Origin of the sequence: Salipaludibacillus aurantiacus, assembly GCF_900111295.1 — a bacterium.
Classification (GTDB): domain Bacteria; phylum Bacillota; class Bacilli; order Bacillales; family Salisediminibacteriaceae; genus Salipaludibacillus; species Salipaludibacillus aurantiacus.
In genome coordinates this window covers 115,343-173,013 of the sequence record NZ_FOGT01000008.1, presented here as the reverse complement: position 1 = coordinate 173,013, position 57,671 = coordinate 115,343, and the positions used below count along the sequence as shown (strand labels likewise).

Sequence of the window (57,671 nt, the reverse complement as noted above, 5' to 3'; positions counted from 1 at the left end):
GGTAAGGAATCTTGTTTTGGCGTTAAGAAAAACAGCTGAAGACAGGATCAGCGACGTGAACGGCGTGAGGCAGGATTACATTACGAGGAAGAACAAACTGAAAACGGTGTCACTGGCCGACGTGAAAACAAAACTGGATAAGGACGCCGTCATCCTTATCGATGTCAGACCAAAAGACGAATACGGAAGTGACCATCTTCCGGGGGCCATCTCGGTCCCTTTAGCTCAGTTAGAAGGACAGCTCAGTTCATTACCAGAAGACAAACCTGTTATTGCTTACTGCAGGGGCCCTTACTGTGTATATGCCACTGAAGCTGTGGAGCGCCTGCAGGAAAAAGGCTATGACGCAATGGTACTGGATGCGGGAATTAATGAGTGGAAACAGATTGACGGGGCTGGTGTTTAGACATGTCTAAACTACAGATTGGAATTAAAGAAAATATTGTCCTGTTTTTATTACTCGTTGTTTTAAATTTTTTCGTTGGATCGATGGTCGGGATCGAACGGACGGTATTGCCTATTCTTGGAGAAGAAGTATTCGGGCTCGCGTCCATGAGTGCCGCCCTGTCGTTTATTGTCAGCTTCGGATTTTCGAAAGCCATTATCAATTATTTTGCCGGAGCCATCGCTGACCGTTTAGGCAGAAAAAAAGTGCTCATCCTCGGCTGGTTCATAGGTCTGTTTGTCCCTATTCTCATTATTTTTGCCCACGCCTGGTGGGTCATTATCGTGGCTAATATTTTTCTTGGTGTCAATCAGGGGCTGACGTGGTCCATGACCGTGAATATGAAGATCGATATTTCAAAAGTGAACGAGCGCGGAACGGCTGTGGGGCTGAATGAGTTTGCCGGTTATGTGGGTGTTTCTGTTTTTGCTGCCATTTCAGGCTATATCGCTTCCACCTATGCGCTGACACCTCAGCCTTTTTATCTCGGCATTGGGGTTGTGGCTGTCGGCTTGATTCTGTCATTCATTGTCAAAGATACTGATGAGCATCTGGCTGAGCAAGTAAAGGGGTCAGGGTTCAGTCAGAAGGAAGAAAAGATGGGTGCGAAAGACGTTTTTAAGGAAACGACATACAAAAATAAAAATCTCTCGAGTGCCAGTTTTTCAGGTCTGGCCACAAACTTAAAAGATGGGATGGCCTGGGGGCTGTTTCCGATTTACTTTACGACTGTCGGGCTGACTGTGAATCAAATTGGTTTCGTGGTCGCTGTCTATCCGGCAGCTTGGGGGATTGTCCAATTGTTTACCGGCACCCTTAGTGACAATATTGGCCGGAAAAAAATGATCACTGGGGGCATGATCCTTCAAGGACTGTCACTCTGGCTCATATTACTAGTCAATTCGTTTGAACTTTGGGTGATCGCCGTTGCACTCCTCGGCGTAGGGACTGCTATGGTCTACCCCGTCTTGCAGGCGGCTATAAGCGATGTGGCCGCCCCTAGCTGGCGCGCTTCCTCCATGGGCGTTTACCGGACATGGCGGGACAGCGGTTATGCTTTTGGAGCACTTGCGGCAGGTGTGATTGCAGATTCCTTTAGCGTCAGCTGGGCGATTGGCCTTGTCGCTGTTATACCGGTTGCTGCAGGCATCGTGTCTTACTTCAGAATGGACGAAACGCTGAAAACTTAGGAGGGTAATGAAGCCTAGTGCAGATGCCGCCTACGCTTCACCATTTTTGGCGGGGAATTTAGCGGGAGAGATTGACGTGCGCTTCACTTGGAAAAATTGGCCCGTATTGCGGTAGAAACATGCAGCAGGTTTGCAGGCAGCAAGGTTTGGTATTAATTCCCTACAAGAGATATGGCAAAGCATCCCCTCGAAACGCTCAAGGGGATGCTTTTTTAAAATCCTTATCTAGCGTATTGCCCTTCTTTTAAGTCTTTAATGAAGGTAAGTAATTCTTCTCTGTTGCAGGTAGAGATGCGTTCGTTGCTATCGTTGTAGCATAAACAGACATCGTCCTGATACAGCACATGCAAGGACGTGTTGGTCGTCCCTTTCCACTCATAATCGACGTCGATCGTTTCCCTAATACTCACGGCAATCACCCTCTTTTCTCTCGCATTCATATTTAATTTCTATTTTACCATCAAAATAGTAAACATGAATGGTTAGCAGGTGTATCTGGGCCAGTGGATAAAGGATGGGAGGACTTGTCCCTGCACAACATAAAAACCCCGGTGCCTAATCTTTTTGATGGCAGCGGGGTCTCGTCCAGCACCTATTTAATTCTGTTTCGTGTGCCTCTTCAAAAAAGCCCGGATTTCCTCTGGTGAAAGTCCCATCTCCCGCGCATGATGAATTAACTGTACCCACTCTTCTTCAATTAAAGGTTCATTAACCTTCAGCATCCCAGCTTCCCCCTTTCAACCCTAACCCTGCCAGGCAGTCCGGCTGTCATCGAATTATTTCTTTTAAAAACAATTCATTAGACCCGTTACTTTGCGTCCCTGCTTTTCAGCAGGTTTGCCTTTATCGAGGAGGATAAAACGCGTCTTATTCCTGTTATTTTAAAATGGCTGTTTTCTAAAGAACCTCTGCTGCGGCGGCTCTGTTAGAATTCATTTTGCTTCTCTGCCCCGAAGCTGACTCGCGGAAGAGACATCCGTTTATATCGTTAAATCATCTGCAGAGTGAGTCTGGCAGAGAAAAATAGTCCCCCCTTCCTCTAAAATAACAACTTATGCAAAAAGAGCCTTTGTACTCTCTTTCAGCCGTTTGACAGCTAACCTTGGAAAATAATACCACTAAAATAAGTCTACAATAAAAGTACTACTATGTACAGACTGTTTACCCCTTTTGATAGTTATTTAATCCTGATCCTTTAGACTTAAATAATGTTGTTTTTTTATGTATTGTTTTCTTAGCTTTAACCAGTTAAAGAAGCCCCCACCACAAAATAAAAAATCATTGGTGATTGGATAGATGGCTTTAAATAAATTCACTCTATATTTTAAAAGGAGTGGACCTGAGACGGATTAATTTACAAGAAAGCCCGCGAAGCGTCCCCCCGCTTCCGTGCATGCTTTAAAATAGACCGCCTTCCTGTTTTTGTATATAGTAGCGTTAGGACATATGACATGGAACATTAATTTTTTTTTAATAAAAAGGCTTTAAAGACGGTTCGCACCCTGACGCTTTAAGCCTTAGTCACCTTAAAGGAGCCAGCTTATGACGAACGATAAGCAGACATCACTTAAACCGTTTTTCTCTCTAATTTTATCTGCTAACATCCCGAAACTTGCTTTGGCAATTGGACTTATTGGAAGTCTGGTTACGACACTGGTCGGCCTGACAATCCCCCTTCTCACAAGGGAGATGGTCGACGGGTTTTCGGTTGATGCGTTAAATCCGGTTCTTATTGCTATTATTATCGGAGTGTTTATTTTGCAGGCCGTCACTGACGGGATATCCACCTATGCGCTTGTCTACACCGGGCAAAAAATTGTGGCAAGCCTGCGTGAAAGAATGTGGTTTAAACTGCTGCGGCTTCCTGTCCATTTTTACGATAAACAGACGAGCGGGGAAACGGTGAGCCGTGTGGTGAATGATACGGGAATTGTTAAAAATTTAATTTCTCAGCACTTCCCGCAGTTTATCAGCGGGATTATTACGATTATCGGGGCTGTCACGATTCTTCTGGTGATGGACTGGCGAATGACGTTGTTGATGCTGATTTCGGTGCCCATTACTGTCCTGTTTATGATTCCTCTTGGCCGGCGGATGGCCAAAATCTCCCGCGGCCTGCAGGATGAAACAGCTAAATTTACCGGAAGCGTGCAGCAAACACTGAGTGAAATCCGGCTAATGAAAGCCTCCAACGCAGAAGAAGCGGAACAGGATAAAGGGTTAACCGGAATTAACAGCCTGTTTTCCTACGGGTTAAGAGAAGGACGGATTTTTGCATTGATTGCCCCGCTCATGTATCTCGTGGTGATGGCCGTGATCGTTGTCATTATTGGGTACGGCGGGATACGGGTAGCCGAAGGCACGATGACGACCGGGTCGCTCGTGGCATTTCTGCTTTACCTGTTCCAAATTGTTTTTCCCATTACGTCGTTTACGATGTTTTTCACGCAGCTGCAAAAGGCGAAAGGCGCCACAGAACGAATTATCAGCATTCTGGACGTGACAGAGGAACCCGGGCAGGAAGGCGAAGACATGGACATCGCAAACCAGCCTGTGCATGTGCGCGATGTGTCGTTTGGCTACAGTGAAGAAGAACCGGTGTTAAAAGATGTGACCTTTGACGTTGAACCGGGAACGATGGTGGCATTTGCAGGGCCGAGCGGAGGCGGTAAAACAACGATGTTCGGCTTGCTTGAACGCTTTTATGAGCCGACCTCAGGCGGCATTTTTATCGGAAACACACCAGTTAAAGACCTGTCGATCGCATCGTGGCGAAAACAAATCGGCTACGTGTCGCAGGACAGCCCGATGATGGCAGGGACGATACGGGAAAACTTATGCTACGGGATGGAAGATGAAAAGATCGATGACGAGCGTCTGTGGGAAGTGGCGAGAATGGCCTATGCGGAACAATTTATTAAGTCGTTCCCGAAAGGCCTGGATACAGAGGTTGGCGAGCGCGGTGTCAAGCTTTCCGGAGGCCAGAAGCAGCGGATCGCCATCGCCCGGGCCTTTCTGAGAGACCCGAAACTGCTCATGATGGATGAAGCGACAGCGAGCCTGGACAGCCAGTCGGAAGCCATCGTCCAGCAAGCCTTAACGCGGCTCATGGAAGGCCGGACCACCTTTGTTATTGCCCATCGGCTATCGACGATTGTGAATGCCGACAAGATTATGTTTATAGAGAAAGGGCGCATTACAGGAATGGGCTCTCACAAAGAACTCGTCCAGTCGCATGCCCTTTACCGGGAATTTGCCGAACAGCAGCTGACGTGACGAGACTATATTGGCGAACCACGAATCCCCCCACCCCTTTCTGGGTATCCGGAAAGGGGGTGGGGGGATTAAAATTAGTATTTAGAGAAGCTTTAAAGAAGGAAAAAATTATCCAGTTTTAAAGGGATGTAGCTTTGTACATTTTTCAGGGTTCTTTATATAGATGGAATCCCGTAATCCAATAACAACTCCATGAAGACTTTGAAACACTATTGTAAAGTCATCCGGTTTTATAAAAAGAGTCCTTCTTATCTGAGAGAGCTTTGGGTATTTTATATTATATTTCTTTAATTTTATAATCAGCTCGAACAACTTGTCCAGAGTGTTCGTATCGAACAGGAATAGGTCGTTCTCTTCGATCAATAGATCCAGAGTATATTTTCTCCCATCGTTCCCCCATATCATCTTGGCCAAAGGTATCAACCTCTTTTAAGTGACCACCTAAGTGTATCCATTCACCTTGAGGTAAATTAAGAATTACCGTCTTATTTACTGGAAACATATTGCTCTGATGAATTGAAACATGACCAGACCGAGGTTTAAACATTTCCACCGATTGTCTTGTAGTACCAGTTCTCACGTCAAACACTCTGGCAGCTAACCAGCCCCTTATTTCTAAATTACCACCCGGGTCTCCATCAACCCACTCACAATAAATACCATCTAATTTAACTTCAACTCTTTTATCCATAACCTTTGCATTCCCTTCTGAGTAAGAATTTAATTAAGGATATTTTTAGCTAAAAGATTTTTAAATATTCTTTTTTAACAAGTAATTTATTACCCTTAAATCCAATTGATTTTACACATTGTTAAGAATGTTCATAATTAGTGTCCGCACCGATACAATGTTTAAAAAGCTTGGGACAAAACTCAGTAAATTAGGAAAACCCTCACCACAATAAGGTGAGGGTCTTCTATGTATAATTAGTTGATTGAACAAAGTACCTTCACTTGCCCGGGCAAGACTTCAGCTAATCGGGGAAGACCACCCTGATGGATCTTCAGCTCTTGCTTTGCCCTCAGGGGGGCTCATGATTTTTGACAATCAACTGGTTTGAACCAAAGCTCATTTAAAATAATGTACACAATAAGGATACCAGAACGACTCAAAACATTTTTATAATCAAACAAAACGCTTCAAAGACCGTTATTTCCCAGCCCCTTTACGTTATCCTCTGGAAAAAAACTTATTGGTGATATCCGCTGTTGTAATCATTACTTTTTAAAATTTTTTTGTTCCAAATCCTTTGGCATACCTTTAGCAATAGTATCATTAACTGGCTGAAACCCCTCTTGGTTAAAGTGTAAACTTTCTTTAGTCTCATATGTTTGACCTGTGTGCAGAGATTGAATAAAAGGCTTCACGTCGCTTTCAGACAGATCTTTGTACCAGGTGCCCTCAGGGTAAACAGTGACCACACAGGCATCTTGACAACGTCCATTACAATAGCTCTTTGTTGTGTGTATATCTGTATTTAGATGGCGTCTGCTAATCTCTTCTCTTAAGGAAGCGGTTAGTTCCTCTGCACCTTGCCGTTTACACGAGCTTCCATTACAAATTAGAATATGGCTTTTTGTTTGTGATAAATCCCATGTTGTCATTCGTCAACATCTCCTTTTTGGCAGATTGTGCCTGCTCGTCTCTTTGTTTATATATAGTCAGATAATCTTCCTGGAAATGCCTCTCATACCATGCACTCATGTCATTGAGTCCATTTGTGATGTCATCCCCGGCTTCCATGTAATAAGTGCGCCGTAAAAGGGCTGCTCGTACACATACTTTTGCCCGGTCTTTTTAAGGTAAGGCTTCAGTGACTCGATGACATGATCAGGGTCCACCTCCTGTGACAAAAGCTTACTGCTTTCTTCCTGAGCGGCATCCTTCAGTGAATCATAGCTCGCGGTTCTCATTAACGGGACTAATTTGCAGTCTGCATAAATGCCGCATTCATAAAGAAGGTGAAGAAAGTGGATATAGTCACGCCTCGGGTGTTTTATCTTATAGCCGTATTGGTTTTCTAGATCATAGTAATGGGGCGCGAGGGGGCCGGTAGTCATTCCTGCAATACACAGTCTGCTTGCATGCCTGTTCATATTTAAAATTGTTTTCTTAATTTCAAACATCCGGTAAAAGCAGTTAATGCCGATCACCACGTCAAATAAGTCGTTACTTTTAAAGTTCTCCCACTTTACGTGTGCCGTCTGAAGGGACTTGTCTCCTGCCATATTAGAAATAAATTCAAGAACTGATTCTGAGGAGTCTACCACCGTCAGCTCGCTTGCCTTATTCAGCAGTGAAAAGGTGTAATTCCCCCAGCCTGGTCCGATTTCTAGCACGCGATCTTTTTCCTTGATTAGAGACAGAATCACTTCACGCAGCGGTACAGAATAAGGATCTATTTCTCCAACAGTCTTCTTTTCCAGAAATTCAGCCCAAAACGCCTCCTCCGAATGATCATCGGTCATTCGTTTCGGTATGTTGCCATTCCAGTCTTTAATCCCTTCCTGCCACCTTTTTTCAAAATTTAAATCAGCTGTTATCGATGACTGTCTCATTAATTTCACCACCTCGTTTTACAGGAGAAGTTACGGTTATCTTCATTCCTGCTGTTCCTTGTTCAACGACTGTGTTTACTTCATATACTTTTCGTAAATGCTCTTGTGTCATGACTTCATCAGGTCTCCCCTTGAAAAAGATTCTTCCATTGTTAACGAGAACGATTCGATCTGAAAATCGGGCTGCGAGTTCCAGGTCATGGAGCACCATAATCACCGTACGTCCTTCCTTCTTTGCCAAGTCCCTGCCGATCTGAAGAACTTCATACTCATAACGGATATCAAGTGCAGACGTCGGCTCGTCAAGGAGGATCACTTCGGTTTGCTGAGCCAATGCTCTTGCAATGGCGGCCTTCTGCTTCTGCCCCCCGCTGATTTCATCTAAAAAACACCCGGAAAGCTCTTCAATATGAAGCTTTTTCAAAAGATTAGTTACAATGCGACGGTCTTTCTTTCCGATGCCCCAGTTTACATAGGGCCGGCGTCCATGCATTACCATTTCAAATACGGTTAAAGGAAAAGCCGGGCTGGTCGCTTGAGGGACAAAACTGATTTTCCGTGCCCTGTCTTTAAGAGAGATGGATGAAAGGGGCTTGCCATTTAACATCACTTCCCCCTGAGAGGGCTTTAAGAATCCCGCCAGACACTTTAGCAACGTCGTTTTCCCTGCCCCATTCGGACCGATGATCGCTGTGATGTCTCCTTTATTAAAAGTAGCGGACGCATTTAAAAGAATATCTTTGCCGCTTCGTCTGCAAGAAAGATCTTTAACTTCAAACAACTGTTTTTTTCCCTCCTATGACCAATAATCTTTTTGTTTCCGCAATAACAGATAGATGAAAAACGGAGCACCAAGAAGCGACGTAATGATGCCTACCGGAATTTCCACAGGAGACAGGACTGTACGAGCCACTGTGTCTGATAGCAGCAGGAGAATCGCACCAATGAGGCAGGAGCACGGAAGAAGAAAGCGATTGTCAGTGCCAATGATCATTCGGCTGATGTGCGGCGCCACCAAACCGATAAATCCGATTATGCCGGTAAACGCAATAGTAGAAGAGGCAAGCAATGTTGATAGAACCAGGGCTGTAAGCCTGAGCCTCCTGACGTTAACACCAAGTGAAGAAGCCACTTCTTCTCCGGAAGACAGCGTGTTTAAGTCCCATGACAGCTTCCATAAGAACAGGAAAACAATAACTGTCAGTGGAAGGAGAAACTGAATAACCTGCCATTCCGCTCCCCAAAATCCCCCCATAAGCCATACAATGAGATCCTTTAGAGCAGCATTTGATGAGAAATACTGAATCGCACTCACCCCGGCTGAGAATAACTGGCCAATAGCGACACCAGCAAGAAGAAGCACGGTTGTAGAGCCCTTCCTGATTTGAGCGATGCCATAAACCGCAAATACAGCCAGGCAGCCGAATATAAAAGCATTTGCTGCAATAAGCCACTGTCCGCCAGCGACAACATTTATGCCAAATACACCAGCGCCCAGGACGATGGCAAGTGCTGCGCCAAATGCAGCCCCACTTGAAACTCCCAATGTGAATGGACTGGCAAGTGGATTACGCAAAAGAGCCTGCATAATGACACCGGCACAGGCGAGCGCCATTCCAGTTATAATGGCCATTACAATTCTCGGAAGCCGGATATGGAAAACAATATAACTGTTTGTGCTGAAGGCCTCACCAGTGAGCAGCTGCAAAACCATTGAAACCTGTTCCGCCACTGTCATAGATACTGTTCCTAGCCTGACAGAAAGAACAATTGTACCGATCAGACAAAGGAAAAGCACCGTCAGCTGGAAAATCTTTTTCTTTGTTTCAAAAAAGTAATGATCTCCCCGTTCCACCGGCGGGGATCCCTTTGCGTACGTTAACTTCACTTCTTATTCATCCTTTGGGGAAAACATCCATGTTCCGCTGTAGTCTATACCAAGCCAGTCTTCAAAGTATTCTCTTGCGTAATCTTCCGGCTCCACATCGGAAAATCGGTCTGGATAAAGATCTTTAGCAAGCTGAAGAACGCCAATATAACGTTTATCCGATCCTATGAAATTAGTATGGTAAATAAAAATGTCCTCCTGTTCAAAAGCTTTCAGACGAGACACAGACGTGTTATCAATGATGTTTTCATAAACTTCCCAAAATTCTTTATCACTCAGAGTGTCGTACCCTCCAAGCCATGTGCCATGAAGAGTAAGTACTTCGGGATTTCGCTCCAGTACATATTCTTCATCTACAAGAACTGTCGTTGATTCTTCACTGTCATCCCACTTAACATCAGCAGCATCCTTGCCGCCAGCCATAATGGTGGCATATCCTTCTCCAACCCCGGGGTCCCCCTCTGTCGTTTCACTTGGGAAAATTCGATAGCCGCCTTCTGAATTTAAAAACCCAACGGAAAGCGCCATAACTTCACGCTTTTCTTCTTCCGGAATATCAGACACCCTTTGATCGAGTTCGTCCTCAATATGTCGTTTCCATTCAAGAAACTCTTCAGCACGTTCTTCAGCATCAAAGAGGGTGCCTAACAACTTCATCTCCTCATCCATTTGTTCAGGGAGGTAATGATTCAGTCTGATCACTGGAATTCCTGCAGGTTCAAGTGCTTTTTCAAGTGAATCATCCGGACGGTTCGTATATGTAATCACCGCATCTGGTTCCAAACTAATTATTTTTTCCAGGTTAACTTCTGATGTCCGTCCCACATCCGGGCGGTCATCGTAGCCAGTAGTATCTCCGGTTGCTGCTACTCTGTCCTCCACACCGAGAACACTTAAAGCCTCAGCCACGTTACGGTTAATCACCACCACTTCTTCAAGAGGCTGCGAGAGTGTAAACTCTGACCCTGCTGTATCTTCAAAAGTCATTGGTTGGTTTTGCTCTTCCTCAGGCTGACTTTCAGCCGGCTCCTCACTGCTGCAGGCGACGAATATAACAGCTAGAAGAAAGAGCACAACTATGATTAGAAATTTCTTCAAAATAACCCTCCTCAATTTCATTCTATATAAATCGTAATCATTACGATTTGAATTGTATTATACATCTCTTTATTTGTAAACTGCCTATTTTAGTTTCTTTGTCTTTAACTGCCTTAAAACAAAATCGAGTTATCCTTGACATTGGGAAATCATACGTTTATTATTTTTAATGTAAGTAAGTACTTACATTCATTATATTTTGGATATTTAAAGAATAATAGGAGGTACACAAATTTGAAAAGTTTAATTGCCCGCCTGCTAGTCCGAAAACCCGTGAAGAGCGTATTTATTTCTTTACTTATAATAGTCATTCTATTAACTGGCGTTCAATTTATTGAGATGAAAACAGGTAACGATACGCTAGTTGAGACTGACACGGCTGTTTATCGGAATAATGACATGCTGGGTGATGAATTTGGCGGAGAATCAATCATTATCTTGTTTGAAGCTGAAGACTTAGAGTCGCTCTTATCGGTAGACACCTTTGAAGTAATGGAACTGATAACCACATTTTCCAAAAAGCAAGAGAACATGATTCATAGTGTGGTTAGTCCTTACACGATGTTAGAGTTAACCCTTGAACAACAGAGGAATTTTTCAGAATCAGGACTTAATGAAGTAACAGACGGGTTGGAGGATATTTCAGATCAACTGACGAGTATGAGTGAGCAAACATCACAATCTCTCAGAGAAATGGCCGGCTTAATTGACAAGTTTGCTAGTCACAGTGATGCCTTCTATCAGGGGGTTCCCCAGGAACAGGACACACTAAATAAATTATTATTTGAGGACAACGGAGAAGGTGACCTTCGCCGCGGCTTTGCCGATATGGTGACAGATGACCGCTACACTTCTATGATCATTACTTTTCGCGGTGGTATCCCGGATAGTGATAAAAGTGATTTTATTGAAGGGTTATCGGAAACTTATAACGAGAGGAATTATCCTGATCTGGATATTATTATTTCCGGAAAACCGGTTCTAAACGATGATATCCGCCAGTCTATGCAGGAAAGTATTCAACAGATGTTAGCTTTGTCTGCTGGTTTTATGGTGCTCATTCTATTCATAGTTTTTCCTGTATCCTGGCGCTTACTTCCGCTGGCAATTATTTTCATCGCTTTACTTGGTACCGTCGGGTTAATGGGGTGGCTCGGGATACCAGTGACAATGGTTTCCATGGCAGTCTTCCCAATCCTTATTGGCTTAGGTATTGACTATGCCATCCAATTTCAAAGTCGTTATACAGAAGAAATCAGAAAGGATGAGGAAACATATGGGGAAGGCCAGTAAAACACGAAGTCAAGCAAGAAAAAGTTTAAAAATAACCATTCAAAAGATGGCCCCAGCGGTACTTACGGCGCTTGTTGCAACCGCTTTGGGATTTATCGCTCTTTACACCTCCCCAGTCCCTATGATTCAGGATTTTGGAAAAATGTTATCTTTAGGAATGGTCATCAGTTTTGTCGCAGGTATATTTATTTTAATCCCTTTACTGTTTATACGAGATGGATTTTTCAGGGAGACTGAGCGCAAAAACGAGCATAAAACGACTTCAAAATCGACTTTTGATCGTTTTTTGAACTGGTGGACCAATAAAGTAATGGTATTTAGATGGCTCATTTTAATTGTAGCCATTGGCCTCGCGGCACTAGGTATTATGCTCGATTTAGAGGCACCAGCAGAGACAGATGTTGAGACATTCATGCCTCAGGAATCTGAGGCCCTTGCAGACATCAACTATGTACGTGAAGTGCTTGGTTCTACAAGCCAAGTGTCCCTCATCTATGAAGGGGAAGACATACTAAGCGATGCCACTCTTACTTGGGTCGAGAATATCAGTGAAGATATCGCAGCTGAATTCCCGAATGAAGTGGTTCAAATCCAGTCATTACCCGAGCTTTTGGAAACCATGGAACAAGAGAAAAATTCGTTTGAGGTTATTTCCAGCTATTCTGCAGATGGCTTGGAAGAGACCGCTTCTGTTAATAAAGGTGATTTGATCGAATCCCTGCCGGAAGATCATCGCAATCGCTTTATTAACCCCGATAATACAAAAGGAGTCATCCATATTGGTATTAAAAAAATGCCCACTGAAGAACTAGAAGCTTTTGTTGACGAACTGGAGTCCTTTATTGAAAGTAACCGGATTGGCTCTCTGGAAACAACATTAACAGGACAATCGATCCTCGACTTAGAGATGGTCACAGCACTCACTACTGGTCGTTACCAAATGACACTTCTTGGGATGGCACTTGTATTTCTCGGCCTTCTCGCAATCTATCGCCGGCCTGTAAAAGCAATGATCCCTTTGCTGCCGATTCTTTTAATTGTTGGCTGGTCAGGACTCGCCGTGTACGGACTAGGTATTGAATATACCCCGCTTACAGCTACGCTAGGTGCTTTAATTATAGGTATTGGCACAGAATTCACCATTTTACTGATGGAACGTTATGATGAAGAGCGCCAAGCAGGAGCATCTAACCGGACAGCAATTCTTATTGCTAATCAGAAAATTGGAAAAGCTATATTTGCTTCTGCTTTAACAACCATAGGCGGATTTAGCGCCCTTCTGTTCTCTGACTTTGCAATTTTAAGTGATTTTGGTATGATGACTTTAATTAACATTGGCTTAGCTTTAATTAGTACCATCTTAGTCCTGCCTGCATTACTAATGATTGTTGGACAGTTGATTTACAGGAAAAAGCTAAAACAGTCATTATAAATGTGAGCTTTGGTCTGGGAAGGAGATACCATGAGAGACAAAACGGAGCAAATTATCCAATCTGCGTTACAGGTTTTTATACGAAAAGGTTTTCAAGCAACAACTCAAGAGGTTGCGAACGAAGCGAAAGTTGCGGAAGTAACACTTTTTCGAAAGTTCGGTAATAAACAACAGTTGTTTATTACTGTCATCAAGTCAGTACTGGAAAAAAAGTTTTATGCTCATTTAATAGAACAGGCCAAAACACACGATACCGAGGAGTTCCTCCGGTCAATTATTGATAACCGTTTAAATGTCCTGTCTAGAAATCGTAATCTTGTAAAGATGGTGATTGCTGAGAGTTTAATGGGGAATTTACCGCCAGAAATAAATTTGCCTGACATGATTTTCACATCACTTACTCATGGTATTGAACAGCACGCCCAGCAAAATAATCTAGTCATCGACTCGACTCATTGGGCAAGACAGCTGAGTGGTATCTTCTTGAGCCATCTCATACTGCCTGCCGACAAGCCATATTATGAACTCTCTGAAAGAGAAAAAAATCATTTGTTGGATAAATACATTTCAGCTTTTGTAATCACTGAGTAATTAATAGTTATAAAGTAGAGTTATCTTAACTCATCCGCATAAGCAGAGAGATGCATAAAACTGACTTACTGTATAGGTGGTCAGTTTTTTATAATTTTAAACATTAATCAGGCTTCATTTCTCCCGCTTTCGCACTATGTAAAAAGAGAAAAGCCTTTAACAATAGTAAAAACGTGAAGACCAATTCAAATGTAAATTGACCTGTTAATTGATACGTTATTTTATTTTTATCCACCAAAACCGATGCCCTTAATCTCTAACTCCTACTTTCTGTGAGTTGTTCCCTTCCCTTTTAAAAATTTAATCCAACACCCCCAGCAGAAAGACCTATCAAAATATAAAATGACCCACCCCTCCGTAAGACGGAGAATTGGGTCATTAATTAAATATGGTGGGGTCTGTCCCCCTCCTAATGCATGGGCTAAAACCTTTCAGCTTTCACTCTAACTATCTTTCATTATATTGAACGGAGTGAACCACTTTTTTATTAATAGCTTTAGGCCGTGCAGTCTCAGTCTGTCCCCAAGTCTCCTCTTTTTCCTTCTCGATTTTTTTGATATCTAATTGAAGGAAAATGGAGAGCAGGAAAGCGACTGTAATTAGCCCTGTAAAGACATAGAACACAGGAATGTAACTGTTAGTTACTTCTCTAATTTGCGAGACTAATAACGGGCCTAGAATTCCCCCCAAAGACCAGGTTGTTAAAAGATAGCCATGAATGGCTCCGAGCTGTTTCGTTCCAAACAGATCCCCAATGAACGCTGGCAAGTTGGAAAATCCGCCGCCGTAACAGCTGACGACAATAAAAACGAGCGCCTGAAACAGTAATATATTTGTGATGTTAGGAATGGTAATAAAGGCGATTAATTGAAGCAAGAAAAACGTGATGAAGACGGTGGGTCTTCCAACATAATCAGATATGGCTGCCCATCCAAGTCTGCCGCCTCCGTTAAAAATACCCATAATCCCTACCATCGTGGCTGCTCCGGCTGCTGACAGACCAACCACTTCTTGCGCCATAGGAGATGCCACAGATATCATCATAATCCCCGCAGTCACGTTAATGAGCATCATACTCCATAACATCCAAAAACGTCTTGTTCTCACTGCTTCTCTAGCTGTTAATTGTGATAAATCCTTTTTCACTGTCTTTTTGCCTGAAGCAATAGCCTTTTCCATTCCTTCAGGCATCCAGCCTTCAGGAGGCCGGGCGATGTAGGAAGCCCCTATGACCATAAGAATAAAGTAACTAATCCCTAAAATATAAAAGGTCATTGAAATACCAATGGACCCCATTAAGCTCGCTGCAACAGGTGCTGTAATCAAAGCCCCTGCACCAAATCCTAATACAGCCATCCCTGTTGCCAATCCTCTGCGGTCGGGGAACCATTTCACGAGGGTGGAAACAGGCGCGATGTAGCCGATCCCCATTCCTAACCCACTGGCAAAGCCGTATGTGAGCAGAAAAAGAAGCAACGAATCCACCGCAACGGCCACACCCGCTCCAGCTTGTCCTAATCCAAACAGAATAGCTGCAATCATCGCTGACTTTCTCGGCCCGTTTCTCTCAACGAACGGGCCGAAAAATGCGGCAGCTATCCCGGCAAGTGCCATCATAATTGTAAAGGATAAGGTAATTCCTGTTGTAGACCAGCCTACTGTATCGCGAATAGGATTCGTATAGACGCTGTAGGCGTAGGCAGCTCCTATTGAAAGGTGAATAGAGATGGCTGATAACGCGATGAGCCATCTATTTTTAGTTACCTTCATTCTGTTTCCTCCCTCGGGTGTTTTTTTATATCTAGAGTCCCAGGTCTTGAAACAAGGTCATGCGCTTTTTATCCATAAAATCACAAGGCTTAACTCTTTCGCTGGTGATCCCTGCATTTTTGTCAGAACAAGCTTACTTTTCCATCGTAGATAAATCACCTGTCGGCAAATCAAGTTCCCATGCTTTTAACACTCTTCTCATAATTTTTCCGCTTCGCGTTTTCGGCAGGGAATCTTTAAATTCAATATCCTTTGGTGCCGCATGAGCAGATAACCCTCTTTTCACAAAATTACGGATTTCTTCTTCAAGTTCCTCGCTGTATTCATATCCGTCCCGTAAAGCAATAAAGGCTTTAATAATTTCTCCCCGGACCGGATCCGGTGTGCCGATCACACCGGCTTCAGCCACAGCCGGATGTTCAACAAGTTTGCTTTCAACTTCGAAAGGACCCACTCGTTCACCAGATGTCATGATGACATCGTCCACACGCCCCTGGAACCAGAAGTAGCCCTCTTCATCCATGTAAGCGGAGTCGCCTGACACGTACCAGTCCCCGGCAAGGAAGTACGATTCGAATTTTTCCGGACGGTTCCAAATGGCTCTCATCATCGACGGCCATCCTTTTTTAATGGCGAGATTACCCATGCTGTTAGGCGGAAGGACATTTCCCTCGTCATCAACAATGGCCGCTTCTGTCCCAGGAACCGGTTTCCCCATGGAACCTGGTTTGATTTCCATTGAAGGATAATTACAAATCACCTGGGCGCCCGTTTCCGTCATCCACCACGTATCGTGGATTCTCAAATTCAGTGCCTGCATTCCCCAGCGAATGACTTCAGGGTTTAACGGCTCACCCACACTCAGCACGTGCCTCAATGAAGACAGGTCGTATTTAGCAAGGGCTTTATCCCCGTAGCCCATGAGCATCCGGAAGGCTGTTGGCGCACTGTACCAAACGGTTACTTTATAATTTTCGAGCGTCTGATACCAGTCTTCAGGACTGAAGCGCCCTCCCCTGATTACATTTGACACCCCTGCCAGCCATGGGGCAAAAATACCGTAAGACGTTCCTGTTACCCAGCCCGGGTCTGCCGTACACCAGTACACATCGTCATCTTTTAAATCGAGCACCCACTTAGCCGTTTGATAATGTTGAATCATGGCGTTATGAACGTGTAAAACGCCTTTTGGTTTACCTGTAGAACCGGACGTATAATGAAGAATCATGCCGTCTTCACGGTCCACCCATTCGATATCCAGTGTGCTGCTCGCTTGTTCAAATTGCCGGTGGAAATTTATTGTTTTTTCATCTTCTTTGACGTCGTCACCAACAATGACCAGTTTTTCGAGCTCTGGAAGTTCATCAACCGGAACGCGTCCGAGCAGTTCAGGTGTCGTCACCAGCACTTTGGCCCCGCTGTCCTCTAAGCGGTCCTTTACGGCTCCTTCCATAAAGGCTTCAAATAACGGCCCGGCAATGCCGCCCAGCTTAATTGTTCCGAGAAGCAGAAAATAAAGTTCCGGAGATCGCGGCATGAAAATAAATACCCTGTCCCCTTTTGTAACCCCGCTGTCCTTTAAGACATTTCCAGCCTTGTTGGAGTAATCTCTCATATCTTTGAACGTATATTCTTCTTTTCTATGTTGATCTGAATAATATAAAGCCACTTTATTCCCTTTGTCAGAATCAGCATGCCGATCAATTGCTTCATGTGCCATATTCACAAGGCCTGTTTCAGCCCAGGAAAATGCTTTCTCCGCTTGTGACCATTCAAATGAGTCGCAGACCTCGTCATAATTCCTTAAGTTCCCGTTTGAATTTGTTGAGGTTAATACGTTTGACTCCATTAATATTGCCTCCTCTTGAATAATTAGTGGACTTTCAAAAATAAGTGAAGCGCTTACATTTCTCGTAAAATAAAAATGAATCACGAATGATTCAAATAGGGCGCCTACTTATTTTTCTAATAATAGCTTTTTATCATTTTCACTATTGGTATGATGATTATTCTATAGAAGAATCGTGAAGATGTCATAATAAATTGACAGAGCACAATAATGGAAGATAGAATGTAAATAATTGAGACTAATCAAAAAATTCTTAATAATTAGTTTAAGAAAAGGGTGAGAAAAATTGAAAGATACTGTTTATCATCAATTTTCTACATTCATAGAAGATTGGGTGCCTGAAGAGGCTTCCATTGCCATAGCGGACGAGAATAAATATGTCACGTATATCCCGGGCAAACACGACATTCATATCAATCAAGGACAGTCCATTCCTTCGGGAAGTATTACCGAGCGGGTGTACTTACAGAAAAGCCGTGTGGAATCTTTAGTTGATAAATCAGTGTTTGGCGTCCCTTATTATGGCGTCGGGTACCCTCTTGAAAACAAAGAGGCAAGACTGAGCGGGGCATTAACGGTGATATTACCGCCTGACTACTATTCATCCCCTGTGTCTTTTATCGTGGGCAGACAAGAAGACGTGTGGATTCCTATCGCAGTGGATCAGATTATTTATATCGAAAGCCATCAAAAGAAAACACTTATTGTGACCGAGGAAGGCTGCTTTCAGTCTAAATATCCTCTTAAAACGCTGGAGTTTCGCTTATCAAACTCATTCATCCGTATTCATCGTTCTTATATCGTTAATATTTCTTATATTAAGCAAATCTCCAGGGATGTCGCTTCCAATTTAGAGATTGCCTTACGAAAACCAGAAGACACTCGCCTTTCCATTAGCCAAAGTTATGTGCAAAAAGTGCGGGATACGTTAGGGTTTTAGGAGAGCTGTTAGGAGTATGAAACGGGCGGGGGTTGTGAGGCCTACGGCAAAAAATCTATCCAGAGTAGATGGATAGAATAGCGACCAGCAGCCAAAAGAGTTGGATTAGAATACCCGCTATACTGCAAACCATGCCTGCCGTAGCAAGCCCGCTGCCCTCTTCATTTGTATTTTTAATTTCTTCTTTTGCTATTTTGGAAAATATCACCCCAATAATACCAAAAGGAATGCCTAATACAGGGATAAATAGTGACACGATGCCAAGTGAGAGCGATCCTAAAGCCTTTCGATTTGTTTTAAATTTTTCAGCCATACTTTTTCTTCTCTCCCCCGCTAAAAGGTATTGTTGAATCAGCCTGGCCACACCCCACTCTACAGTTTTAACAAACCCTCTTTTATCACGTCATGTGTTTACTTTCTATTACTTTGCTGTCGTGCCGCGGTATACGATGAGATTGATCGTATTGAAAAATAAGGTGCCGGCAATCAGGACAGCTGCGGCAATTGCCACGGCACCAGTCGTGTCCATAAGAGCCGACCAATCCCCTATTTTTACCAAATGATAATTATAAAAAATCTGGAAACTTAGCGCGATCACACACGCGCTGAGGCTCATAACTGATAAAGCCGCCCAATTTTTATTGTCCTGCTTATTCACATACGAGAGGTTCACAAGAGGAAGTATCCAGGCAATTAGTCCAAGCACAAGACTGCCTATATTAAGCCATCCCATCATATCTCATCCCCTATTATTTAATAGTTATTGTTTACATTCTGCTCAGCCAACAGAATAAATTAATATCCTATCATTCGTTTGTAAAAAATGGAAATTAATTTCTCTAAATAAGATTATATTACTCTAAACCAGGGAAGTAAACGATAAAAAGTCCTTACAGCCTTTCTTTCTAAGATTCATAATTTGGACAGTAAAAGAAAAGTAACTATGTTTTTCCCTAAGTTTAAACATAAGGTGGGATGTTATGAGTGAACGCTTGAGAGATGGTCTTATTAGTGCGGCCACATTTGCAATTACAGCTATCCTCGTTGGTTACTTCCTTTTCGGGGAAATAAGATGGCAAAACGTCATAGGATTATCGATAGGCGGATTTATTTCCTGGTACTTTATTGTGCCCCGGATTCATAAACGCCGGGAGGAAAAAAACAGAAACTAAAAAATTTCTTATATACAGTCCCTCCAGTATCTATTATCTGAATCTGCCACCTAAGCCGTATGGTGATTGGATGCTAACCTGCTTAAACAGGAGGGAGAATAATTTGGACCCACCGCTATTTTATGTCTGGGTTTAGGGATCTTCCTCTTAGTTTTGTTATAAATATGCTTGCGAGGAGTGCAGCTGCTTGCTTTTGGCGGGCCTTATGAGAGGAAAAATTGTAACCTTGATGTTCACAGGAGGTTCTATATGTTAAATATAACGTTTAAAATACCTTTATATAAACATAGCGTTAAAGAAGTGGACGTATTTAAGGAAAATGAAAAACTGGGCACCATGCAAAGGTATAATAAAAACCCCTTTATTCACCGTTTCGGGAGGCACATTTCACACAAATTAATTGCTAATATTCGTGTGACAGAACCTGAAGGAATTAATGTTAAATATGATATTTCTGCTGACAACCCGTGGCAGCGAATGATAAAGATGGGCACTTTCTCCATATACGACAGTCATTCATTAATTGGACATGCTGGAGATAACAGAAAGTTAGGTGTGATTCTGAATTTTTCAATTGGTGATAAAAAATACCGGGCTTTTTCTAAAATTAAAGAACTAAGGGAAATAAATTTTTATAAGATAACAGGTGATTCAGAAACTCATATAGGTACAGCCGAACGCACCCTGAATCCGGCTGTCAACGAAATGAACATCCGTTTAAATGAAGATAATGACTTGGATCCTTTATTAGTGGCAGGGTTGTGTTACTTACATACGATGGTCTAAGCCTGTTTAAAACAATCTCCCTTACTGGAGGACGCTTGTTTCTTACCTTATTTCACCTTTCCAGCTGTTTTTCACCCTCTTCGGGCATAAGATGGCTCCTCTTTTCACCATTCCAACTGCTCCATCCGCTCTTCGGGCAGAAGGCCACTCTTCTTTTTACCTTTCCAGCTGCTTATCAAGGTTGACGGGTAGGTTCACAGCAAGTGTTTAAAACCGGCGAATCCTAACCGTTGGTTTCAGCTCAGTTTTCCAAGCTATAAGGTTCAGGTATATGGCGTAGCCTCCTGCTACAATTAAAAAGAACTGACCTAACCCAAAATCAAGATTCAGTCCATGTTCAAAAACTATTAAAAAGATACTGACAATAAGAATAATAGAAAATATGTTCCGTTTGTACTTTTCCACAGCCGCCTCCCTCTCAAATAATATTCTTCCCCAGAAGCCGCCGGCCTGGGCCCTCTCTCCTCTTGATCATCGTGATAACTATGTAACCATTCCACTATTTTACGTTTTTCTCTTGCATCATTGATTTTATTTCTTCTAATAATTCAATTTGTTTATCCTGTCTTTTAATTACCTTTTCGGATACCTTGGCTGCCACAACTAAAATCAGAATAAAAGTTACAAGTATAATAATATCCATTCAGAGCGTCACATCCTTCAAGTATTTCTCTCTCTTTCAGTACACGTTTTTAATTCTATTAACTACTCTGCTGCGCACCTCAATACATTCATTGCCGTCGCCACAGAGCCTCTCCCTCACATCAACTGTAACTGGTACATTAATTCCAACGTTTGGTTCCTTCAATTACAATTTATAGCTTAAATAAAAAGCAACTATCCAAACTCCATAAACTCCAATTATCCCGAAGACAAGAACTAAGCATATAGTTTTTAATGCTCCTTTTTTGCTAAACAAGGCTGTGCCCAATGAAATAAACAATCCAGATATTAATACTCCAGTCCCTATGTCCCCTCTAATTTTTCCAACACCTAATAGTAATATAATAGCGGTGATTATCAGAGTAGCAAGAGATACTAACGATAAGTATTTTCTCATTTCATCCCCCTAACTTTTATTCCACTATCCTGCTTCGTTAATTTTATTATTTAATTCTCTAAATTTACCTTAATTGTCCATTTGTTAAATCTCTACATTCCTTCCTTGTTCTTTTTTCGATTTATCCCCCTTCAGCTTAACATCATTTTCCAGCTATCAGTCAACCTAAAAAAAAAGCCGCATTAGCAGCTTCTTAGACTTTCCCTATCGTTTTATATAATGGTTTATTCATAAGATTTCATGCCCACAGTTACCTTTTTTACGCTGATCCCCTCATTCTTCTGCCAGAGGACTTGTTGGAGTAAAGCGGAAGTTAATCCTATTAATGAAAGGGAAAGACCAACGCCCAGGTATACGAGACGGACATCAAACAGCCCAACGAGCATACCGCCTAACAGAGGTGCGCCAAGGACAACCATTCCACTTAACGAATTATAAATTCCTGAGACCCGGCCTATGTTCTCCCTGGCAGTTTCTTTTTGGAGAATATAGCTGATAACGATTGTATATATTCCGATGCCAATGCCTGCAGCAAACCCTAATCCTGTAAGAACAAAGCTTTGGACGCCTGTTTCCAGGAGCCCCAGCATCCCGAACGGAACCCCGATGAGAAGAAAGCTGCTTCCAATCAGCACACCGTAATAAGCTATCTTTTTAAAGCGGTTCATTAGCATCATTACCGCAAGTGCGCCTGCTCCCGATGATGCCATTACCCAGCCAATCATTTCAGGCCGTTCCGGTGCGATTTCCCTGAGTAAAACGGTTATCTGCACATCTGTCATTTGAATCGCCGTCATACCAAGGAGTGAAAAAGTAACAGCCACCACCAGAATTTTACTCGAGAGCACCATTGACCAGCCGTCTTTCCATGACTGCCAGAAGGACGCTTTGTTCCCTGCTTCTACTTCAGCTGATCTGCTCGTCTCCACTTCCCTTTTCTTAATAATGGATAAAAGAATTAGCGCAGAAATAAAATAGGCGGCAGCATTAATCAGGATACATAGACGTGGAGAGAAAATCGCCGCCAGAGAGCCGCCTAAAATCGGGCCCATAATTTTAGTAAATTCATTTACCGTGCCATTAAGCGTGACAGCTTTTACAATGAGATTCTCCTCCACTACGTGCTTTATAAGCGCCTGCTGGGCCGGAAAATGAATCACTGTAAGAGTGGCACGGAGCAGCAGGATCGGCAGGGCGAGCCACGGCCCAGGCGCCATCGCCAGCACAATTGTTAAAACCGCCGTCCCCACATCAGCCATCATCATTAATTTTCCTTTGTTAAAACGGTCTGCCAGAATCCCTGCAAACTGGCTCAATAAAGCATGAGGAAGAGCATACATCACTGGTATTAAAGCTATCGTCAGAGGATCCGTTTCCCACACATAACCGAATAATATCATGATCGCCACCATATCAAACCAGCGGCCCAGCATGGATATAGAATAGGAGCAGAACATTCTCATAAAAACAGCATTCTTCCAGATTGAAGAGTTATTCGCCATATCAATCACTCATTTCTCTTTGGTCTTACTAACACTTTATACGGCGAATATCAGAGGAGTATCAGACATAAAAAAACCTGCAGCTGCAGGCTTCAGAGATGCTGTTTAAACTGTCTTTCAACTTCTGTTTTAAACGCAGAAAAGTTGAATTTTTCCGAGAAAAAAGCTTTTTCTTTTAACATTTCTTTATAAAGCTGCTCATCAGAAACTATTTTTTCCAGGAAGAACAAGCAAATATCATTAGCGAAATAAACATGGGACATAAATCTGGTATTTACTGTCACCCTCATTCCTTCAGCTATATATTCGCGGCCCTTCGCCCGGTCGCCCGACTGCAGGGCGAAGACCCCTTTTAATACAACAAATATACCCAGTTCCCGCTGGTACTCTCTCTCTTTAAAAAAACTTTCCATCTTATTTATCACACTATTCACCTTTTCCTGCTCTTTCAAGCAGATAAAAAGCATCATTCTGCTCAACTGTAAAAAGGGGTAAAAACCGTGATTTTCCGAGGTTACTAGTCTGTCTGCCTTTTTTAAGTGAGCGGCTGCTGCGGAAAAATCCTCTGCAAACAAATAAAAGAAGACCGGCGCCAGAATAGTCGCTTCTGCATTAGAGGCTTCACAAAATAATGTCTTTTCCAGAGCTTTTTCATAGTATGGGAGGACATCTTTCCGCTCGTTAGCAACAAGCATATAAGAATAAAGCATAAAAAGCAGTTTTTCAGAAAAGGCAACTTCCCTGGATTGTGCCAGCTTTAAGAGGTCGCCCTCAATTAATGAATAAATAACCTTTGTATTCCTGCCAGGCTCAATTCCGAGAGATTTCTGATCCAAAATTGTTTTAAAGGCTTCGCCGTGGCCATACAGGTGGTACTTATTCAGCAGATGGGTTGTAATTTCTTTAAATTCACGGTCATTTTTTAAGGGTGAGGGAGTTTCCTCAGTCGGAGTCACATTTAAGGAATAGCCGTAACCCTTAACCGTTTTGATCGTCAGATAAGTGTTCCAGCTCTTCAATTTTCTCCTCAGCCGGTATATATGGTCGTCCACCGTCCTGTCCCCGGGCGCCTCCAGTTTCCATACAGCATCAAGGAGTTCTTCCCGGGAAAACGCCCTGCCCGGATTTTCATATAAAAAACTTAAAAGCTCGTACTCTCTCCTAAGAAGTGAGACCGAGTCGCCTTTAAAGCTTACCCTGTACTCACTGTGGTCAAAATGCAGCGCCATCTCAAAGCACTCCTTGTTTTTTGCCATCTATGTATATGCTTCTTTTAAGTTTATCATCACTTGAACAGGAAAATGAAAAAAGCTGTGTAAATACAGCAACTAGTACCTTTTAATCCTATGATTGGTAAACATTTAAAAGTGTTGAGTTATCTTGGTTTTACGCCATCATATATGAAAGATATGGTAAAATAAGTGAGTGATAGTTCAGGAACTCATAGGGGGTTGGCTCACCTTCCGAAAGGAGGTGATGCCTATATGGTCACAGTCGCAGACGCGTTGTCGTTAATGATCTCTTTTGGGATATTAATTGTCGCTATGTTGGCTTTTAACCATAAAAAATAAGCCCCCTGCATGAGTTGAGCGGCTCTTCGGGAGGCTTATCCTGAGTGCCAATCCCCTTTGATGGGAACTGAACTATTACGGACCGTTAGTGTGACAGCACTAGCGGTCTTTTTTATAATATGACTTCTTGTAATCATTATACCCGATAATTCAATTTCTATAAACCAGTAAATTCAAACCGATGAGTAAATATAGTTTGGCACCTTTAAGAAATGAGGAGGTCCTTTCTCGCTTTATCACCCACTCACTTGCCGGAGCGCCTTCTGAGTCGACCTTATTTTCGGTTTATGGCCCGCTCGATACCCCTGACCCTTTGCCGAGTGGGTCTTTTTCTCGCTTTATCATCCTCTCAGGTGACGCAGCGCGTTCTGAGTGGACCTTATCCCACGTTTATCACCCGCTCGATACCCTGGCCCTTTGACGAGCGGGTCTTTTCCTCGCTTTTTCACCCTCTCAGGTGACGCAGCGCGTTCTGAGTGGACCTTATCCCACGTATATGACCCGCTCGATACCCCCGGCCCTTTCTCGAGCGGCTCTTTTCCTCGCCTTATCATCCTCTCAGGTGCCGTAGCGCGTTCTGAGTGGACCTTATTTTCGGTTTATGACCCGCTCGATACCCCTGGCCCTTTCTCGAGCGGCTCTTTTCCTCGCTTTTTCACCCTCTCAGGTGACGCAGCGCGTTCTGAGTGGACCTTATCCCGCTTTTATCACCCGCTCGATACCCCTGGCCCTTTGACGAGCGGGTCTTTTCCTCGCTTTATCATCCTCTCACTTGCCGTAGCTCCTTTTGAGCTGCTCTTATTTTTCTCCTTAAGCCCTCCTTTTTTCGTAAAGCCGTCTATCTAGGCAAGCGGGTGCTGCTCAGTTGCTCCTCTTTATGATTGAAGCCCCGACACTCCCCTTGTGGCAAGCTTTATAATGAGCTCGGCTATTTCTTCCGGTGATTCCTTCAGTCCGTTTTTGAGCCAGTTTTGCACGACGTGAATACTTCCGTTGGCTATAAACAGGCTTAAATACTCTGAATTGTATGGGGCGGCTACTTGATCTTCCTTCAGGGAATTTAATAAATGAGTGTGGGCAAGCATGATCACCTTTTTCTGAAAATCCGGGTCGCCGTGTTCACTGAATAATGTCTGGCAGCTCTCATGGTTTTCCGCAATATATTCCATAAGCTTCTCTGTCATCCGAATGGCCTCTTCGTCTTCCGAATAGTTGTAAGAGGTTAAGGTCTCATTCAGATCCTCAATAATCTTATCCTCTATTTGTGTGAGTAAATCATATAGATCTTTATAATGAGAATAAAAAGTAGACCGGTTAATATCTGCAAGCTCGCAAACTTCTTTTATTGTAATCGTTGATAATGGCTTTTCCTGCATTCGTTTTATAAAACTTTCCTTCAATACTAAACGGGTGTATTTTTTACGTCTATCCAATTTTGAACTCACCATTTTCCCGCCTTTTGTCAGTTATCCAACTAATTCACGTCATATGTTGGATAACTAATATTTTTAACCAAACTGTTTGTTGATTAGACAACACAGTGTCATTATAATTATTCCTTAGTGAAGATTCAAGGAGTGGTGGAATGCCGGATTTTGCAGCAAAAATTATTAAGCACAAACTGCCCATCGTTATTATATTTTTCATCTTAACTGTCCTTAGTGCTGTGGCGCAGTTTTTCGTCCCGGTTAATTACAATATGAATGATTATGTCCCGGAAGACTCCACTTCAACCGTTGCCGTTGAGGTGATGGAAGCGGAGTTTGGAAGCTCCATGGCGAATGCTGAGGTGATGATCACCGATGTGACCGTTCAGGAAGCCCTTTTATATAAGGAAAGACTTGAGACAATTGACGGCGTTGAAGAGGTCTCGTGGCTTGACGACATGCTCGATTTAACCATCCCCTTGGAGATGGCAGAACAGGATTTAATAGAGTCCTATTATTTCGACGAACATGCCCTCTTTTCCGTTACGATCCGTGAAGGAGAAGAAGTAGAAGCAACAGATGAGATTTATGAGCTTATCGGCGAGGAAAACGCCCTTGCTGGAGAAGCGGCTGATACAGCCGTATCACAGAAAATGGCGTTTACTGAAACATTATACGCAGCGATGCTTTTAGTGCCGATCATCATTATTATTCTCGTGTTGTCCACCAATTCTTGGGTTGAGCCCGTCTTTTTTCTGACAGCCATTGGTGTGTCAGTCATTATAAATTTAGGAACAAACATTTTTATCGGGGAAATTTCCTTTATTACGCAGTCTGTCGCTCCTATTTTACAGCTCGCTGTTTCTCTCGATTATGCGATATTCCTGCTTCATAGTTTTTCAGAACACCGCAAAAAGACAGCTTCGCCTGAGGAAGCGATGCAGCTTGCGATCAGGAAATCCTTCCCTGCCATTGCAGCGAGTGCGGCGACAACCTTCTTTGGTTTTATGGCTCTCACGTTCATGCAGTTCGAAATTGGAGCTGATCTGGGAATTAATCTCGTCAAAGGGATCGTCCTGAGTTTTATCAGTGTCGTCGTATTCCTTCCTGCACTGACAATCATGTTTTATAAATGGATCGACAAAACAGAGCACATACCTATCATTCCTGCTTTTAAAAATATCGGCAAGGTCGTCCTTAAATTCAGGTTTATCAGCGTGATCGCTGTTTTCCTGATGATTGTCCCTGCCTACCTGGCACAGCAGGAAACGACGTTTATCTATGGAATTGGCGAACAGCCGGAGGATACCCGCCTAGGAAGTGACGAGGCCGCAATCGATGAAGTTTTCGGGATGTCCACTCCTATTGCTCTTCTCGTTCCGCGAGGAGATGTGGCCCGGGAAGTTGAGATGGAACAGGAGCTGGAGGACCTCGCACACGTCTCCAGCATCTTTTCCTATAACCAGTCGGTCAGCCCGGCCATCCCGCCGGAGTATCTCGATGACTCAGTAAGAGAACAGTTCTATTCGGAAAACTACAGTCAGATTATCGTTTATACAAATACCGATTCTGAAGGTGATACGGCCTTTAGTGCAGTGGAAAACGTGCTTGAGACGGCCGAATCCTACTATGGGGATGATTTCCATGCCCTTGGGGAAAGCGTCTCTCTTTATGACATTAAAACGATCGTTCAGAAAGATAACACGGTCGTAAACTACCTTACCGTGATTGCCATTGCGTTTGTCCTGTTAGTTACATTCCGGTCTCTTTCGCTTCCGGTCGTCCTCCTGCTGACGATTCAGTCAGCTGTCTGGATAAACCTGGCTGTTCCTTATTTCACGGAGGCGCCTTTAGTTTTTGTGGGCTATCTCGTGGTGGGAACCGTACAGCTCGCGGCGACAGTTGATTATGCTATTCTCTTTTCGGAAAATTATCTCCATAACCGAAAACAGATGCCTGCTAGACAAGCGATGATAAAAACGATTGATGATAAAACGTTCTCCATTTCCATTTCAGCCGCTATTCTGGCAAGTGTGGGGCTTATTCTCTGGATGACCTCGTCAAATCCGATCGTTTCATCCATCGGCCTGCTTCTCGGAAGAGGGGCGACCCTGGCATTTATTATGGTCCTTTTCTTCCTGCCGGCTGTCATGCTCTTATTTGATAAGGTGATTGACAAAACAACAATTAAAGCGAATTTTTACAGGGAGGATGACTAACCATGAAAAAGAAAGTATCACTCATGTTAGCTGCTTCACTTCTCGCCCTTCCTTTGTATTCAGGGTCGGCAAATGAAAATGAACCAGCTCATTCGGCCGCCCCGGAAGCAGAAGACGGTCCGGCTGCCGATTCAACCGGCCAAGCGGATTCAAAGGAGGAAGTGGTCTACGGGACCCTCAACTCTGACGGAAGCCTGAATGAACTCTATGTGGTGAACATGCTTCAGGTCACTGAGCCAGGCTTACTCATTGATTACGGAGACTACGAGTCTGTGAAAAATTTAACCGACCTCACAGACATAGAGCTTACGGATGACGCCGTGCAGATTGAAGCGTCCGAAGAAGGTATGTTTTATTATCAGGGGAACATGCAGGAAGCTGAGCTGCCATGGGATATTGAAATGTCTTACCTTCTCGACGGAGAGGCAGTGACTCCTGATGAACTTGCAGGAGAAAACGGCCATTTAGAATTGTCGATCAATACAACTGCAAACGAAAACAAAGATCTGTCTTTTTATGAAAATTACACGTTACAGATTTCTCTCACAGCGGACACTGACCTCATCAGCATTATCGAAGCGGAAGACGCGAATATCGCTAATGCAGGGAAAAAGAGGCAGATTACGTATACTGTTATGCCTGAAACTGACGCAGATTTTACGCTTACAGCGGATGTGGAAGACTTTGAAATGGAAGGAATCGATATAAATGCCATTCCACTGTCTATGGCAATCGAGGATCCTGATACAGAAGAAATGACAGAAGATATGCGTTCGTTAAGCGACGCTATTGAAGAGATTAATGAGGGTGTTTTTGACTTGCTGTCCGGTGTGACTGAATTGAAAGACGGCGTACAGAGCCTTAACGACGGCTCCGGCAACTACTACAGCGGGATCAGGGAGATCAGGGATTCGTCCTCTGAGCTGGTTGAGGGTTCAAAAGACATCCAGTCGGCGCTCTGGCAAATGCATGCCGAGGTCGGCGGTTCATCCGGTGACATGGATCTCGGCGAACTTTCGGAACTGCCGGACGGTTTATCCCAGATGGCTGCGGGCCTTGAAGAAGCCGGCGACGGTCTGATCGAGCTCCACGGCAGCTTTTCGGAAGCGTTTGGGAGTCTTGACGGAGCCATGCAGGGAATTCCCGGGTATGACATTTCCGAAGAAGACATCGAGCAGTTGTATGCTAGCGGCGCAAATCAGGAGACCATCGACCAGCTCGTTGAAACTTACACGGCTGCACAGACAGCTAAAGGAACGTACGACCAGGTAAGAGATGCTTTTACCGCTGCAGAAGGGGCACTGCTCGAAACCGGCAATTCCATCAATGACATGAGCGGCCAGTTATACGGCATCTCCAGCGACCTGTCTGCAAGTATGGAAAATATGGACGGTCTTGACGGCTTAGCTGAGCTGGAAGACGGGCTTGGACAGCTTGCCGGGAACTACGGTGAATTCCATGAGGGTCTGACAGACTATACAGACGGAGTCAGCGAGCTTGCTAATTCCTACAGCGAAATTGATGGCGGCATCGATGAACTCGCTGACGGATCTGCTGATCTGGAAAGCGGTGTGAGCGAGCTTTCCGAAGGGACGGCAGAATTAGCGGAAGAAACGAGTGACCTGCCGGAACAGTTCCAGCAGGAAATTGACGACAGACTCGACGAATTTGACCGTTCCGATTTCGATCCTGTCTCCTTCGTCTCAGCCGACAACTCAAACGTCGAATCAGTCCAGTTCATCCTTACAACAGAAGCCATTGAAATCGAAGAACAAGAAACAGCTGCTTCTGAAGAGGAAGAAGAAAGCCCAGGATTCTGGGAAGGGCTGATGAATTTGTTTTTTTGATGGTTTTGAAGTTCGGGCTTCGCATAAAAGCAGGGATTCAGTCCGCCAGGTGGACGCTTGCCTCTCAGGGGCTTGTCTTCAACCTTAAAAATAGATTCTATCAAAGAAGATTTACCTATAAACTTCCGATTCACTCCCCGGCGAAGGCTTCTCCCACAGGCATAAGGGCAACATAGGTCATTAGGATCTTCGGCTAACCCCTTCACGTCCTGTGAAAACGCCGAAGTCACCACATCCGTGTGGAAGTTCGCTGTGTTTTCTTTACCTAAGAGCTTGTCTTCAACTAACTTTCCCGAAGACCGCTTCGGGAAAGTGGATTTTCAGACTGCGCCGATCCTTCGGGTGTCTTCGCCTTCGTTCACCGGAAGGATTTATTTTTCAAAGTTTTGCAATCACAAAGTTTAGGCTTTTATGGACTTCCTCTCCCATTTTTTAGTTAGGTCCAAGCCTCTTTCAGAATAAATTTATTCGGAGAAAACTTCATTTTAGCTCAACTCCATTTTTCACAGTCAACAAAGACCGTATTTGCAGCTCCTAACGGGTTACTTTTGAGATGCAAAATTACAAATTTCATAAAAAATCACAGTGAAAAGGCACGAAGAACCTATTCTTCGTGCCTTTAAATATCATATTTGCTTGTTAAACTAACGCTACCCGTTTAAGTACAATTATTCACAATTTGGGGGAGACTTTTAAAATTCTTTCTACATGAAGTTTTCTTCAACAATAAAAGTAACTTCAGTAATAACAAGGCTTACGTTATATTTTACTTATTCATCAACTAAATCTATTCCAGAAGAAGATTCATCCTCATTAACCAAATTAGAAGTTACAACTTCACCTTTTTCGGACAAACCTTGCACCTCATAATTAGTCTCTTCGTTATTATCTACAAATACAAACCAAATTTTGTGACTTTCTTTAATAGTAATTTCCGCTTCATATTCTTTATTACTTTCAAGATTTATAACTTTAATTTCAACAATATTGGGATTCATTATTTCTCCATAAATCATAGGAAATGGAGATTGACTATGAGATTGCGATAAATATTGACTGGTTATATTAGTAACTTCTTCATTAATGCTTGTTGTGTATGCGCCTCTATCAAAGGTTTCTTCCCATCCCCACAATGTTTTTTCAATAAAGATTGCACCTAGCTCTGCTACTTCGGTATCCATATCATTAGTTTGTATATCTGGAGCATAAAATACAACCACTCCCGTTTCAACTTCTTCCTTGTGAACAACCTCTTGATAACCCACTTCATTCAATATTTGATAAATGCCTTCATTACCTGTTCGTTCATGTATAATATTACTAAATAAAGGTAGTGATAAGACTACGATTATTATTGATGCAGCAGTTAAAGAAAGATAATACTTCCACTTAGGACGCTTTGGAGTTCTTTTTGATATTCTACTTATTTTTTTATTCATTTGCGAATGAATATCATTTTGTTCTTGTTTAGATATGTCTAATTTTTTATTCATTGATTTAAATACATCGTCCATATTTTTATTCCCATTAAATTGACTCATGACGAAATCCCTCCTTTTCTAACTGCTTCTTTAGTGAATTCACACCTCTCCATAAGTTTGTTTTTACTTTCCCCTCACTCCACCCAAGGATATAAGCGGTCTCCTTGATGGAAAACTCTTTTATTTTTCTTAATATAATAACTTCACGATGAGAACGTTTTAATTTACTTATAGCAACATATAACTCCCTTTCCTGTTCGTTTAACGATAATTTTTTTTCAGGAGTTAGTTCTGGAGATTTTATGGATAAAGCGCTATCTGTTAAGTAGGTAATTGGTTTTTTTCTTCTGATAAAATCAATAGTTACATTTCTTGCAATTTTATAAAGCCATCCTTTTTCATTTTCTTCATGAAAAGAATCAAGTTTGATATACGCTTTTATAAAAGTATCTTGCATTAAATCTTTCGCCTGTTCATTATCGTTAATCATATATAAAATAAATTTGTATATATCGTTGCTATAAGTGTGGTACCAGTTATTAATTTTTTGTTGGTTAAGGTCGTAATCCAATAAAAGTCACTCCTCTCTGTTTAATGTCTCTACTTTTAAAACGGATTACAAATTGAAAAGTCACACTTTTTTATTTTTTTTTAAAAGCATTAAAAAATATAGAAGCCTGTACCTTTCAATTAATTTAGAAAGGTACAGGCTACTACTCGTATTATATAAAAAATTTTGACTTCGTTTTTCCTAAGCTCCCCGTTAGCACCGTAAGAGCACCAAAGGTTTCTTCCACTAACGCTCCCTTTAGTTTAAGAAGCGAATGTACTTTGTTTACCATGTATACTTGTCTTATTTTTTCTCAATCTGAGCACACAATTGGGAAATTCCCATTTACATTCTATTTGTTATATCGTTTGCCTATTCTGTAGCGAATCGTTAATACATTCAGCACAAAACTCGCTACGATTCCTACAACTGTCCAGATTACCAGAGAGACTGAAAATCCATTCGCAATCAGGAAAATGACAAACAGCACAATCATTGTCCCGACCCCACCTTTAAAAGGAGCCCATTCTGATTGGTCTTTTCCACTTTTATAAAAGTCATCCCAAAAACCCACAGTATACCTCCTTACTGTTATAGATTGGATTGGAACTGTTTTTTTATAACTATGTTCCATTTCATGAAAAGTAGTTGAGAGCCAATCTTTCATGTAGTAATGCTAAACGGCTTTTATCCTATAAGTTTTTTAATCATATATTACATCTCTGAGGAATTATTGGAATAATATTCATACTTATTTTAATAACCTCCCCATTAGTTTAACATCATTTACCAGTATATAGATGCAAAAAAAAAAGAGCTGCAAAACTGCAACTCGTAATTTTACTAACGTTCTCCGTTACTTTAAGTACAATTATTCACATACTCTAAATTTATTTTAACAGAAAATAACAATTAATTACTTAGTATATAAAAATTAACATAGCAAATAACAGAGCCATGACATAGTAATTAGCGAGTTTCTCTACTACCGGTACGAAACTACTTAAACCGCCCAGCTCCTTCTTCCATTTTTAAGCATTCTCATTCCTGCAGTTTTTTTATAATGGAGTGGTATGAGTCTCTGAATTGTTGATGATCGACTTTATCAATCTTTTGTTCATGATAGCGTGATTTTTCATAAATACTTAATAATAGGGTTAACTCTTCTTTGATCTTTGGCATTGTTTTCGCCCATTCTCTTATTGGGATATGGTCAGGGCGTTGATATCCTTTTCGTGCCAGCTTTCTCTCAAGCCGTCGATAGGTTCTTCGATATGCACTTGAAGAGAATGCTCGTACTATATTTTCAGGCGTTTTCTCTGTGATTTTCTCAGATTTATAAGGTTGATTAGTGATAGTGGACTCATCTTTCCCTATTTCTTTTCGATTTGATCGAAGAATAATATAAACAAGTATAGCAATGCCTATTAGTAACATCACTCCGTAAAAAACAAGAATATCCGTTTCAGCTCGTGAGCCAAGTAAATTAAATGAGTTGGGATCGCCGTTTATAACAATGTTCCTTGGCGACACTTCAGAATCAGCTGTGAACAAGTCCATCATCCAATAAATCAGTTGAAAAATCGGGTAGCTTATGAACGATAACAATGATTCAATCGTTTTAGATATTCCTCTTCCTGTGATCACAATAGATTGGAATAGACTATAAATGATTAAAACCCCGAAAAAGTTTGTTGCAACTAAACTACTTATTGAAAGGAAAAGGGAATTTCTTAATGGTTCTGTTTGATATCTTCGGCTTAGTAGAAAGAACCCTAGACCATACATAAGGAATCCGAGGATGGGCCACTGGGAGGGAACAAATATCATAAGGATATATGTTGATCCTAATAAAAAAATCCAGTTTACCAAGTCGTTTGTTAGGCCCTCCATCACTCGCCTTTTATAAGACCAAACGATCATACCTGTAATGAATAAACTAGAGGTAAGAAAAGCCGGTAACGTTTTCCATGTCATATAAATCAATATGAACCAAAAAAATACAAGACATAAATCAAGGATAAATAATCGTTTAAGTCTCAAACTTCCCCTCCTTTTAGCCAACAATATCCCTATTTCCCAAGCGAGAAAGTAATTGAGTGCCTGAGACTGACCGATCGCCAACATAGATTACGTGCGACATTGGATCTCTTTTTTGAGAGAGCCCTTGAAGGATATACGAAACTGGATACAAAGGTGATCCTATTTTCAAATAGGCAAACACGTGAAGGACCCGTTGCAATTGAGCTCTCCCTTGGCCTGGTGGTAGATAGATTCCTGTCGAATTTCTACCTGATCTGTCGTTGATATAAATTTCAAAAGACTGTTGTGAAGTACTCAGTGCATAGCAAACATTCGCAGCTTTTCTGATCAATTCCTCAGGGTTTTCACTCCACCGGTTTTCATCCTCCCCTTCGTGTAAAGATAAAATGACAGTAACCTTAAAATATGAAGGATCGGCATATTCTCTTGTCATAAGTTGCTGATGTTTAGCTAAACTCTTCCAATCGATATTACGAAGTCGATCGCCCCACTCATAGGGGCGAACTCCCATTAAATCTTCAGCGTTTTCTCCTTTTTTCTTACTCTCCCCTTCAATGGTTCGTAATGATTTATTTAGATAATAATCGTTTGTAAAAGTAGGATAGATGATGACCGTGATAGGTAGTTCAGGTTTCAATTCCACACGAAAGGCAAATAATCCTAGCCAATCTGAAACCTTTAGATGAACTTGGTGCAGTTGCACTACACCACGCTTTTTCGCTCTGAGTTTTTCTGTATGTACGATTTTCTCTCTTCGGCGTACCGAATACCCTTGTTGGAATAAATGAGGAAGGCTCTGTTCAATATTGTCTTCCTTCTCTACCACTAATGAGTTTTTTTCATAGGGCCAGTCTAGTTGAACCGTTGCAGAAAAAAACGGAAAGAGACTTCGATTTATCAGTCTGAGTTCTAAATCCGTTTCCTCACCTGGAGATAACCTTGATTGCTTTAATTGAAGGCTAGCTTCAATTTTTGATGGTGTATATGTAAGAATCCAATAAGACGTCAAGATTGTCATAATTACAGTAAGAGTGACAATAATTAAAATGAGTTCATCCATAAGAATAAACAACGTGAGAAGCAAAACACAAAGAACAATCACGAATGTAACGAATGGTTTGGTTTCTTTTTCCTCGAATTGCTTATGTAATTTAACCATGGTTTTCCACTGGCACCTTTACCCTAGAAAGAACATCATTCATGACCTCTTCTGGCGATTGACGCATGTGCACGTCTATCTTCAAGATGAGCCGATGGGTATAAACAAGGGGCGCCATTTGATAAATATCATCTGGCGTAACAAACAATCTCTCGTGAACAAGCGCGCGGGCTTGGGCTATTTTCATTAAATTAAGTGTCGCTCTTGGACTAACTCCTACGTCTATACTTTCATGGTTTCTAGTTGTCCGACTAATCGCAAGTAAGTATTTTTCAACATCTTCACTTAGCGTGACGGAGGAAACTTTGGCTTGCAGCAGTTTAATTTGGTCTATGTCAATCACTTCGTTTATTTGGTTATAGTCTTCTCCTTGAAACCTTCTAATTAACTGAAGTTCTTCTTCATAAGATAGACGTTCCATAGGCATTTTAATGGAGAATCGATCTAATTGAGCATGAGGCAATATAAAGGTTCCTTGTTGCAAATCAGTCGGGTTTTGAGTAGCCATGACCATAAATGGCGTAGGAAGGATAAATTGTTCACCGTCGACGGTTACTTGTCTTTCTTGCATGGCTTCAAACAAGCTGGCCTGTGTTTTTGGTGTCGCACGATTAATCTCATCCATTAAAACAAGTGAATGAAAAACAGGGCCTTCTCGAAAGATAAACGTTTGTTGCGATTGATCATAAAAATGAAACCCTGTAACATCGCTTGGCATCACATCCGGAGTTCCTTGTATTCTTCCCAATGAACTATTGATTGTTTTTGCAAAGGATTTGGCCAATTCAGATTTCCCGGTTCCAGGAACATCATCTATTAAAACATGTCCCTTAGCTAGAAGTGCGATACACATACACTCAATGGCAGAATCTTTCCCAATAAGGTTTTTACTGATTTCTCCTTTACATGCATCCATAAATTCTTTCGCAGTCATAACTTCTCCTTTCTGAAAAAAGAGGAAATAGATTTAAAGTACTATTTCCTCTTCTCTTCGCTATTGTACTAGGTTAAATAATTAATACATAATCTGACAAAATTGAGGGGCCATACCACACTGTGGATATATCTCCTCTCCAGAAGCTCCTATTGAAGCTGGAGAAACTAGCATTCCTACTAATAAAAAAGAGAAAAATACTTTTTTCATCAATAACACCTCCCATCTTAACCAATTATAGGAAATTTATGTAATTTATTCAATTAATTTGATATATTTATATAAATAGAGACTAACCTCACTATACTTGAAGATAAAAACAACTATCCTCTAATTTAATCTTAACATTTATTTCTTTTTAATTTGATAAGAAAAGAGCATTCCTTTTAAAGAAACGCTCCCCATTAGTGAAACGAGCGTAGCTTTATTTTTTAACCGTATAATGTAGTTCTACAAACTGATTGAAGTTTCTAGTACCCTTTAATGATAGGTCTAGTTGATAATCACCTTCTTTAAATAAAGGAATTCCGTTTCCGATGACAGTTGGGGCAACTGTTAGAATAATTTCATCAACTAATTTTTCTTCTACAAAAGATTGTAGCAATTCTCCCCCACCCACAATCCAAATATTTTTTCCTTCTTGGTTTTTAAGTTGGTTTGTAAAACTAACTATATCTTCATTTATAAAACTTACATCTCCGGTATCCTCAATAGGAGACCTTGTAAAAACATAGCAATCCTTGTTGTTATACGGGAAATTACCAGTTTCGTGTTTCATTATCCAATCATACGTTTTTTTGCCTATTAAAACTGTATCAACAGTATCATAAAACTCTGAATAACCATTATCCCCTTCGCCTTCGGAATTAAATAGCCAATCTAAAGACTCATCTTTTGTTGCTATGTATCCGTCCAAACTCATTGCAATAAACAATACTAACTTTCTCATAATATCTCCCCTTCACTAAATAGAATGTATGTTCGCTCCGAGTGTAACAGAGTATAATTCGGTATTCCACTATCCCCGTTAGCTTAAGCACATTACTGCACACTTTCCTATGTCGTAATGGAAATGTGGAACGTTCACTTTCTTTATGAAGGGAGAAGGTGCGTTTTTCAGTATCTGATGAATGGTTCGGCCATTTAACAAAGGATGAGTTCTTTTAGTAATGAAAAGCTGGGACGGTTCTCACGTGATGGCCTTTCAGCCTGAGAGGTCACGTGAAAACCGTCCCTATTAATCACTTCTTCTCCTAGTTTCTGCGATTTTTTATAATAGAATTCCTTATAATCTCTCTATATCTTTCACCAATACAGGTAAACCATTATGAAACAAATGTTGATTGCCTTCAAGTTCCCGTAAGGATGCTTGTGGAAGGTTTTCTGAATAGGTTTTATGATGTTTAATAGGTACGATCACTTCATCGCGGCTGTGGTAAAGAAACAGGTTGGGTATTGCGGGCAAACATTTCTGGAAATTATCTTGGAGCATGAAATCATTTAACTGCCAATCTTCATCTAACCCCCAGTATGGTGAAGCAATGATAAACAAACCACAGAAAGTCAGATTAGATGATTCCTCGGAAAGGTACTTTAATAAAACAGATCCTCCCAATGAATGACCAACTAAAATCACGTCTCCGTTAAGCTTATCCAGTTCTTTTTCAAGCTGTTTCTTCCATAGAATATATTCGGGGTTCTCCGGGTTAGGCATCTTTGGACAAACAAAGTTATATTGATTCCTGAGTTCTCTTTCCAAATACGCTGACAGATTGCTGCTTCCTTCTCCTCCGCCTTGCGGACCAGCACTGTGAATAAATAAAACTGTTTTTTGCACCTTGGCTTCCTCCCCTTCCTAATTAAAGCCCCCTGTTTCTTGAACAACCTTTCTCATGCCCAGTAAGATATAAATCGTTTTCTCCACGTCAATCCGTAAGAGGAGTGGCAGCTTGTTTCACTAAAGCTCGCCGTTAGTACAATTACATCAACAGACAACCAGTTTATGAAATTACATAAAGTTTATAAATAAGCTTCTTGAGGGTCGTTAGAAAGTTCTTCAATTTCTATAAAATCAAACCTTACTTCCTGATCTTTCCCTTGTGGGCTACAAGCATATAACCCCGCTTTAACCAAAGAATTTTCTGGCATATCCAAGTGAGCAATACGTATTTGGTTCCATTCTGTCCCGTTTGATGAAAAGTCCACATAAACATTTTGACCAATTCTTGATAACCTGAAAAACAAATATTCATTATTATAGTCTACATTTTGTGATGACCAATCGGAATAGCCGCGATTTGTAACCACTGCACCCAATTTACTTAATCCATTTGGTATATATTCCAATGATGTTTTTATCCATATATCTTCCGAGAACCTCAACATCAACCCTGCTTGGTCATACCTTGATTTAGGTTTTGTCTTCACTTTTGCAGTTAATCTAAAATTTTTATTTGTTTCTCTATAAAGAAAATGCCCATTATCCGCTTCAAAACCATAATGTGTTTTCTTCCAATAATCGGTGTTCTCATCTGTTTGTATTACAAGTTGAGAGGAACTTTTGTCTATAAACCATTCTTTAGGTTCACAGAACCACACTAATTCATCACTAAGTCTGTTATTTTCAAAATAATCGTTATAAATTATATTAGTTTTCAAAAAAATCCCTCCGCATAAAATTCTAAACTTAACAAAAAGTTCAGTTAAGGTGATGACTATCATCTTAACTTTACCTATCTTCACTTTAACAAAAAGAAATTCTTTTGTTAGCAGACCTCCCCTTTAGCTTAACATCATGTTCCAGTTAGCAGGCAATTTTAAAAGCCGCATATGCAGCTTCCTGGATCTTCAACTTTTGCTCTCCGTTTTATTAAGTACATTCCTTCAACAACTTGCTTTTTTGTGGGCCACTTTTAAGTCACCATATACACAGTTGATAGGTACAAGCATATACAGATAGTGATGAAGAAACATAAGATGAATAAACATTGAAAGGAGGAAACACTATTGGGAATTAACACGATTACCGAATCTTTTACGAATTCTACTCCCATTTTCATACCAGAAGAGGAGACATCTGGATCTGGCCCAGCCTCTCCATACCCTTCTATTATTCCTGTAGAAATGCCGGGCACCATTCTGAAGGTAACTGTTACTTTACGTGGGCTCACTCATTCGCACCCGGGGGATCTCGTTATGTTACTTGTAGCACCTAGTGAAGACAATGCAATGATTATGCGTAGTGCGGGGTCTAGCTTTAACATCGTTAATACTACTATTACCTTCGATGATGATGCAGCCGATCCCCTGCCAGAATTCAATAAAATAGAAAGCGGAACGTTCCAACCGACTGATTACGGTAGAGAAAAAGGTGAAGAAAGCGGTGGAGCAAACCCTGTTCCGCCTGCTCCAGTCCCATCAACAAACTCACAGTTAAGTATTTTTGACGGCCAAAGTCCGAATGGCAATTGGAAGTTATATGTCTATGACCAATTTGGTGATGACATTGGTGTCATGGTTTTTGGTTGGTCATTAACGATTACAACGACAGTTATTTAAAAGATGATTGAACTAAGGAGGAAAGTAAATTGGAAAAAAGGCTTAGAGGCGAATATAGCGAAAACTATAAAGCTTCATCCAGACAAGAGCTACAAAGAGAATGCTAATATGTATGAAATTAAAATGTCTAAAACCTCCAAAGGAAAGTAGATTAGTAGTCATAACGAGAGGTACCTTCAATAAAAAAAAATTAGGAGCTCTTTACATAATAAATGTAAAGGGCTCCCGTTGCTTGAAAATCCCCGCTCATAAAAGATCGTTTCCACTCCATAAATGACAATACCAACTATTAGAAAAATTTGGAATATTTTAAATTAACCGTTGTTTTGATGGTATCCATTTGCTCTTTGTAGAGTAACCTTCCTATTCCCTTTCCTTGATATTCCTTTAAAATATATACTGAACTTAGTTCTCTTTCGAATCCCTTGTATTTTCCCCTACGCTTTTTGACCAATGGTTAGCACTTTCCTTTTCTTTTTTATAGCTTCAATTACGCCTTCGGAAATTTCCTGATTTGTTAACCACCTTGAAAGCACACATGAAGGTCTATTTTCCGTTTAAGTTCATCAGTTTTATGGAATATCTATTGGAAAGGATGTGGATAATATGAGTTTTGATTACGATCTTGATTTTGACAACATCGACTTTAGGAAAGAGCCTGACAAGTATAGAGTGGGACGCGGGGAGCAGGGAGTTCTCATGGTAGAACCCTATAAAGGGGAGATTCTGCCTCACTGGAGATTTAAAACTCCTGAGATTGCCAAAGAGTCCTCCGAGAAAATTTATCAACTTTTTGAAGAGTATAAAGAAAAAGATGACTTCGTAGGAATGGATATGGCTCGGAAGTTTATCCAAATGGGCTACACGAGAGCGAGGCGCTACGCGAACTATAAAGGCGGAAAGAAATACGATAAGGAGGGGGAGATCAATCCGCGAGAGATTAATGATGAGAAAGCGGAATCAGCACGTATTTTCGAAGAGAAATGGAAGATTGTCCGAAACGATGAAGAATATTTAAAGAAAAAGAAAGAGCATCAGAAAAAGTACGGGTGAACCTGAGCCTGTCTGATGGACGTTCAGACAACGTCCATCATTACTACTTTCGCTAGTAATTGGCAGGATTTCAAACGGTTTTTTAAAGAGTAAGTTGAGGTTCAACATTATTTCATATAAGCTGCTCCACCATAAGCTTCGCTCGGCCTTTATTTCTTATATACTACCTTAAACCTTTCACAGACTACTGGTATTTTACTATGAAACTCCTGATTAACCTCTTTGAATTCTTTTTTAAAAAAATCTTCGTGTACGTCCCGCCAATATTTTAAGGTGCGGTCGCCTTCACCTTCTAAATAAGCGTGTTCTTCAGTCACTTCATCAAATGGAACAATCTCAACCGAGGTTGTTTCGGCTACGGCTACAGCTTTTCCATCCCCATCAAGAATAATATTATAAAGACCAACAAAAGGTAACGGCTCTTCATCTCCGTATAATGAATAATTTGAAGCTGTCGCTGTTTTTCTGCCTTCCAGTACTAATTCTGCCAGTTCATCAGCCATTTCCTTAGAATCCCCAAACGCCCATGCTTCATAACTTTCTGGCGCCTTCGGATTCACCTTCATAAAGTCCTCCCACATCTGACTAATCGAATCATTACTCATATCTGCCAACCTGCTTTCTATTATTTAATAGTATGTAATAATTATAACTCTCATTTCTTTGAGTGACTCCTAGTTTAATGCTGCCACTGTTTATAAATAAAATAGCCAGCCCCTGTGAATAAGAGCACTCCTCCAGTAAAACCAATGGCCGTTGCGTGTGCAAAAGAGTCCCGGAAAAAACCGCCAACCAGGAAAAATATACTGGATAAACCTAATAATAAAACAGTAAACCTTTTGTTCATGCCTTGTCACTTCATCTTTTATCAGTAGCCCTTTAATGAAACGTTATTCAATTTTATCCCACTTTAATAATCATGCTTGCCTGCAAACAACCCCTCAATCAAAGAACTCCATATGTGGTTTTTCTTTCTTGTAGTAATCCAACCTGTCCTGCAAAGTACCTGTATGAAATTCAAACTTATGGCCGTCCGGGTCAGTAAAGTAAATTGACCTTTTGTCTTTTTCGTCCCGTGGGCGGCCTGAAAGGATGTTTACATTCAGCTCCTTCAGTTTCTGGTAGTTGCGATCATAGTCTGTTTTATCTATAGAAAAAGCTATATGGGTATACGAGTGGTTTATTTCGTTTCGGGGAATCCGCTTCTCTTCATTAAGAGCAAGCCACATACCATCTAAATCAAAATAAGCTGTGCTTCTACCTTTTACCAACAATTTTGCGCTGAAAACTTCTGTGTAAAATTTAATTGATTTTTCTAAGTCTGAAACCGAAAATAAAAAATGATTCAGCCCTTTTACAGTCACCTTTATCACCTGCTTATCTTTTTCCAGAAAACTCCTCTGCCCTTCATCTCGACTGCTTTATAACTGCCGCTGCATCTGGCTAGGGTCACGGGGGGATTGACAGCGGTGCATTTATTATCGAAATTTGTTATACGGTAGAGTGGCCTTTTTATACGGTAGAGTTACACTCTTATAAGGTAGAGTTTCCTTTCTATACGGTAGAGTTTCGCGTTTATAAGGTAGAGTTTTAATTTTATAATGTAGATCTTCATCTTATAATGTGGCTGTCCATAATTATAAGGTCTCTCCCACCACCCGTTAATTTAAAAACATCGTTATAGATACTATAAAAACAAACAAAGAAGCAAGAATACTCGAATAGCCTGAAAAGGCCTTTTTGTCTTTATTAAGAAATGTTACTCCTGTCAGTAATACAGAAAAACTTAACAGCAGCATTAGATAAGGCATTAACTCAAAGTTTTGCGTAAAAAGACTGTAACCAGCTAATAAAATAACCAAAACCATTAAAATACTTCTTAACATTTTCACTACTTTCCTGCCTCCTTATTACTCCTTAAAGTCAGTTATTTATTTTACCCTCTGCTCTAAAAACCCTCTCCCAATAATACAAAATTTGCCGGAGAGCTTCTCGTGCCAACGCCCTCATTAATTTAAGGCTTTAGTGCTGATTTTTAATATTATCCGTATTTGGGTGTAGATAAATTTACAACGGGAAGACTAACTACATGCCTAAATCGTGGAGGAAACACTTATGGATAAGCAAATGAATTACGGAAGTGATTATAAATATATTCCAGCCACTTCTAAAGAAAGTGGTTCAGGTATAGAAGTTTTGCCGGATCTTTACAATTACACCGTGCAGATCGTAAATATTCATATGATCGGCGACCCAAAAACCTCGGATTTTGTATTGGTTGACGCAGGAATGCCTCATTCAGCCAAGGATATTATATCCGCTGTTGAAAAACGGTTTGGGACTGACAGCCGGCCAAAAGCAATCATATTAACTCACGGACACTTTGACCATGTAGGAGCCATTATTGAACTGGTTGAACATTGGCAGATTCCTGTTTACGCACACGAGTTAGAAATGCCTTATTTAACCGGAGAAAGAAGTTACCCGAAACCGGATCCCTCGGTTGAAGGAGGCATGGTTGCAAAGATGTCGCCGATGTTCCCTAATGAACCCATTAATTTAGGAAACAACGTTAAACCATTACCTGCCGATGGATCTGTCCCTTATTTGCCGGAATTCAAATGGATTCATACGCCCGGACACACACCAGGTCAAATAGCTCTTTTCAGGGAGAACGACCGGGCGCTGGTCGCTGGAGATGCGTTTGTGACTGTTAAACAGGAATCTCTTTATAAAGTGATAACCCAGGAACAGGAAATCAGCGGTCCGCCAAAATACTTGACGACAGATTGGAAGGCAGCCAAGGAATCGGTCGTTAAGCTGGCCTCATTAAAGCCATCTGTTGCTGTGACGGGCCACGGATTGCCTATGTCAGGTGAATTACTAAAAGAAAATTTAGAAAAATTAGCCGAAAATTTTGATGACATGGCTAAGCCTGAGCACGGCAAGTATGTCAACTAAGGTTTTCACCAAAAAGTAATTTAGTTTCGGCGTGATAATCGTCCTCCTCCCCTCTGCGTGAGTATTGGGGAGTTTTTTGCTTGCACCAGACCAGGCAGCATACACATGCGCCACTACTATTGAAGCCTGCAAAAATAAATTACTTCTCCAGCTCACTTTTAATTAGCCTGTATAGTTCGTTATCCTTTAAAATTTCATATTCAATTAACGTTCCAAACTCCCTTTTTACCAGCGAGTCGTCCCCGATATAAAACTGAAACTGATTATTTTCTGTATGAACAGTGAGATGATAAGAGCCTAAAGGGACTGGGGAAGTCTCAAAAAGGACCATTTCTGCCGGATCAGAAAGGATCTCTGCAATCAGTCTCTCGTCTTCCGTTTCAATTGAGGAGCTCTGGTCGAGCGTTTCTATATTAATGCTCTTCACGGTCTCCTCTTGATCTATCACTTCTGCCATGACGGCTCCATAGGTGGTCAGGTTTCTTTCATAGATTAAATGAAAGCTTCCCAAAACAGCCGCTACACTGAGACACATAAAGGTGACGGTAGCCACATGTTTTGTCCCTTCAAGGTACTTCCACTCCATCACTGCTTTAATTCCATATCCGACTATAAAGGCAAAGACAAGGACGTTTCTCAAAAATTCATATTGCATATTTAAAGAAAAGGAAAATAGGATCGCACCTAACAGGAAAAGCCCAAGAATCGTACGGGCCACACGTGCAAGGGTTTTCCCCTCTGTCTCTGAAAGCTTCTTCTCTTCCCCTGTCACCAGCCGCTTGCCTACAAAATGTTCAATACCCTGGAGCACGCTTAAGATTATGGGTATTAAAGTTAAAAGTGCATTCATAAAAAGCTCCCCCGTTCCCCAAAGAAACAGATTACCTGCTCTGTCCCTCACTAACTCAGTTACATTCTAACATAATAGTATCCATTTAATGGGGGAATGTATGACATCATTTGGGTAAAAAGACCTTTATTCCCTGGCTTTCTTTTAAGGGGCAAATACAAATAACTAAAAAAAAACGCCGTCCCCTTGAAGGACAGCGGCTAAAGCTATTTTACAAAAAATCTTTTAAAAGAGTACGCAGTTGTGGATTTATTCATTGCTGCAATAGAGTGTGTTAATGGAATTTCTTTCGGGCATACTTCAGCGCAGTTGCCTGAGTTCCCGCACGAAGTGATACCTCCTTCGATCATAATGCTTTCAAGCCTTTTGGATGCCTGCATTTTACCTGTCGGATGGGTGTTGAACAATCGGACCTGTGATAAAGGGGCAGGACCTATAAAGGTCGATCGGTCATTCACATTCGGGCACGCTTCAAAACAGAGTCCGCACGTCATACACTTACTTAATTCATAGGCCCACTGCCTATCTTCTTCAGCCAATCGCGGTCCTGGACCGAGGTCGTGGGTGCCGTCAATATCAATCCACGCCTTTACTTTCATTAAGGCGTCAAACATTTGCTTTCGATTGACGATCAGGTCACGTTCACATGAGAACGTTTTTAACGGTGCGAGATGGATTGGCTGTTCAAGTGAATCAATTAGAGTTGAGCAGGCTTGCCTTGGCTTTCCGTTCACGAGGATTGAGCACGCCCCGCACACTTCTTCAAGACAGACCGATTCCCATTGCACCGGTGAGGTCTCTTTTCCGTCCTTGTTGACGGGATTTTTACGAATTTCCATCAGGGCAGAAATAATATTCATGCTCGGCCGGTACGGCACCTCAAATTCTTCCACATAGCTGTCAGAAGACGGGCCGTCCTGCCGCCGGATCTTTAAATGAACTAGTTTACCGTTCGTGGTCATGACTTCACACCCGCTTTCTTGCCTTTCGTATAGTCGCGTTTACGGGGGGTAATTTTCGAGATATCTACTTCCTGGTAGCTGAATTCAGGCTTCCGCTCTGCCGCATTAAACTTAGCCATTGTTGTTTTGAGAAACTTCTCATCGTCCCGGTCAGGGAACTCAGGCTTATAATGGGAGCCGCGGCTTTCATCGCGCAGATAGGCGCCCTGGGTAATGACTTTGGCGAGATCCATCATGCCTTTTAGCCCTCTTACAAAGGTTAGAGCATGGTTATGCCATTTTAATGAATCCTGGATATTAATGTTTTCAAAACGATGCATCAGGTTGGCGAGCTGCTTATCTGTTTCCAGTAATTTTTTGTTCTCCCTTACGACCGTGACGTTCTCCGTCATGAGCGTGCCCATCTCCTGATGGAGCTGATAGGCATTTTCGCTGCCGCTCATACTCAAGATCTGTGTCATCTCTTGCTGGTCCTGCTTGAGCTGTTCCGTAAAAATACGGTCGGAAACACCGTCTGTTGCCTGTTCGCTATTTTTGGCATAACGTACGGCTTCTGGCCCGGCAACCATTCCACCATAGACAGCTGACAGCAGGGAATTGGCGCCAAGCCGGTTCGCCCCGTGCTGCGAGTAATCACATTCCCCTGCGGCAAACAGCCCTGGGATGGACGTTTGCTGGTTATTATCCACCCACAGGCCTCCCATTGAGTAATGGACGCCAGGGAAGATTTTCATCGGTACTTTTCTGGGATCATCACCCATAAATTTTTCATAAATTTCAAGAATGCCGCCTAATCGGACATTCAGAAGTTCCGGGTCAATATGGGACACATCGAGGTAGACTTTATTTTCACCATCGACGCCCAGCTTCTGATTCACACACACATCGAAGATTTCTCTTGTGGCGATATCACGCGGCACCAGGTTTCCGTATGCCGGGTACTTCTCTTCGAGGAAATACCACGGCTTGCCGTCTTTATAAGTCCAGACTCGTGCCCCTTCTCCACGGGCAGACTCGCTCATGAGACGGAGTTTGTCATCTCCCGGAATGGCGGTCGGGTGGATCTGGATAAATTCCCCGTTCGCATAGATGGCGCCCTGCCTGTAGAGTTTGCCTGCAGCTGATCCGGTATTGATCAGTGAGTTCGTCGACCGGCCGAAAATCATCCCCGGCCCGCCGCTAGCCATAATTACCGCTTCCCCTTTAAATGAACGGACCTCCATAGACAGGAGTTCCTGAGCGGTGACACCGCGGCACACCCCCTCATCATCTAAAACAGCAGAGACAAAATCCCATCCTTCGAACTTTCGAACCCTTCCTTCCGACTCGAATTTCCGGACTTGTTCATCAAGGGCGTAAAGAAGCTGCTGCCCTGTCGTCGCGCCCGCAAACGCCGTCCTGCGGTGCTGGGTGCCGCCGAACCGGCGGAAGTCCAGAAGTCCTTCCGGTGTCCGGTTGAACATCACTCCCATTCGGTCAAACATATGAATGATTTTCGGGGCGGCCTCGCACATCCCCCATACCTGGGTCTGGTTGGCAAGGAAGTCACCCCCGTACAGCGTATCGTCAAAGTGCTCCCACGGGGAATCATTCTCCCCTTTCGTATTGCAAGCGCCGTTAATGCCGCCCTGGGCGCAGACGGAATGGGACCGTTTGACTGGAACCAGTGACAGCAAGTCCACATCCAAACCCATTTCCACTATTTTAATTGTCGCCATCAGCCCGGCCAGGCCGCCGCCGACAACCACTATTTTTTGTCGCTTCATAAGCTTATGTCCTCCTCTTTATATCTTCTACGACACAAAGGCAAAAATCGCAGTCAGTCCGATTCCCGACAGCACAATAAACAGAATCACGCCGATCACTTTGCCAAAGTTCTGGGATTTCCGGTTAACCGTAATGCCCCATGTGATCAGCATCGTGCGGAAGCCGTTGCTGAAATGGTAAGTGGTCATCAGAATGCCAACAATATAGAAAAACAGGTAAACAGGATTAGCTACAAGACTGGCTACCATATCAAAGTTAACTTCAGCGCCAAACGCCGCAGGGATTCTCGTCGTCCCTACGTGCCAGACGAGAAACAGAAAAACGAGGATTCCTGAGACACGCTGAAAGTAAAAATACCAGTTTTTTTCGTATTTATAGGCAGAAATATTGTTTTTCGCTTCACGGGCTATATAAATCCCATAAATGCCATGGAAGAGAAGCGGGATAAAAATAATCCCGATCTCCATCGCATAGCGGAATGGCAGGCTGCCCATCATGGCAGCCGCCTGGTTATATGTTTCAGCCCCGTAAAAGGCTGTATAATTAATCGCAAAGTGAACGAATAAGAACACGCCGATGGGGATGAGTCCTGAAATGGAATGAAGCTTCCGCCAGAAAAATGTGCGATCAGATTTCACGTTGTCCACCTCTTTCACCTCTCTTTTAATTCATGGCCCGAGATGCCGGGTTTTGTCATTTCAAACGGATCCAGTATAATGTCCAGTTCGCTTTCTGACAGGACGCCGCGTTCTTCGCAAATGTCCCTTACCGGCCTCCCGGAAGCGATCGCTTCTTTTGCAATGGAAGAGGCGGTCTCATAGCCCACGTGCGGGTTGATGGCTGTGATCACTCCGACGCTGTTTCTGACATACTGTTCCATTCTTTCCGTGTTTGCTTTAATGCCTGAGATACAGTAGCGGTTAAATACATCCATCACGTTTGTCATCATTTTGATTGAATCAAGCAGGCTTGAGACGAGTACGGGCTCCATCACATTCAGTTCAAACTGTCCGGCCTCTGACGCTAATGTAACGGTTAAATCATTGCCAATCACTTTAAACGCGACCTGGTTCACGACTTCTGCCATGACCGGATTCACTTTGCCGGGCATAATTGACGAGCCCGGCTGTCTCGGCGGCAGGAGGATTTCATTCAGCCCGGTCCGGGGGCCTGATGCCATCAGACGGAGGTCATTTGCTATTTTTGAGAGATTGGACATACAGATTTTCAAAGCAGCAGAGACGGTGGTGTACACGTCCGTGTTTTGGGTACTGTCTACGAGATTGACTGACGTCTTCATGGGGAAACCGCTAATGTCCGCCAGTTCTTTAATAACGAGACGAATATATTCAGGGTCGGCATTTAATCCGGTTCCGACAGCAGTCGCCCCCATGTTTGTCTCATAAAGGAATGGCCGGGTCTGCTTAATTCGTTCAATATCTCTGTCTAAAACGGCTGCATAGGCGCCGAATTCCTGTCCGAGGCGGATCGGTACGGCGTCCTGCAGGTGGGTCCGCCCCATCTTAAGGCAGCCCTCAAACTCATATGCTTTATCGAGAAATGAGCAATGCAAAGCCTCCATCACTGGCAGCAGCTGGTTGATCCGGTTCAGAAGAGCCAGTTTGAAACCGGTCGGAAAGGCATCGTTTGTTGACTGCGACATATTCACGTGGGAATTGGCGCTTAACACGAACGCATTTCCTTTCTCTTCGCCCAGTATTTCAAGCGCTCTGTTTGCGATGACTTCATTGGCGTTCATATTGACTGACGTGCCTGCTCCTCCCTGGATCGGATCAACAATAAACTGGTCGTTCAGTTTCCCGTCAATCACTTCTTCTGCCGCTTCGATAATCGCCTTCGCAATGTGGCGGGGCAGCTGGCCAACTTTATTGTTGGCCAGGGCCGCCGCCTTTTTCACCATGCCCATCCCGCGGATCAGTTCCTCATCAATTTTCTGTCCGGTAATCGGAAAGTTATCCACCGCTCTTAATGTCTGAATACCGTAATAGCAGCTATCGGAAATTTCTTTTTCGCCTAAAAAATCTTTTTCGACTCTGAGGCTCTCTTTAGTGACCATTTATAAAACCCCTTTCATTATTTAAAACAAGAAGACGGACAGGATAATTCCGATGACAACTGCCATAAAGGTGGAAATGAGTCCTGGGATCATAAAGCTGTGGTTTAACACGTACTTACCGATCCTGGTCGTTCCGGTCGTATCAAAGTTAATCGCCGCTACGACAGTTCCGTAGTTAGGGAAGAAGAAGTAACCGTTAACAGACGGGAACATTGCAATTAACAGCGCCGGGGAAATGCCTAGCGAAATACCTAAAGGCATTAGTGCGCTGACGGTCGCTGCCTGGCTGTAAAGAAGAATAGACAGGATGAACAAGGCTATCGCGAACAGCCATGGTGCCACGGTCACAAGTTCCTGAATATTGCCCTGGATGAATTCCTGGTTTCCAGTGAAAAATGTATTACCCATCCAGGCGATACCGAAAATGGCTACAACAGCTGTAGCTCCGGCTTTAAACACACTTCCCGAGACAATCTGATCGACTTTCGGTTTGCATAACAGGATCATAATCCCGGCAATGCTCAGCATAATAATCTGGATCGTGAAAGGCATCGACAGTCGAACAAGTTCGCCATCGACTTCCCATGCCGGTCGCAAAAATTCCATTGAGCCCATAAGAACAACGAGAACCGCGCCTGTTAAGAATAATCCAACGGCAACTTTTGATTTCCCGTTCATGTTATACGATTTGTCTTTCTTGGAGACTTCCACAAGGCCTTTTTCCAACCGTTCCTTGTAAATCGGATCATCCGGCAGCTCTACACCGCGGCGGCTGGAGATTAATGCGGCAATCATACAGGCAAGGAAGGTTGCAGGGATACAGATCATCAGAATTTGAAGGAGTGTAATGTTAAAAGGTGACAGCAAAGCAAGTAATGTCACAGTCGCTGCTGAAATCGGACTGGCAGTAATTGCCTGCTGAGAGGCGATAACAGCAATCCCCATCGGTCTCTCAGGACGGACTTTTGATTCTTTGGCTACCTCAGCGATAACCGGCAGAACAGCATAGGCGACATGGCCCGTTCCTGCGCAGAATGTAAACAAATAGGTGACGATCGGTGCCATAAAGGTAATGTGCTTTGGATTTCTCCTGAGTGCTTTTTCCGCCAGATAGACGAGAAAATCCATTCCTCCCGCTGCCTGCAGCGTCCCGGCTGCAGTGATTACAGCTAAAATCATGAAAATAACATCGACTGGCGGCGAGGCTGGCTGGAGGCCGAAAATATAAACAAAAATAGCTAAACCAAGCCCCCCCATAACCCCAAGCCCAACACCGCTGATTCGTGCACCGATAAAAATACACGCCATCAGAACTGCAAATTGAATCCAAAATTCCACCATTTTGAAATCCTCCTTTTTTGTAACGAATCCTTCACTATTTACTTGTGAAAATGTGAGCATTTAGATGTATGATGAAAGTAAGCGTTACAATTTATAATTTGATTGTACGTATAAATGTCACAGTCTCTCAAAAAGTAACAGAAAGTAACTATGTCGAATTTATGAAAGTTGACAGGAGAGATGGCTTATGAGGAATAAACGGTTTTTTCCTTATTTAATATTAATCCTTCTCGTCCCTGCAGCCGGTGAATTCCAGTTTTACCCTTTACCGGTTGACTTCAGGGTGAGCTTTGCTACGCCGATTTTGCTTTTGCTGCTTCTTTATTTTAAGGACGTGCATGCCCCTCTTTCCGGCTTACTGACGGGAATCAGTGTCGTGCTGACGCGTATTGGACTCGGGGTCTTCGGCGGAGAAGATCTCGCACCTATGATCACCCTCCACCTCCCCGTTCTGGGATATTACGTGACCTATGGGGTGCTCTTTCACTTTATTCCTATAAAGAATTATTCACGAAGGCCTTTATTTATCGGGCTGTTCGCATGCTTACTCGAAGTCGCTTCAAGCGGGGTTGAATTAACAGCACGTGCACTCGTTCTCAATCTTTCTGTCACATCCGGACTGGTTTTAACGGTCCTGTTTGTGGCTGTGATCAGAAGTTTCTTTGTCATGGGATTTTATATGATGATTCTTTACCACGACCTGCAGACGAAAGAAAAAGCCCAGCGAAAGAAGAATGATAATATCCTTCTTGTGATTTCAGATTTATACGTCGAGCTCATTCAGCTCAAAAAATCCATTCAGACATCTGAAAGGACTACAAGTGAAAGTTACTTTCTGTCAAAGCAGCTTCAGGAACAGGGAAACAATGAAATGAGTAAACGGCTTCTTCAGATTGCCGGCAGAATCCATGAATGCAAAAAAGACGGCCAGCGCATTTACGCCAGCCTGTCCAGCTTAATTAACAGACAGGAGTTCAAAGAATGGATATCCGTCAGTGAAATCATCGACCTTGTCGTCCGGGCCAACAAGTCTTATGCCTCTTTTCTGAAAAAGAATATTTCTTTTGAAGTAGAGATAAAGGGCCGTCCGGTTAAATTTCACTCTTATTTCCTTCTGTCCATTCTGAACAACTTAATTTCCAACTCTGTAGAAGCAATCGAAGAGTCAGGACGCATTAAAATCACAGCCGATCATGCCGTGAAAGAAGGCCGCATGACGTTTTCGATTAAGGATAACGGCCGGGGAATCGAACCGAAATATCACGATGTGATCTTTTCGCCCGGATTTACAACAAAATATAACGCCTCAGGAAACCCTTCCAATGGAATCGGCCTTTCCTATATTAAAAGTGTCATTGAAGCGCATCAAGGAACAATCTGGCTTATGCGATCAGTGCCTCACACGGCCACTGAGTTTACTATCGACATTCCTGTGACGTTAAAAATTGAGGAGGATGCCTCATGAGATATTTTATTGTTGATGATGACCGCGCGATCCGCGGCTCTCTCTTGAACTTGCTTGAGACAGACCTGGAAGCGGAGGTAGCCGGCACAGCTGAGGACGGGGTCCACATTCATGCGTCTATGCTTAATGAGCAAGCCGTCGATATTTTGCTGATCGATTTGCTTATGCCTGAGCGGGACGGCATTGAAACGTTAAAGGCTGTGTATCCGGGTTTTAAAGGGAAAACGGTCATGCTTTCACAGGTGGAAACAAAGGACATCATTGCTAACGCCTATCAAAACGGGGCTGAAGCCTATATAACAAAACCGGTGAACCGGCACGAGGTGCTTTCTGTGCTGCAGCGGGTGGAAAAAAGCTTGAAACTTGAAAAATCAATGGATCAGATCAGGCATTCCCTCCAGTTAATTGCAGACGGGGCTCCGGAAACTGGGGCAACTGCAGTTGCGCCTGAAGCCGTTCCGTGTCTTTCTGAACAAGTGCTGTCTGACTTAGGGATCCTTTACGAAAAAGGGACCGAAGATTTACTTCTTCTCGTAAAGCTGCTGAAGGAAGAAAATATCACAGCCGTCCCTCCTCTTAAGGAACTATGGGAAATGGTAACGTCGGTAAAAACGGGCGAACGTGAGCCTTCCAGGAAAGAAATGAAGGCAACCGAACAACGGGTAAGGCGCGCCATCCAGCAGTCCTTTAACCATATTTCCTCCTTAGGAGCAATGGATATCATGCACCCGAAATTCGAACATTACGGCATGAAATTCTTTGATCTCGATCAGCTTCAGTCACGCATCTATGACATCAATCAAGGAAACGGCGACCAGGAAAAAGCAGCTGGGATCAGAGTGAATATGAGGCGGTTTATTGGCGCGTTTTACGATGAATGCCGGATGGAAAGAGTGAGGTAAGGCAAGGTGGGATAGGGTCAGGCAGGGTTTTGGGGCGGCAGGAAGGATCGCGGACTTCCATAAGGGGCGGCCTGGAAAGTGCTTTTATTTTAAAAAGGGGGAGTACGAGCCGGAAATGTCTTGGATACAAGGGTATAGTCGCACCTCCATTTTAGAGACGATATAAAATTTGGAGGTGTATTTATTTTGTTTGCGGAGATGAGGAAAAGGTCTTCTCTTTAATCTTTCACTAGTTTGCGGCTTATGACCCGCTCGATACCCCTGCCCTGTTACGAACGGGTCTTTTTCTCGTTTTATCACCCTCTCAGTTGCCGGAGAGCATGCTGAGTCGACCTTATTTTCCGTTTATGGTCCGCTCGATACCCAGCATCCCTTGATGAGTGAACCTTTCCAAAATTTATTACCGACATACTTGAATCACCTCCAGCCTCCTATCTTTCCCACTAATAATTATCTGAAAATTCCATTGACATATCTTTAAATCTAAAGTTACAATAAAGTCATAATGTTATAACATTATATCTAATTACTTTTTTGCAGTGGAGGAGAGAACTTATGGGAAAGTATCTGAACAGGCTGCCGAATTATGATAAGTATCCGGCTGTCACTGTTAAAGGCTTTGAGGAAAGTGTCACAAAAGGTTATGAGGCGGTTTCAGCCAAATTAAAGGCTCACCAGCCTGAAAAAGGCCGGTTTGTCATCGCTGTGGAATGTTATCCGGGTGTGAGAGAAGACGAAATAAAACAGGGGCTTACTTCTGCTTTTGACACTGTCACCATCCTCCATGCCGATGCCATTATGGAATCCGCAGAAACAGTCACAAACAAAATAAAAAGAAATATGACAGATGACCGGGTTTTCGGCTTTATGGCCCCCCACCGGCTTGAGGAATTTGTCGATGAGCAGAAGTTAGCAACCTTCCGGGAACAGGCAGCTAAGGTGCAGGACGGCGTCGTGTTCATCTACGGTGTTGGCGCGACGCTCATCGAAGAGAACCCTGACCTTCTCGTCTATGCGGATTTAACACGGTGGGAAGTTCAGCAGCGATTTGAAACGAAGGAAATTGGCAACTGGAAAGCAGATAACAAAGACGAAGAGCCTCTGAAGAAATTTAAACGAGGTTATTTCTTCGAATGGCGTATGGCAGACCGAGTGAAACAAAGACTATTTGAAAAAGCGGATTATTTCCTTGATACAGAGAAAGCAGACAGCCCCGTCATGGTTGACGGCGAGGCTTATCTAAACGGCCTTCAGCAGGCAGTGAATCAGCCGTTCCGTGTCGTCCCTTATTTTAAACCGGGTATATGGGGAGGCCAGTGGATCCGTGAAGTTGTCGACCTGGATGATGACGCGGTTAACTATGCCTGGGCGTTTGACTGTGTCCCTGAAGAAAACAGCCTCAATCTTAAGTTCGGCGACACGATCTTTACACTCCCTTCTATCAACCTCGTTTATTATCAACCGGTCGAATTAATGGGAGATAAAGTGCACGCCCGGTTTGGCAAGAGTTTCCCGATCCGCTTCGACTTCCTGGATACGATGGAAGGTCAGAACCTGAGCCTCCAGGTTCACCCGCTCACTGAATATATTCAGGACACCTTTGGAATGCCCTATACTCAGGACGAAAGCTATTATTATCTCGATTGCAGCGATGACGCTACCATTTATCTCGGACTGAAAGAAGGCGTCGACAAAGAGGAGATGATCGCTGACCTGAAACGGGCGGAAAAAGGAGAAATCAGCTTCCCTGATGAAAAATATATTAATCAGTTTCCTGTGAAAAAGCACGATCATATCGCCATCCCGGCCGGAACGATTCACTGCTCGGCCACTGACAGCATGGTGCTTGAAATCAGTGCGACCCCTTACATTTTTACCTTTAAGCTGTGGGACTGGGACAGAGTGGATCTTGACGGCAAACCGCGTCCTGTCCATATTGACCATGGAAAGGAAGTCATTCAATGGGACCGCACGACCTCTTGGATTGAAGATCACCTGATCGATCAGGCGGAAGTTGTTAAAGAAGCCCACAGCTGGACAGAGGAAAAGACCGGCCTCCACGAGCGGGAGTTCCTCGAAACACGCCGCCATACCGGGAACGGTCCTGTCACCCATGAGACGGGCGGTATCGTTAACGTGCTGAACCTTGTGGAAGGTGAAGAAGCGACGGTCGAAAGCCCGTCTGGAGAATTCGCCCCTTATGTAGTCCACTATGCCGAAACATTTATCATCCCTGCCAATGTGACGACTTATACGATTAGGCCATCCGGACCGAGCGAAGGAAAAACGATTGCGACTGTGAAAGCTTACGTCCGAACTTAAGGAGGGCGCTATGGATACGATCTCGGTGGATTTTGGAGGAACTTTTATAAAAATTGGACTCATCAGAGACGGCCATGTTGCCGACTTTACGGATACTCCTTCCTATTCCGGTAAAGGGCTGACGCCAAGACTTGCCGTCGTTGAAACGATTGTCGCTGAGTTACTTGAAAAAAACGCTATGACGGCCGGCGAGCTCAACGGAATCGGGATCGCCATCCCCGGTCTCGTCGATGCGACGGAGAAACGAGTCCTTTCTACCAATGCAAAATACAATGATGCCATTAATTTTTCATTTACCCGCTGGGTGGATAAGACCTTCAACGTCCCTTTTATTATTGAAAATGACGCTCGGGCTGCCCTGGCTGGAGAAGTGTTTCACGGAGGGGCACAGGGCTCCGAAGATGCTGTCATGATGATATTCGGGACAGGGATCGGAACAGCAGCTATGATTAACGGCCAGCTATTAAGAGGCAAACACCATCAGGCAGGTGTATTAGGCGGCCACTTCATTACCGATCACGCCGGCTATATGTGCACCTGCGGAAACAAAGGATGTGTGGAAGCCCAGGCCTCCAACTGGTCTCTACCCATCGTTGCAAGGGAAAGAGCAGGTTTTAATAAAAGCAGGCTTGCGGACGCAGACCATGTGGATTATAAATCTGTCGTGGAGAACGCCCGTGCCGGTGACGATTTTTCTGAATCGTTCCTTGAAGATCTCATTGAACACTGGGCTGCTGGTCTCACAAACCTTGTGCATGCCTATGACCCGTCTACCGTCATTTTAAGCGGCGGGCTGATGAAATCAAAGGACTACCTCCTTCCGAAAATAAAAGCAAGGGTGCTCGAGAGAACCTGGACCCCGTGGGGACAACCGGAATTTCTAGCTGCTGAAAAACCTGAACATTCTGTTCTGCTCGGGCTCCATCACCTGACAGTAACTGAATACAGGAAAACGAAAGGAGTTTTGTAAGTGACGCGTTTTGACCCGAAAGTAAGCATTATGCCGAAAGAAGAAAACATGACTTTTACTTATGGCGAGGGCATTTTCGGACCTGTCCCTGAACACCGGAAGCTGGATGATATTAGAAAGAGTCTTCAGGACCCGGACTGTGATGGTCCTGACACCGTCTACTCCATCGTCATGGACGTAGGAAAAGAAAAAGATAAACGTGAACTGGAAGAACGGATGCTGCTGTTCGGCGTAGTGACCTATGCGAAAGGACAGCTTGGCAAGGAACCAATAAGAAGCCAGGGGCACATTCATAAAGTCTCCTCGCACAGCGGCTGGTCCCCTCCGGAAGTATATGAAATCTGGGAAGGCGAAGCTGTCATTTATATGCAGGAAACGGCGAAAGACAATCCAGGCAGGTGCTATGCGGTTTACGCCTCCCCCGGTGATGTGGTGATCGTCCCGCCAAAATGGGCCCATGCGACGATCAGCGCCAATCCTGACAAGCCATTGACGTTCGGGGCCTGGTGCGACCGTGAATACGGCTTTGAGTATGAGGACGTGAGAGCCCATCAGGGGCTTGCCTGGTATCCGGTCATCGCCGATGACGGGAGCCTTGAATGGAAACACAACGATAACTACGAGTATACCGAACTCATTCAACAGACACCCCGCCGCTATGAGGAGTTTAAGATCGACCAGGATACACCGATCTATGAACAGTTTGAGGCTGACCCTGGTAAATTCCAGTTCGTATCAAAACCCTTTTTAAAAGAAATAGAATGGGAAGGATTTAAGCCTTAGACCATTCATTAAAGGAGGAACGCAAGTATGGAAATTAAAGATCCGCGCAATCATTTTTCAAAGGAAAATGGCGCGTTAAGCGGTGAAAAAACGAGTAAAACGATCCGCAAGCTTAAAGACATGAAAGGTTTTTATGAGGATGAAGAGGCATTTAATAAGATGGATCCGGAAACGGTTCTCTACGAAGTGGAAATGCATGCGCCGGTCAAGGCCGGTACGGAAGGCGGTCTGTTCTTCGGGACGAGCTTTCTGAACCCCGGTAAAGTGGGTGAAGAGTTTTTCATGACGAAAGGCCATTTCCACGAAATCATTAACCGGGCGGAATATTACTGGGGACTCGAAGGCGAAGGCGTGCTTGTCTTTATGGATGAAGATGGGAATGCCAGCGCAGAAAAAGTCTGCCCAGGATCCCTTCACTTCGTTCCTGGAAAAATCGCGCACAGGCTCGTGAATACAGGAGATACAAAACTGGCCGTCGGCGCCTGCTGGCCTGCGGATGCCGGGCACCAGTACGGGCCAATTGCCGAGTCTGGATTCGGCGTCCGGATTAAAGAAAAGAATGGCACCATCATCGCTGA

Annotated in this window: 61 protein-coding genes and 1 riboswitch (2 of these 62 running past the window's edge); of the genes, 22 read left to right on the top strand and 39 right to left on the bottom strand. The window is 42.9% G+C overall.

What is annotated here, in order from left to right; all coding sequences use genetic code 11:
• Window positions 1–406, top strand: partial view of an ArsR/SmtB family transcription factor gene (locus BMW59_RS11725; RefSeq protein ID WP_093052129.1) — the 3' portion only. 251 nt of this gene lie to the left of the window's left edge; the window shows 406 of its 657 coding nt (coding positions 252–657); the start codon falls outside the window, past its left edge; its stop codon occupies window positions 404–406.
• A 2-nt stretch (window positions 407–408) separates the two neighbouring features.
• Window positions 409–1,635 carry an MFS transporter gene (locus BMW59_RS11720; protein ID WP_093052126.1) on the top strand — a complete coding sequence of 409 codons (1,227 nt, stop codon included), beginning with the start codon at window positions 409–411 and terminating at the stop codon, window positions 1,633–1,635.
• 221 nt (window positions 1,636–1,856) lie between these two features.
• Here BMW59_RS11720 and BMW59_RS21410 read toward each other — a convergent pair whose 3' ends face one another.
• Entirely contained in the window at window positions 1,857–2,045 is a 189-nt protein-coding gene (locus BMW59_RS21410) for a hypothetical protein (RefSeq protein WP_143051231.1), read from the bottom strand.
• Between the two features lie 186 nt (window positions 2,046–2,231).
• Window positions 2,232–2,357 (bottom strand): anti-repressor SinI family protein, encoded by a 126-nt coding sequence (locus BMW59_RS11715; RefSeq protein WP_093052124.1) that lies wholly within the window; start codon window positions 2,355–2,357, stop codon window positions 2,232–2,234.
• A 30-nt stretch (window positions 2,358–2,387) separates the two neighbouring features.
• Window positions 2,388–2,487, bottom strand: a riboswitch (cyclic di-GMP riboswitch).
• Between the two features lie 690 nt (window positions 2,488–3,177).
• Between BMW59_RS11715 and BMW59_RS11710 the strand changes: the two genes are divergently transcribed.
• On the top strand, window positions 3,178–4,911 hold the full coding sequence (locus tag BMW59_RS11710; protein ID WP_093052121.1) for an ABC transporter ATP-binding protein: 1,734 nt from the start codon (window positions 3,178–3,180) through the stop codon (window positions 4,909–4,911).
• Between the two features lie 277 nt (window positions 4,912–5,188).
• On the opposite strand, the gene BMW59_RS11705 is transcribed toward BMW59_RS11710, so the two are convergent.
• On the bottom strand, window positions 5,189–5,602 hold the full coding sequence (locus tag BMW59_RS11705; protein WP_093052118.1) for a hypothetical protein: 414 nt from the start codon (window positions 5,600–5,602) through the stop codon (window positions 5,189–5,191).
• Between the two features lie 244 nt (window positions 5,603–5,846).
• Between BMW59_RS11705 and BMW59_RS22275 the strand changes: the two genes are divergently transcribed.
• Window positions 5,847–5,972: a hypothetical protein gene (locus BMW59_RS22275; RefSeq protein ID WP_281244268.1), complete on the top strand. Its 126-nt coding sequence runs from the start codon at window positions 5,847–5,849 to the stop codon at window positions 5,970–5,972.
• A gap of 157 nt (window positions 5,973–6,129) precedes the next feature.
• On the opposite strand, the gene BMW59_RS11700 is transcribed toward BMW59_RS22275, so the two are convergent.
• From BMW59_RS11700 to BMW59_RS11680, 5 genes are all read right to left on the bottom strand, one after another.
• Window positions 6,130–6,516 (bottom strand): (2Fe-2S) ferredoxin domain-containing protein, encoded by a 387-nt coding sequence (locus BMW59_RS11700; protein ID WP_093052116.1) that lies wholly within the window; start codon window positions 6,514–6,516, stop codon window positions 6,130–6,132.
• A 96-nt stretch (window positions 6,517–6,612) separates the two neighbouring features.
• On the bottom strand, window positions 6,613–7,470 hold the full coding sequence (locus tag BMW59_RS11695) for a class I SAM-dependent methyltransferase (RefSeq protein ID WP_093052113.1): 858 nt from the start codon (window positions 7,468–7,470) through the stop codon (window positions 6,613–6,615).
• The gene (locus tag BMW59_RS11690; protein WP_093052110.1) at window positions 7,445–8,251 is read right to left on the bottom strand and encodes an ABC transporter ATP-binding protein; all 807 of its coding nucleotides are present in this window, start codon (window positions 8,249–8,251) and stop codon (window positions 7,445–7,447) included. The genes BMW59_RS11695 and BMW59_RS11690 overlap by 26 nt, the downstream gene beginning before the upstream one ends.
• Window positions 8,252–8,266: 15 nt before the next feature.
• Window positions 8,267–9,358, bottom strand: coding sequence for a FecCD family ABC transporter permease (locus BMW59_RS11685; RefSeq protein ID WP_245733078.1), 1,092 nt, complete (start codon window positions 9,356–9,358; stop codon window positions 8,267–8,269).
• A gap of 3 nt (window positions 9,359–9,361) precedes the next feature.
• Window positions 9,362–10,456, bottom strand: coding sequence for an ABC transporter substrate-binding protein (locus BMW59_RS11680; protein WP_245733077.1), 1,095 nt, complete (start codon window positions 10,454–10,456; stop codon window positions 9,362–9,364).
• Between the two features lie 234 nt (window positions 10,457–10,690).
• Between BMW59_RS11680 and BMW59_RS11675 the strand changes: the two genes are divergently transcribed.
• The 3 genes from BMW59_RS11675 to BMW59_RS11665 are packed head-to-tail and all read left to right on the top strand — an operon-like array spanning window position 10,691 to window position 13,772.
• Window positions 10,691–11,749: an MMPL family transporter gene (locus tag BMW59_RS11675; RefSeq protein WP_093052103.1), complete on the top strand. Its 1,059-nt coding sequence runs from the start codon at window positions 10,691–10,693 to the stop codon at window positions 11,747–11,749.
• A complete protein-coding gene (locus BMW59_RS11670) occupies window positions 11,733–13,181 on the top strand; it encodes an efflux RND transporter permease subunit (RefSeq protein WP_093052100.1) in 1,449 nt (482 codons plus the stop codon). Before BMW59_RS11675 ends, BMW59_RS11670 begins: the two co-directional genes overlap by 17 nt.
• A gap of 30 nt (window positions 13,182–13,211) precedes the next feature.
• On the top strand, window positions 13,212–13,772 hold the full coding sequence (locus BMW59_RS11665; protein WP_093052097.1) for a TetR/AcrR family transcriptional regulator: 561 nt from the start codon (window positions 13,212–13,214) through the stop codon (window positions 13,770–13,772).
• 447 nt (window positions 13,773–14,219) lie between these two features.
• Here the strand turns inward: BMW59_RS11665 and BMW59_RS11660 are convergent, their stop codons facing one another.
• Window positions 14,220–15,542, bottom strand: coding sequence for an L-lactate MFS transporter (locus BMW59_RS11660; RefSeq protein ID WP_093052094.1), 1,323 nt, complete (start codon window positions 15,540–15,542; stop codon window positions 14,220–14,222).
• Between the two features lie 133 nt (window positions 15,543–15,675).
• Window positions 15,676–17,391 (bottom strand): acetate--CoA ligase, encoded by a 1,716-nt coding sequence (acsA, locus tag BMW59_RS11655; protein WP_093052090.1) that lies wholly within the window; start codon window positions 17,389–17,391, stop codon window positions 15,676–15,678.
• 286 nt (window positions 17,392–17,677) lie between these two features.
• Between acsA and BMW59_RS11650 the strand changes: the two genes are divergently transcribed.
• Window positions 17,678–18,331, top strand: a complete 654-nt coding sequence (locus tag BMW59_RS11650) for a LytR/AlgR family response regulator transcription factor (RefSeq protein WP_093052087.1) — start codon at window positions 17,678–17,680, stop codon at window positions 18,329–18,331.
• 55 nt (window positions 18,332–18,386) lie between these two features.
• Here the strand turns inward: BMW59_RS11650 and BMW59_RS11645 are convergent, their stop codons facing one another.
• Both BMW59_RS11645 and BMW59_RS11640 read right to left on the bottom strand, forming a co-directional pair.
• The gene (locus BMW59_RS11645) at window positions 18,387–18,644 is read right to left on the bottom strand and encodes a DUF4190 domain-containing protein (protein WP_093052084.1); all 258 of its coding nucleotides are present in this window, start codon (window positions 18,642–18,644) and stop codon (window positions 18,387–18,389) included.
• 108 nt (window positions 18,645–18,752) lie between these two features.
• Complete coding sequence (locus BMW59_RS11640) at window positions 18,753–19,067, bottom strand: hypothetical protein (protein WP_093052081.1); 315 nt, start codon at window positions 19,065–19,067, stop codon at window positions 18,753–18,755.
• A 244-nt stretch (window positions 19,068–19,311) separates the two neighbouring features.
• Between BMW59_RS11640 and BMW59_RS11635 the strand changes: the two genes are divergently transcribed.
• Both BMW59_RS11635 and BMW59_RS11630 read left to right on the top strand, forming a co-directional pair.
• Window positions 19,312–19,503 carry a hypothetical protein gene (locus BMW59_RS11635; protein ID WP_093052078.1) on the top strand — a complete coding sequence of 64 codons (192 nt, stop codon included), beginning with the start codon at window positions 19,312–19,314 and terminating at the stop codon, window positions 19,501–19,503.
• 249 nt (window positions 19,504–19,752) lie between these two features.
• On the top strand, window positions 19,753–20,289 hold the full coding sequence (locus BMW59_RS11630) for a tubby C-terminal domain-like protein (protein WP_093052075.1): 537 nt from the start codon (window positions 19,753–19,755) through the stop codon (window positions 20,287–20,289).
• A gap of 207 nt (window positions 20,290–20,496) precedes the next feature.
• Here the strand turns inward: BMW59_RS11630 and BMW59_RS11625 are convergent, their stop codons facing one another.
• From BMW59_RS11625 to BMW59_RS11610, 5 genes are all read right to left on the bottom strand, one after another.
• Window positions 20,497–20,694 (bottom strand): hypothetical protein, encoded by a 198-nt coding sequence (locus tag BMW59_RS11625; RefSeq protein WP_093052071.1) that lies wholly within the window; start codon window positions 20,692–20,694, stop codon window positions 20,497–20,499.
• Window positions 20,695–20,788: 94 nt separating this feature from the next.
• Window positions 20,789–20,932, bottom strand: a complete 144-nt coding sequence (locus tag BMW59_RS21770; protein ID WP_177174326.1) for a hypothetical protein — start codon at window positions 20,930–20,932, stop codon at window positions 20,789–20,791.
• Between the two features lie 165 nt (window positions 20,933–21,097).
• Window positions 21,098–21,349, bottom strand: coding sequence for a hypothetical protein (locus BMW59_RS11620; protein WP_093052068.1), 252 nt, complete (start codon window positions 21,347–21,349; stop codon window positions 21,098–21,100).
• 224 nt (window positions 21,350–21,573) lie between these two features.
• Complete coding sequence (locus BMW59_RS11615) at window positions 21,574–22,851, bottom strand: MFS transporter (protein ID WP_143051230.1); 1,278 nt, start codon at window positions 22,849–22,851, stop codon at window positions 21,574–21,576.
• Window positions 22,852–22,943: 92 nt separating this feature from the next.
• Window positions 22,944–24,080, bottom strand: a complete 1,137-nt coding sequence (locus BMW59_RS11610; RefSeq protein WP_177174325.1) for a winged helix-turn-helix domain-containing protein — start codon at window positions 24,078–24,080, stop codon at window positions 22,944–22,946.
• 255 nt (window positions 24,081–24,335) lie between these two features.
• Between BMW59_RS11610 and BMW59_RS22450 the strand changes: the two genes are divergently transcribed.
• Complete coding sequence (locus BMW59_RS22450; RefSeq protein WP_425441272.1) at window positions 24,336–24,422, top strand: putative holin-like toxin; 87 nt, start codon at window positions 24,336–24,338, stop codon at window positions 24,420–24,422.
• An 875-nt stretch (window positions 24,423–25,297) separates the two neighbouring features.
• On the opposite strand, the gene BMW59_RS11600 is transcribed toward BMW59_RS22450, so the two are convergent.
• Window positions 25,298–25,855 carry a TetR/AcrR family transcriptional regulator gene (locus BMW59_RS11600; RefSeq protein ID WP_342740096.1) on the bottom strand — a complete coding sequence of 186 codons (558 nt, stop codon included), beginning with the start codon at window positions 25,853–25,855 and terminating at the stop codon, window positions 25,298–25,300.
• Between the two features lie 152 nt (window positions 25,856–26,007).
• Between BMW59_RS11600 and BMW59_RS11595 the strand changes: the two genes are divergently transcribed.
• Window positions 26,008–28,068 (top strand): efflux RND transporter permease subunit, encoded by a 2,061-nt coding sequence (locus BMW59_RS11595; protein ID WP_093052052.1) that lies wholly within the window; start codon window positions 26,008–26,010, stop codon window positions 28,066–28,068.
• 2 nt (window positions 28,069–28,070) lie between these two features.
• Window positions 28,071–29,915, top strand: coding sequence for a coiled-coil domain-containing protein (locus BMW59_RS11590; RefSeq protein WP_093052049.1), 1,845 nt, complete (start codon window positions 28,071–28,073; stop codon window positions 29,913–29,915).
• Window positions 29,916–30,685: 770 nt separating this feature from the next.
• Here the strand turns inward: BMW59_RS11590 and BMW59_RS11585 are convergent.
• From BMW59_RS11585 to BMW59_RS11545, 10 genes are all read right to left on the bottom strand, one after another.
• Window positions 30,686–31,456 (bottom strand): hypothetical protein, encoded by a 771-nt coding sequence (locus BMW59_RS11585; RefSeq protein WP_093052046.1) that lies wholly within the window; start codon window positions 31,454–31,456, stop codon window positions 30,686–30,688.
• Window positions 31,443–31,967 carry an RNA polymerase sigma factor gene (locus BMW59_RS11580; RefSeq protein ID WP_245733076.1) on the bottom strand — a complete coding sequence of 175 codons (525 nt, stop codon included), beginning with the start codon at window positions 31,965–31,967 and terminating at the stop codon, window positions 31,443–31,445. Before BMW59_RS11580 ends, BMW59_RS11585 begins: the two co-directional genes overlap by 14 nt.
• A 331-nt stretch (window positions 31,968–32,298) precedes the next feature.
• Entirely contained in the window at window positions 32,299–32,520 is a 222-nt protein-coding gene (locus BMW59_RS11575; protein WP_093052043.1) for a hypothetical protein, read from the bottom strand.
• A gap of 467 nt (window positions 32,521–32,987) precedes the next feature.
• Window positions 32,988–33,989, bottom strand: coding sequence for a DUF4129 domain-containing protein (locus BMW59_RS11570; protein WP_093052040.1), 1,002 nt, complete (start codon window positions 33,987–33,989; stop codon window positions 32,988–32,990).
• Window positions 33,990–34,002: 13 nt separating this feature from the next.
• Complete coding sequence (locus BMW59_RS11565; protein WP_093052037.1) at window positions 34,003–35,148, bottom strand: DUF58 domain-containing protein; 1,146 nt, start codon at window positions 35,146–35,148, stop codon at window positions 34,003–34,005.
• Window positions 35,141–36,082 carry an AAA family ATPase gene (locus tag BMW59_RS11560; protein WP_093052034.1) on the bottom strand — a complete coding sequence of 314 codons (942 nt, stop codon included), beginning with the start codon at window positions 36,080–36,082 and terminating at the stop codon, window positions 35,141–35,143. The genes BMW59_RS11565 and BMW59_RS11560 overlap by 8 nt, the downstream gene beginning before the upstream one ends.
• Before the next feature lie 81 nt (window positions 36,083–36,163).
• A complete protein-coding gene (locus tag BMW59_RS22270; RefSeq protein WP_281244267.1) occupies window positions 36,164–36,292 on the bottom strand; it encodes a hypothetical protein in 129 nt (42 codons plus the stop codon).
• 214 nt (window positions 36,293–36,506) lie between these two features.
• Window positions 36,507–37,031, bottom strand: coding sequence for a dihydrofolate reductase family protein (locus tag BMW59_RS11555; protein WP_093052030.1), 525 nt, complete (start codon window positions 37,029–37,031; stop codon window positions 36,507–36,509).
• 336 nt (window positions 37,032–37,367) lie between these two features.
• Window positions 37,368–37,919 carry an alpha/beta hydrolase gene (locus BMW59_RS11550; RefSeq protein WP_093052027.1) on the bottom strand — a complete coding sequence of 184 codons (552 nt, stop codon included), beginning with the start codon at window positions 37,917–37,919 and terminating at the stop codon, window positions 37,368–37,370.
• Window positions 37,920–38,101: 182 nt separating this feature from the next.
• Window positions 38,102–38,824, bottom strand: a complete 723-nt coding sequence (locus BMW59_RS11545; RefSeq protein ID WP_245733075.1) for a DUF1349 domain-containing protein — start codon at window positions 38,822–38,824, stop codon at window positions 38,102–38,104.
• Window positions 38,825–39,088: 264 nt separating this feature from the next.
• Between BMW59_RS11545 and BMW59_RS11540 the strand changes: the two genes are divergently transcribed.
• Complete coding sequence (locus tag BMW59_RS11540; RefSeq protein ID WP_093052024.1) at window positions 39,089–39,640, top strand: hypothetical protein; 552 nt, start codon at window positions 39,089–39,091, stop codon at window positions 39,638–39,640.
• A gap of 289 nt (window positions 39,641–39,929) precedes the next feature.
• Here the strand turns inward: BMW59_RS11540 and BMW59_RS21405 are convergent, their stop codons facing one another.
• Window positions 39,930–40,094, bottom strand: coding sequence for a GNAT family N-acetyltransferase (locus BMW59_RS21405; protein ID WP_143051228.1), 165 nt, complete (start codon window positions 40,092–40,094; stop codon window positions 39,930–39,932).
• 152 nt (window positions 40,095–40,246) lie between these two features.
• On the opposite strand from BMW59_RS21405, the gene BMW59_RS11535 reads away from it, so the two are divergent.
• Window positions 40,247–40,693 (top strand): DUF4385 domain-containing protein, encoded by a 447-nt coding sequence (locus tag BMW59_RS11535; protein WP_093052021.1) that lies wholly within the window; start codon window positions 40,247–40,249, stop codon window positions 40,691–40,693.
• Between the two features lie 149 nt (window positions 40,694–40,842).
• Here BMW59_RS11535 and BMW59_RS11530 read toward each other — a convergent pair whose 3' ends face one another.
• From BMW59_RS11530 to BMW59_RS11520, 4 genes are all read right to left on the bottom strand, one after another.
• The gene (locus BMW59_RS11530; RefSeq protein ID WP_093052018.1) at window positions 40,843–41,298 is read right to left on the bottom strand and encodes an ASCH domain-containing protein; all 456 of its coding nucleotides are present in this window, start codon (window positions 41,296–41,298) and stop codon (window positions 40,843–40,845) included.
• 74 nt (window positions 41,299–41,372) lie between these two features.
• Window positions 41,373–41,540, bottom strand: a complete 168-nt coding sequence (locus tag BMW59_RS21765) for a hypothetical protein (RefSeq protein WP_177174324.1) — start codon at window positions 41,538–41,540, stop codon at window positions 41,373–41,375.
• Between the two features lie 94 nt (window positions 41,541–41,634).
• Window positions 41,635–42,057 (bottom strand): FosM family fosfomycin resistance protein, encoded by a 423-nt coding sequence (gene fosM / locus BMW59_RS11525; RefSeq protein WP_093052015.1) that lies wholly within the window; start codon window positions 42,055–42,057, stop codon window positions 41,635–41,637.
• A gap of 297 nt (window positions 42,058–42,354) precedes the next feature.
• The gene (locus BMW59_RS11520) at window positions 42,355–42,579 is read right to left on the bottom strand and encodes a DUF3953 domain-containing protein (RefSeq protein WP_093052202.1); all 225 of its coding nucleotides are present in this window, start codon (window positions 42,577–42,579) and stop codon (window positions 42,355–42,357) included.
• 229 nt (window positions 42,580–42,808) lie between these two features.
• Between BMW59_RS11520 and BMW59_RS11515 the strand changes: the two genes are divergently transcribed.
• Window positions 42,809–43,654 carry an MBL fold metallo-hydrolase gene (locus BMW59_RS11515; protein WP_093052012.1) on the top strand — a complete coding sequence of 282 codons (846 nt, stop codon included), beginning with the start codon at window positions 42,809–42,811 and terminating at the stop codon, window positions 43,652–43,654.
• A 139-nt stretch (window positions 43,655–43,793) separates the two neighbouring features.
• On the opposite strand, the gene BMW59_RS11510 is transcribed toward BMW59_RS11515, so the two are convergent.
• The 6 genes from BMW59_RS11510 to BMW59_RS11485 form a co-directional block, all read right to left on the bottom strand.
• On the bottom strand, window positions 43,794–44,504 hold the full coding sequence (locus tag BMW59_RS11510; RefSeq protein WP_093052009.1) for a DUF4181 domain-containing protein: 711 nt from the start codon (window positions 44,502–44,504) through the stop codon (window positions 43,794–43,796).
• A 206-nt stretch (window positions 44,505–44,710) separates the two neighbouring features.
• Entirely contained in the window at window positions 44,711–45,466 is a 756-nt protein-coding gene (gene sdhB, locus BMW59_RS11505; RefSeq protein ID WP_093052007.1) for a succinate dehydrogenase iron-sulfur subunit, read from the bottom strand.
• A complete protein-coding gene (gene sdhA, locus BMW59_RS11500) occupies window positions 45,463–47,232 on the bottom strand; it encodes a succinate dehydrogenase flavoprotein subunit (protein ID WP_093052004.1) in 1,770 nt (589 codons plus the stop codon). Before sdhA ends, sdhB begins: the two co-directional genes overlap by 4 nt.
• 27 nt (window positions 47,233–47,259) lie before the next feature.
• Window positions 47,260–47,871, bottom strand: coding sequence for a succinate dehydrogenase cytochrome b558 subunit (locus BMW59_RS11495; protein WP_093052001.1), 612 nt, complete (start codon window positions 47,869–47,871; stop codon window positions 47,260–47,262).
• Window positions 47,872–47,885: 14 nt separating this feature from the next.
• Entirely contained in the window at window positions 47,886–49,310 is a 1,425-nt protein-coding gene (gene aspA, locus BMW59_RS11490; RefSeq protein WP_093051999.1) for an aspartate ammonia-lyase, read from the bottom strand.
• Between the two features lie 21 nt (window positions 49,311–49,331).
• Window positions 49,332–50,651, bottom strand: coding sequence for an anaerobic C4-dicarboxylate transporter family protein (locus BMW59_RS11485; protein WP_093051996.1), 1,320 nt, complete (start codon window positions 50,649–50,651; stop codon window positions 49,332–49,334).
• 187 nt (window positions 50,652–50,838) lie between these two features.
• On the opposite strand from BMW59_RS11485, the gene BMW59_RS11480 reads away from it, so the two are divergent.
• From BMW59_RS11480 to BMW59_RS11455, 6 genes are all read left to right on the top strand, one after another.
• Window positions 50,839–52,116 carry a HAMP domain-containing sensor histidine kinase gene (locus tag BMW59_RS11480; protein ID WP_093051993.1) on the top strand — a complete coding sequence of 426 codons (1,278 nt, stop codon included), beginning with the start codon at window positions 50,839–50,841 and terminating at the stop codon, window positions 52,114–52,116.
• On the top strand, window positions 52,113–53,018 hold the full coding sequence (locus BMW59_RS11475; RefSeq protein ID WP_093051990.1) for a DNA-binding domain-containing protein: 906 nt from the start codon (window positions 52,113–52,115) through the stop codon (window positions 53,016–53,018). The genes BMW59_RS11480 and BMW59_RS11475 overlap by 4 nt, the downstream gene beginning before the upstream one ends.
• Before the next feature lie 576 nt (window positions 53,019–53,594).
• Complete coding sequence (locus BMW59_RS11470) at window positions 53,595–55,340, top strand: class I mannose-6-phosphate isomerase (protein WP_218141989.1); 1,746 nt, start codon at window positions 53,595–53,597, stop codon at window positions 55,338–55,340.
• A 10-nt stretch (window positions 55,341–55,350) separates the two neighbouring features.
• Entirely contained in the window at window positions 55,351–56,310 is a 960-nt protein-coding gene (locus BMW59_RS11465; RefSeq protein WP_093051984.1) for an ROK family protein, read from the top strand.
• Window positions 56,311–57,093, top strand: coding sequence for a glucose-6-phosphate isomerase family protein (locus BMW59_RS11460; protein ID WP_218141988.1), 783 nt, complete (start codon window positions 56,311–56,313; stop codon window positions 57,091–57,093). It begins immediately after the preceding gene.
• A gap of 27 nt (window positions 57,094–57,120) precedes the next feature.
• Window positions 57,121–57,671, top strand: partial view of a glucose-6-phosphate isomerase family protein gene (locus BMW59_RS11455; RefSeq protein WP_093051981.1) — the 5' portion only. Its footprint extends 4 nt past the window's final position; 551 of the gene's 555 nt are visible here — the first part of the coding sequence; the start codon lies at window positions 57,121–57,123; its stop codon lies beyond the right edge, outside the window.

What these genes read in the sequence shown, in the direction of transcription:
- BMW59_RS11720 (WP_093052126.1), top strand. Translation starts at nt 409, where the DNA reads ATGTCTAAACTACAGATTGGAATTAAAGAAAATATTGTCCTGTTTTTA.
- BMW59_RS11715 (WP_093052124.1), bottom strand. Translation starts at nt 2,357, where the DNA reads ATGCTGAAGGTTAATGAACCTTTAATTGAAGAAGAGTGGGTACAGTTA.
- BMW59_RS11710 (WP_093052121.1), top strand. Translation starts at nt 3,178, where the DNA reads ATGACGAACGATAAGCAGACATCACTTAAACCGTTTTTCTCTCTAATT.
- BMW59_RS11705 (WP_093052118.1), bottom strand. Translation starts at nt 5,602, where the DNA reads ATGGATAAAAGAGTTGAAGTTAAATTAGATGGTATTTATTGTGAGTGG.
- BMW59_RS11700 (WP_093052116.1), bottom strand. Translation starts at nt 6,516, where the DNA reads ATGACAACATGGGATTTATCACAAACAAAAAGCCATATTCTAATTTGT.
- BMW59_RS11695 (WP_093052113.1), bottom strand. Translation starts at nt 7,470, where the DNA reads ATGAGACAGTCATCGATAACAGCTGATTTAAATTTTGAAAAAAGGTGG.
- BMW59_RS11670 (WP_093052100.1), top strand. Translation starts at nt 11,733, where the DNA reads ATGGGGAAGGCCAGTAAAACACGAAGTCAAGCAAGAAAAAGTTTAAAA.
- BMW59_RS11665 (WP_093052097.1), top strand. Translation starts at nt 13,212, where the DNA reads ATGAGAGACAAAACGGAGCAAATTATCCAATCTGCGTTACAGGTTTTT.
- BMW59_RS11660 (WP_093052094.1), bottom strand. Translation starts at nt 15,542, where the DNA reads ATGAAGGTAACTAAAAATAGATGGCTCATCGCGTTATCAGCCATCTCT.
- acsA (WP_093052090.1), bottom strand. Translation starts at nt 17,391, where the DNA reads ATGGAGTCAAACGTATTAACCTCAACAAATTCAAACGGGAACTTAAGG.
- BMW59_RS11645 (WP_093052084.1), bottom strand. Translation starts at nt 18,644, where the DNA reads ATGGCTGAAAAATTTAAAACAAATCGAAAGGCTTTAGGATCGCTCTCA.
- BMW59_RS11640 (WP_093052081.1), bottom strand. Translation starts at nt 19,067, where the DNA reads ATGATGGGATGGCTTAATATAGGCAGTCTTGTGCTTGGACTAATTGCC.
- BMW59_RS11635 (WP_093052078.1), top strand. Translation starts at nt 19,312, where the DNA reads ATGAGTGAACGCTTGAGAGATGGTCTTATTAGTGCGGCCACATTTGCA.
- BMW59_RS11630 (WP_093052075.1), top strand. Translation starts at nt 19,753, where the DNA reads ATGTTAAATATAACGTTTAAAATACCTTTATATAAACATAGCGTTAAA.
- BMW59_RS21770 (WP_177174326.1), bottom strand. Translation starts at nt 20,932, where the DNA reads ATGGATATTATTATACTTGTAACTTTTATTCTGATTTTAGTTGTGGCA.
- BMW59_RS11620 (WP_093052068.1), bottom strand. Translation starts at nt 21,349, where the DNA reads ATGAGAAAATACTTATCGTTAGTATCTCTTGCTACTCTGATAATCACC.
- BMW59_RS11615 (WP_143051230.1), bottom strand. Translation starts at nt 22,851, where the DNA reads ATGGCGAATAACTCTTCAATCTGGAAGAATGCTGTTTTTATGAGAATG.
- BMW59_RS11610 (WP_177174325.1), bottom strand. Translation starts at nt 24,080, where the DNA reads ATGGCGCTGCATTTTGACCACAGTGAGTACAGGGTAAGCTTTAAAGGC.
- BMW59_RS22450 (WP_425441272.1), top strand. Translation starts at nt 24,336, where the DNA reads ATGGTCACAGTCGCAGACGCGTTGTCGTTAATGATCTCTTTTGGGATA.
- BMW59_RS11595 (WP_093052052.1), top strand. Translation starts at nt 26,008, where the DNA reads ATGCCGGATTTTGCAGCAAAAATTATTAAGCACAAACTGCCCATCGTT.
- BMW59_RS11590 (WP_093052049.1), top strand. Translation starts at nt 28,071, where the DNA reads ATGAAAAAGAAAGTATCACTCATGTTAGCTGCTTCACTTCTCGCCCTT.
- BMW59_RS11585 (WP_093052046.1), bottom strand. Translation starts at nt 31,456, where the DNA reads ATGAGTCAATTTAATGGGAATAAAAATATGGACGATGTATTTAAATCA.
- BMW59_RS11565 (WP_093052037.1), bottom strand. Translation starts at nt 35,148, where the DNA reads ATGGTTAAATTACATAAGCAATTCGAGGAAAAAGAAACCAAACCATTC.
- BMW59_RS11560 (WP_093052034.1), bottom strand. Translation starts at nt 36,082, where the DNA reads ATGACTGCGAAAGAATTTATGGATGCATGTAAAGGAGAAATCAGTAAA.
- BMW59_RS22270 (WP_281244267.1), bottom strand. Translation starts at nt 36,292, where the DNA reads ATGAAAAAAGTATTTTTCTCTTTTTTATTAGTAGGAATGCTAGTTTCT.
- BMW59_RS11555 (WP_093052030.1), bottom strand. Translation starts at nt 37,031, where the DNA reads ATGAGAAAGTTAGTATTGTTTATTGCAATGAGTTTGGACGGATACATA.
- BMW59_RS11535 (WP_093052021.1), top strand. Translation starts at nt 40,247, where the DNA reads ATGAGTTTTGATTACGATCTTGATTTTGACAACATCGACTTTAGGAAA.
- BMW59_RS11530 (WP_093052018.1), bottom strand. Translation starts at nt 41,298, where the DNA reads ATGAGTAATGATTCGATTAGTCAGATGTGGGAGGACTTTATGAAGGTG.
- BMW59_RS21765 (WP_177174324.1), bottom strand. Translation starts at nt 41,540, where the DNA reads ATGAACAAAAGGTTTACTGTTTTATTATTAGGTTTATCCAGTATATTT.
- BMW59_RS11520 (WP_093052202.1), bottom strand. Translation starts at nt 42,579, where the DNA reads ATGTTAAGAAGTATTTTAATGGTTTTGGTTATTTTATTAGCTGGTTAC.
- BMW59_RS11515 (WP_093052012.1), top strand. Translation starts at nt 42,809, where the DNA reads ATGGATAAGCAAATGAATTACGGAAGTGATTATAAATATATTCCAGCC.
- BMW59_RS11510 (WP_093052009.1), bottom strand. Translation starts at nt 44,504, where the DNA reads ATGAATGCACTTTTAACTTTAATACCCATAATCTTAAGCGTGCTCCAG.
- sdhB (WP_093052007.1), bottom strand. Translation starts at nt 45,466, where the DNA reads ATGACCACGAACGGTAAACTAGTTCATTTAAAGATCCGGCGGCAGGAC.
- sdhA (WP_093052004.1), bottom strand. Translation starts at nt 47,232, where the DNA reads ATGAAGCGACAAAAAATAGTGGTTGTCGGCGGCGGCCTGGCCGGGCTG.
- aspA (WP_093051999.1), bottom strand. Translation starts at nt 49,310, where the DNA reads ATGGTCACTAAAGAGAGCCTCAGAGTCGAAAAAGATTTTTTAGGCGAA.
- BMW59_RS11485 (WP_093051996.1), bottom strand. Translation starts at nt 50,651, where the DNA reads ATGGTGGAATTTTGGATTCAATTTGCAGTTCTGATGGCGTGTATTTTT.
- BMW59_RS11480 (WP_093051993.1), top strand. Translation starts at nt 50,839, where the DNA reads ATGAGGAATAAACGGTTTTTTCCTTATTTAATATTAATCCTTCTCGTC.
- BMW59_RS11475 (WP_093051990.1), top strand. Translation starts at nt 52,113, where the DNA reads ATGAGATATTTTATTGTTGATGATGACCGCGCGATCCGCGGCTCTCTC.
- BMW59_RS11465 (WP_093051984.1), top strand. Translation starts at nt 55,351, where the DNA reads ATGGATACGATCTCGGTGGATTTTGGAGGAACTTTTATAAAAATTGGA.